The organism is Brevundimonas sp. Leaf168, from assembly GCF_001423685.1.
In the GTDB taxonomy this organism is placed as follows: domain Bacteria; phylum Pseudomonadota; class Alphaproteobacteria; order Caulobacterales; family Caulobacteraceae; genus Brevundimonas; species Brevundimonas vesicularis_C.
In genome coordinates this window covers 111,089-166,129 of the sequence record NZ_LMOY01000007.1, presented here as the reverse complement: position 1 = coordinate 166,129, position 55,041 = coordinate 111,089, and the positions used below count along the sequence as shown (strand labels likewise).

Genomic DNA, 55,041 nt, shown 5'->3' with positions numbered 1-55,041 from the left:
TGTCCTCGACGGCGTAGCCGCCCGAACGCAGGGCCGCGATCAGGTCGTCGCGCTCGTGCGGACCGTTTCGCAGGGCCACGCCGACGAAGATTTGCGCCTGCCCGTCGCCGGACCAGCGATAGTTGAACTCGGTGACCGAACGACCGTCCAGACTGTCCAGGAATCGACGGTAGTCGTCGCGGTCGTCCTTCATCGCCACGGCCAGCAGCGCCTCGGCGCCCTCTCCGATCTCGGCCCGTTCGGCGACGTGGCGCAACCGGTCGAAGTTCAGATTGGCGCCCGAGTTGATGGCGATCAGACTGCCGCTTCCGGGATGGGCGGCGGCCCAAGCCTTCAGCCCCGCCAATGCCACGGCGCCCGAGGGCTCGGCGATGGCGCGGCTGTCGTCGAAGATGTCCTTGATCGCGGCGCAGATGGCGTCGGTGTCCACCAACACGATCTCGTCCAGCAGATCCTTGCACAGCCGAAAGGTCTCGGTCCCGGCTCGACGCACGGCGACGCCGTCGGCGAACAGGCCGACCTCGTTCAGGGTCACCACCTCGCCGGCGTCGATGGCGGACTTCATCGTCGGGGCATCCACCGGCTCGACGCCGATGATCCGGGTCTCGGGTCGTAGGAATTTGACGATGGCGGCGACCCCGGCGGCCAGGCCCCCGCCGCCGATGGGCACGAAGATGGCTTCGATCGGGTCGGCGTGCTGACGGGCGATCTCGAGGCCCACCGTGCCTTGGCCCGCGATGACGTCGGGGTCGTCGAAGGGATGGATGAACGCCGCGCCGGTCCGGCTCTCCAGTTCACGGGCGTGGGCATAGGCTTCGTCGAAGCTGTCGCCGTGCAGAACCACCTCACCGCCCAGGGCGCGGACGGCCGAGACCTTGATGCCGGGTGTGGTGGTGGGCATGACGATGGTGGCGGGAATGTTGCGGCGTGCGGCCGCCAGGGCCACCCCCTGCGCATGATTGCCAGCCGATGCGCAGATGACGCCCCTGGACAGCTCGTCCTCCGACAGGCAGGCGATCTTGTTGTAGGCGCCGCGGATCTTGAACGAAAAGACCGGCTGCAAATCCTCGCGCTTGAGCAGAACAGGCCGTTCGAGCCGGGCTGAGAGACGGCGCAGCGGGTCGAGAGGCGTCTCCTCCGCCACGTCATAGACGCGGGCGGTAAGGATGCGGCGGATGGTGTCCTGCATGGAAATGTCGTGAATAGGCGCTTGGCGGCAAAGAAGTGGGCTGCCATCTAGGCGATATCCGCCCGCTTGGGAACGGTTTTTGCAAATCGCGGTCGTCGGTGACTTGCAGGAAGAGGTATGTATTTCCTCTTGCACAGCGCCCGCATCGGCCTACATTGCGCCTGCTTATGCTAAATGTGAGCATAAGGGTATGGAGATGATCATGGCTGACGGCGCCTTTGGTCTGACGAAAGAGATGGAGCGGGAAACCGCCGGGGTGTGGGCCAAGGTCAAGGACCACGTCACGCCGCTGGAATGGCCTGCGCAGGCGCGCCTGATCAGCGAGATCAACCGGCTGAAGCGCGAGCGCGACGCCGTGATCCTGGCCCACAACTATATGACGCCCGAGATCTTTCATGGGGTCGGCGACTACGTCGGCGACAGCCTGGGCCTGGCCAAGGAGGCCGCGCGGTCGGACGCGAAGGTGATCGTCCAAGCGGGCGTGCATTTCATGGCCGAGACATCGAAGATCCTGAGCCCGGAAAAGACCGTGCTGATCCCCGACCTGCGCGCGGGCTGTTCGCTGGCCTCGTCGATCACCGGCGCGGATGTGCGGCTGATCAAGCAGCGCTATCCGGGGCTGCCGGTCGTGACCTATGTGAACACCACCGCCGATGTGAAGGCCGAGACCGACATCTGCTGCACCAGCGCCAATGCTGTTCAAGTGGTCGAATGGGCGGCCAAGGAATGGGGCGTGGATCGGGTCATCCTGATCCCCGACGAATACCTGGCGCGCAATGTCGCGGCCCAGACGACGGTCGGGATCATCGCCTGGAAAGGCCGCTGCGAGGTGCATGAACGGTTCACGGTGGACGACATCGCCGAGATGCGCGCCGCCTATCCGGGCGCCGAGATCCTGGCCCACCCCGAATGCCCTGAGGACGTGCTGGCGGCGGCGGACTTCGCCGGCTCGACGGCGGCGATGACCGACTATGTCGAGGCGCGCCGGCCCAAACAGGTGGTGATGATCACCGAATGTTCGATGGCCTCGAACGTCGCCGGCGACGTGCCGGGCGTGCAGTTCATCGGCCCGTGCAACCTATGCCCGCACATGAAGCGGATCACGCTGCAGAACATCCGCGACTGCCTGCTGCACATGCAGTTCGAGGTGACGGTGCCGGCCGACATGATCGAACGTGGACGCCTAGCGGTGCAGCGAATGATCGACCTGCCGCCGCCCGCCATTCCCGCGCGCTACGACCTGGTCAAGGCGCGGCACCACGTCGATGTGGAGCTGATCTGAGCGTGACGCGGCGATCGGTCCCGGCGACGGGACGGTCGTCCGCGCCCATCTGGACGCCATGAGCAACACAGACACCACAGATCAGACGCCTGGCCGCATGCCCCGCCGCACGCCGGGACCTTGGGACGCCAAGCCCGAAACAACACCGGCCCGTGAAACAGCGCCGGCGCCGGCAGTCGAAGCGCCGGTCGAGAAGGACCAGAGCCTGGTCTGGGCGATACTGTCCACGGCGCTGATGGGCGGCTTCCTGTGGTGGATCACGGGCAGCGCCATCGTGGCGGGCGCAGTGCTGATCGGGCTGTTCGTCCATGAGGCGGGTCACGCCCTGGCGATGAACAAGCTCGGCATGGGGCCGGCCCGCATCTACATCATCCCCTTCCTGGGCGGCCTGGCCAAGGCGCGGCGTGAGCCGAAAAGCGAGTGGGACGGGGTTCTGGTGTCGTTGGCCGGACCGGCCTTCGGCCTTCTGGCGATGATCCCCTTCGTCGGGGTCTGGATGGTTCTAGGGCAGGGAGAGTGGCTGATGGGCGCCTTCTTCATCGCCATGCTCAATCTGGTGAACCTTGTGCCTGCGCCGCCTCTGGATGGATCCAAGGCTCTAGGCCCGGTGCTGACGCGTGTGCATCCGCGTCTGGAGCAGATCGTGCTGCTGGTGATCGGCGTGGCGGTGGTCTGGTGGGGGTTGACGACCGGGCGGTTCATTCTGGCCGCCTTTCTGGCTCTATCGGTGTTCAGCCATCTGAAGCGCGGCGTCTGGCGCGCGGCCTGGGGAACGCTGAGCTGGCCCGAGGCGGCCAAGAGCTTGGCGCTCTATCTGCTGACCCTGGCGGTGTGCGCGGCGGCGGCCGTCGGCGCCCTGATTCCGATGACCGGGGGCGATCCGTCCGGCGCGGTGCAGTTGGGCCTCAACTACTTGGGCTTTGGACGATGAACCGAACTCGGCATCACGGACCTCTGATCGTCGGGGCGGGGCTGGCGGGGCTGTCGGCTGCGCTTGAGGCGGCCAAGGCCGGCGCGAAGGTTCTCGTCGTGACGCCCGAGCCCTTGCTGAACGCCTGTTCGTCCGCCTGGGCGCAGGGCGGGATGGCGGCGGCGCTGACGGCGCCGGATTCGGCCGCATTGCACGCCAAGGATACGGAGGCGGCAGGCGCGGGTCTGGTCGAGCCGGTCGCGGCGCGCGCCCTGACCGACGCCGGGCGCGAGACGGTCGAGTGGCTGGCGGCCCTGGGCGCGCCGTTCGACCGGGATGCGGACGGCGGCTTCGTCGTCAGCCTGGAGGCGGCCCATTCCGTTCCCCGCGTGGCGCGGGTCGGCGGCGACGGCGCTGGTCGAGCCATCCTGTCGGCCGTCGTTGCGGCGGTGCGAGCTGAAAAGCTGATCGAGGTCTGGGACGACGCACGGCTGAAGGCCCTGTCGCAGGACGCCGACGGCCGAGTGGTCGGGGCGGTGGTGATGCCTGGCGACCGCCTGGTCGAGATCACGGCGACGGCGGTGGTGCTGGCCACAGGCGGGGCGGGCGGTCTGTTTGCGGCGACCACGACCCCGGCGGCGCTGAAGGGCGAGGGGATGGCGCTGGCCGCGCGCGCTGGCGCGGAAATCCTCGATCCGGAGTTCGTGCAATTCCACCCCACCGCCATCAACGTGGGACTGGACCCCGCGCCGCTGGCGACAGAGGCTTTGCGGGGGGAGGGCGCGCGGCTGATCGATGGTCAGGGGCGCTTTCTGTTGGGCGACGAGGCCGACGCCGATCTGAAGCCGCGCGACGTTGTGGCGCGCGCGGTTCATGCGGCGCGCGTGGACGGTCGCGGGGCCTTTCTGGATGCACGCACGGCGATCGGGGACGAGTTTCCCCATGCGTTTCCCGCCGTCTTCGCCGCCTGTCTGCGCGCCGGGCTGGACCCGCGCGTCAGCCCGATCCCGGTGATGGCGGCCTGCCACTATCACATGGGCGGGATCGCCGCCGACGCGGACGGCCGCACGACGGTTGCGGGCCTTTATGCGGTCGGAGAATGCGCGGCGACCGGCGTGCATGGCGCCAACCGGCTGGCGTCCAACTCCCTGCTGGAAGCGGCGGCCTTCGGTCGGCGCGCGGGCCGGTCGGCGGCCCAGGAAGTCGGCGGCGGCCGCCCCTTGGCGGCTAATATCTCGCCTGACCTGCCGGATCCGGCGATGGCCGAACTGCGGACCGCCATGACGGCGCATGCGGGCGTGGTGCGTGATGCGGAGGGACTACAGACCCTCATCTCCCTGATTGACCGACTGCAGAGCCAGCACGGGCCGGCGGCCGTCCTGTTGGCGGCGAGGCTCATCGCCCAGGCGGCTCTGGACCGGCGCGAGAGCCGGGGCGGGCACTACCGGTCGGACTATCCGCAGACGGATATGGCGGCGGTGCATACGCGGGTGCGGATCCCACACCCGGCGGCGTTGGAGGCGGCGGAATGAGACGACTTCCCGAGGTGCTGATTGAGCCTGTCGTGCGGCTGGCGCTGGCTGAGGACTTGGGTCGTGCCGGCGACATGACCGCCATGGCCTGCATCCCAGAGGATGCGCGGATGAAGGCGGCCTTTGCGGCAAGGAAGCTTGGCGTGCTGGCGGGCATCGACTGCGTGCGCCTGGCCGTGCTGGCCATGGACCCCAAAGCCTCGGTCGATTTGAGATTGCGAGACGGCGACGCCTTCGAGGCCGGCGCCGTGCTGGCGGTTGTCGAGGCCGACGCGCGGGCCTTCCTCTCGGCCGAGCGGACGGCGCTCAATCTGGTCGGACGGCTCAGCGGCGTGGCGACCTTGACGCGCACCCATGTCCAAACCGTCGCCGGGACCAAGGCGCGGATCGCGGATACGCGCAAGACCACGCCCGGGCTGCGCGCGCTGGAAAAGCACGCCGTGGCCTGCGGCGGCGGGATCAACCATCGCTTCGGTCTGGACGACGCCATCCTGATCAAAGACAACCACGTCGCTGTCTGTGGCGGCGTCGCCGAGGCGGTGCGGCGGGCCAAAGCCTTCGCCCCGCATTTGATGAAGGTCGAGGTTGAGGTCGATGGGCTGGATCAGCTGGACGCCGTATTGGCCCTGATCGACGAGGGTGCGGCGCCTGACGTCATCATGCTGGACAACTTCAGCCTCGACGACCTGCGCGCCGCCGTGGCGCGCGTCGCCGGGCGGATCGTGCTGGAGGCCTCGGGCGGGGTCGATCTGACGACGGTGCGCGGCATCGCCGAGACGGGCGTGGACGTCATCTCGGTCGGCGCCCTGACCCATTCGGCGCCCGTTTTGGATATCGGCCTGGACGCGCTCTGACGGCTTGCAGGCCTCCGCCGATCAAGCGGGGCTAGAGGCCGTTTCGGCGACGTCGGTCTTGGCCGAGGTTTCGTTCGACCGCGCGGGGCGAGAAGCCGGTTGTGGCGCGGCGGCGCGCGTGGCGGCGGGTGAAGGCGTCGTCGATTGGGCCGTCGGCGCGGGCAGGGCGCGACCTTCCTGCGCCAGCACCATCGAATAGGCGACCGCCTGTCCGGCCTGACGCGCAGTTTCGACCGGGTTGAGGCCGGCCTGGATCAGGCGCGGCTGGTCCGCCGGCGCCGCGCGACGGGCGGCGTAGGTGAAGGTACCGCCGGTGCTCGAACGGCCGCCGAAGCGATAGAACAGATGGCTGCCGACCTGGCTGACCTGCACCAGCGACGAACGCCAGCCCGGCGTCACGGCTGTGGTGTGGAAGTGGGTCGCATTGCCGACGCGCGAAAAGACCGACCCCGACATGGCGTTCGAGGCCACGGTCCTGGCGCGGTTCCAGGCGGCCTGGTTGACGCGGCCGCGCATCGCTCCGGAGCAGGTGAAGGAGAACTGGCAACCGGTGCTGCGCGCCGCGCCCTGGAAGACGACGCCGCAGACAGTCTTGGGGAAGGCGGGGTGGCGCACGCGGTTCAGGACGACCTGGGCCACGGCCTTCATGCCGTCGGCGCCCTCGCCACGAGCTTCATAATAGACGGCTTGGGTCAGGCAATCGAGATCGCGGCTGGCGTCCAGCGCGTTGGCCACGCGGAAGGCGGGCGCGGCGGTCGGTGCAGTCAGGCTGGCGCGGCGAAGGTTGGGATCGCCGGGCGCACGGAGTTGTTCGAGACGGGCGGCCAGCAGTTCGGCCTGGCGATCGCGCTGGGCCGAGCCCGCGCTGGTGTAGGGATCATGACGACGCGCAATGGTCAGGGCGCTGGCGTCGAGGCCGCCGGCGGCGGCGGCGAGCGCTTCTTCCGTGAAACCGGCGGCGGTGGCGCCCTGAATCCGTTCGGCCTGGGCGCGCAGCGTCGTCGCGCGCGCCGTCGTGCCGCCCAGATAGGCGCATCCGATCGCCAGTCCCAACAGACCGCCAAAGGCTGCAGCAGCCGTCATGGGCTTGATCTTGGCCACACGATCGGCGCGCAAAATGGCGCGCGTCTGCGAGGAATGCGACAACGAGGTAGTCCTGTTCAGCAGGGCGAGAAACGCGGCCCCCGGGGTAGTCTTGCCGGCGAGGCGACCCATTGCGGTCGCGGTCCAGCCTGCAAATTCCGGCGCTCGGCTCAGTGGCCCGGGCGTCGAGGACGGGCCTTTAGCCAGCCTTTTATGGCCTCAATGTGTTCGATTCGCAATCCGATGGTTAACGCATCGGATTCGGTAGGTATTTTTCAGTCGCGGCGACCCGTGTGGCTGCAAAACGGCAAAACTGGATAAATCTACAGGCCGAATACTGTATCCATCAACTGTTGAACTTGTTATGTCTAGATATGCTGCATCGCAGCAAACTAAATGCAGCGAACAAAGCTGTTTAGAATTGTGGCGGTGGTTGTCGGCGAAACTAGACCCCAAGGCAGGAACCGCTATGCCGCGTTCGCGTTCAAGCGTGGCCTTTGGAAAGAAGCCCATGACTAAAATGATCACCCTGACCGCAGCCGCTGCGGCTGCGCTCGCCCTGTCCGCCTGCGGCGCGACCATCGAACAGAAGGCCGCCAGCGGCGCTATCGCCGGCGCGGTCGTCGGCGGCCCGGTCGGCGCTGCCGTGGGCGGCGCAGCCGGGACGGCTGTCGGCCAAGCGCAAAAGCCGAACTAAGACCACCTCGGTCGACGCACGCTCTTATCGCCGCGCTTGCGATCAGGGCTGCCGCGCCTATCTGATCGAAGTGTTGCGGCCACGCCGCCGCGACGCTTCAAATGACGCATCAGGCCGATTTGCGGGCTGCGAACCTTGATTTTCGCGCGCTTATCGGCTTTGTGCGCCCCGCTTCGGGCCGTGCGTGGCGCAGCCTGACCCCCGACGACCGCCCTGGTCGCTCACAAGGAACCCTGACGCTTTCGCATGAAAGATCTGAAGACCGGATTCTCCGACCGCATTACCGCCCAGCAAGAGGCCAAGAAGGCCCTGCTCGCCAAATTCAAGCCCAAGGCCGCCGCGCCCGATCCCGAGTTCGAGCGTCTGGCTGAAAAGCGCGCCGCCGAAAAGGAAGCTCTGCGTCAGCAGCACGAACTAGCCAAGGCCGAGCAGCGTCGTGAAAAGGCTGAAAAGGAAGCCGCGCGTCTGGCCGCCGAACTCGCCGCCCAGGAAGAGATCGACGCGGAAAAGCGCGCCGACCGCAAGGCGCGCAAGCAGCTAACCAAGGAAGAGCAGAAGGCCAAGCGCGACGCGCGTTACGCCGCCCGCAAGGCCCGCCGCTAAATCCAGCTGCGGCTCCAAACAGATCGACGCGCCGCATCGCTGCGGCGCGTTTTTCTTTGGCCGTCGGGTTCTGCTTCGTTAGTTCGTCGTCGCGGCGCTGAGGCGTTCCAGCAGGGCGCGCAACTGGTCCGACGAATAGGGTTTGCGCAGCAGCGGCCAGACCGTGTCGGCCAGCACCGCATCCACGTCCTCGCCGACGTAGCCCGAGGTCAGGGCGATCCGCAGGTCCGGCCAGCGCGCCGCCGCCTCGCGCGCCAAATCGATGCCGCTCATGCCGCCGGGCATCACAACGTCGGTCAGCATCAGATCGAAGTCGTCGGCCTGAAGGAACTTCAGCGCATCGTCGCCCGTCTCGGCCCAGTCGACCTCCAGCCCGAAACCTTCCAGGATTTCGAGCGCGATGGCGGCGACGCCGGCGTCGTCCTCCACCAGCAACATCCGCCCGCCCTCGACCAAGGGGGCGCCATCGGCGGCGACCAGACTGGACGTCATCGCGGCGTCTTCCGCCGACAGCGGCGGCAGGAAGATGCAGATCTCGGCCCCGCGTCCCGGCTCGGAGATGATCTGGACGCCGCCGCCCGATTGGCGCGCGAACCCATAAACCTGGCTCAGCCCCAGGCCCGTCCCTTTGCCGACGCCCTTGGTGGTGAAGAAGGGTTCGAACACCCGGTCGCGGATGTCCGGCGACATGCCTTCGCCATTGTCGGCGACGCTGACGCAGACATAGTCGCCGGCCGCCAGCTCTGCGATCTGTCCGGCCTCGACCGTGCAGGCCCGCGTCTGCACGGTGATGCGGGCTTGGCGGCCCTTGGCCCCGGTCACATCGCCCAGGGCGTCGCGCGCATTCACGATCAGGTTCAGCAGCGCGGCTTCGAACTGGGCCGGATCGACATTGGCGGGCGCGCCGCCGCGTTTCAGCTTGACCTTGAAGTCCACGGCCTCGCCGACGGCCCGGCGCAGTAGCGGTTCACTCTCGCGGATCAGGGCGTTGAGATCGATCGGCTCGGGCCGCAGAGCCTGACGACGCGAAAAGGCCAGCAACTGATGCGTCAGGCTCTCGCCCCGTCGCGCCGCCGCCAACGCCGCCTCGCCCAGCTTCTTGCGCTTGGCTGCATCCTCGCTGCGCAGGATGATGTCTAGGGCCCCGATCACCACGGTCAGCAGATTGTTGAAGTCGTGTGCGACCCCGCCGGTCAGCCGCCCGACCGCCTCCATCCGCTGAGCATGGACCAGTTGCGCCTCGGCCTGGGCCTTTTCGATCAGGGCCTCGTCAACCCTTTCTTCCAGCAGTTCATTGATGCGTTTGAGGTCGTCTTCGGCCTGCTTGGCGTCGGTCACATCTAGACAGGCGCCAACATAGCCTTGGAAAAGGCCCGAGGCGTCAAAGCGCGGCACGCCTTCGGTTCGCAACCAGCGCGGACCGAGCGTCGGGTGGTTGATCCGCGTCAGCGCCTCGAATCGATCCCGGGCCTCGAAGGCGCGCATGAAGGCGGCGGCGAACACCCCTTCGTCGTCCGGGTGGATCAGGCGTCGCCAGCTATCGGGCAGATGCGCGTCCGCCTCGACGCCGAAGAAGGTGCGGTAGCGCCTGTTGGCGAACACCATCTGGGCGGCATCGTCGCTCATCCAGATCAGGGCGGGCGCGCTGTCGGCGACGGTGCGGAAGCGGTTCTCGGATTCCTCTAGGCGCGCCTGAGCCGTGCGCATGTCCGTCACGTCGAACGCCACGCCCACGAAGCCGACAACCTCCTGACCGGCCAGACGGGGACGGGAGAAGGACTTCAGCCAGCGCCATTCGCCGTCGTGACGGCGATAGCGCGCCTCCATCGAAAAGGGCTCGCGCGTCGCTTCCCCGTTAATCGATTCCGCCAGGACGCGCGCCTGATCCTCGGGATGCAGCGCGCTGCGCCAATCCAGGTTGAGGACGGTCTGATAGTCCGATCCGTGGAAATCGACATAGGCGCGGTTCACGAAAGCGCGTGTGCGATCCTGTTTGGTGACCCAGATCAGCACCGGCGCGGTGTCGGCGATGGCGCGGAACCGCTGTTCGCTCTCACGGGTCTCGTTTTCCGCGCGGGCGCGCTCGACCTCGGCCCAGGTGCGCGCCGCGACTTCTTCGACAAGGCTGACCTCAGCCTCGGTCCAGTCGCGCGGCGTCGCCGAATGGACATAGAGAAACGCGCGCAAACGTCCGGTCCGGATCAGCGGCGCGCGCACCAGAGCGCGGGTCTGGATGGCGTCGAAGGCGTCGGCAACCGCCGCCGTGCGAGGGTCTTCGCGCACATCTGAAATCTGGATGGTGCGGCCTTCGTTCAGGTCCGAGATCAGACCTTCGCCAAAGGCGTTCAGGCTGAACTGACCCTGAGCGCTTGCGACGCCGGCGGTCCAGTCGCGGCTCATGGAGACGACGCCCGCCGACTGATCGACCTCGCCATAGCCCACCCGCTCGACATCCAGCAGCGCGCCGAGCGTGCTTTCCACATCAGCCATGATGTCTTCGGGATCGGTCAGGTCGCGGAGCCGGTCGCTGAGGTCCAGCAGGAACGCCTGACGTCGCGCGGCGCGCGCCGCCGCATCCAGCGCCTCGCGGGTTTCAGTCACATCGAACGAAATGCCGGCATAGCCCACGAAGACGCCTTGCCCATCGAAGCGCGGCCGCACGACGGCCCGCATCCAGCGCCAGACGCCGTCTTGTCCCTGAACGCGCGCCTCCATCTGGAACGGCTTGCGATCAGCGGCGCCGGCCTTCTCGGCCGCCTTTACGGTCTCCAGATCGTCGGGGTGAACGGCCGTCTTCCAGCCGCCCTCGCGCAACGCCTCTATGTCGAGTCCATGCAGGGTGAAGACGGCGGCGTTGACGAACTCGAACTCGCCCTTGGCGTCCAGCAGCCAGATCGGCGAGGGGGCGGTATCGGCCAGTTCGCGGAACCGGGTCTCGCTTTCACTCAGCCGCGACAGGGCCTTGCGGAGCGACGCCCCCACCGCCGCGATGAACAGGCCGACGAGAACGAAGTTCCAGGTCGCCGCACCACCGATGGCGTCAAGCACGCCATCCCGGCCGGTCGCCGTCAGCGCGACGATCGCCCAGCCGCCGCCGGTGCACACCGCCAGCGCTGTCAAGGCTCCGGTCCAGCCGGCCGCCAGAGCCGCCAGGGTCACCGCCGGCAACAGGATGGTGAAGCCGGTCACCTCGCCATACAGCGGCGACGCCGCCGCACGGATCGCCAAACCCGCGAGGGCGACGCCGATCCCGATCAAAAGGCGATGCGTCGGCGAGGCCGTCGACAGGCGCGCCAGGCCGATCAGCCAGCGATCCATGACCGCGATCCGCCGTTTCGATCCGCCTGCGCTCATATCGTCGGTTCGCCCCACCAGCGACGCGTTTGCCTCGCTGGAACATAGTTTTACACCTTGCGTTTGGGGCGACCACCCCTGACGCGCAGGGGGTTTGATAACGGCGGTCGTCGTGACGCCGGAAAATGGCCTATAAGTCGGACTAGACGCGCGATCTCAGCGAAAGGCCGGTGCGCCGATCGCGGCTATTGGACCCTGAATGACCCGGTTGCCCTGGAAGACGATGTGGAAGGCGCTGCGGCGTTCGGCGGCGGCCTTGCCCGCAGCCGGCGCGGTGCTGGGCGTCGCCATGGCGGCGGGGTCCAGCGTGCGGCCCGATATGGATCGGACGGCCGAGGCGGTTTCGCGCATCACCGGCGGCGACCTCGGCGCGGGCGGGCTGGCTGCGATCAAGGGGCGACTGACGCCGTCACAGCTGGCCGTCGCCATGCGACATGATCCCAACCTTCTGCAGCCGGCTCTCTACGGGCTGACGCCGGGCTGGGAGAGCTTGACGCTGGCCGGCAAGCCAGGTCTGGAATCGGGCAAGAGCGGCCTTGAGGCCCAACGTCTGAACGCGGCCATGGCGCCCGCGTCCGGCGCTCTGCGTCCCGCGTTGCCGTTCGTGTTCAAGGGCAGCGCCGAAGATCGCAGGCGGGCTTTGCGCTGCCTGACCCAGGCGGTCTATTACGAGGCGGCGTTGGAGCCGGACAACGGCCAGGCGGGCGTGGCGCAGGTGGTCCTGAACCGCGTGCGCGATCCAAACTACGCCAACACCGTCTGCGGTGTTGTGTTCGAAGGCGCCGAACGCGTCACGGGCTGTCAGTTCAGCTTCACCTGCGACGGCTCGCTGGGCCAGGCGCCGGTCGGCTGGGCTTGGGAGCGGGCGCGCAAGGTGGCGGAGCGCGCGCTGAACGGCGCCGTGGCTCAGGAGGTCGGCACCGCCACACACTATCACGCCGACTATGTGCATCCCTGGTGGGCGCCGACGGTGGCCAAGGTGACGCAGATCGGCGCTCACATCTTCTATCGTTGGAAGGGCGTCTATGGCGAAACAGCCGCCTTCCGCAAAACCTACAGTGGGCGCGAGCCAGCGATCGATGAGGCGCGTTTCTCGCGTCGGCGCATGATGATCGCCGCCGGCTCTGCAACCGGCGGCGCCGATCCCGACGCTCCGCTGAAAGACGCGCCGTTGAAGACGGTCGAGATCGATGGTCAGCAGCGGGTCGTCGGCGTGGTCAGCCTGGGCGGTCGGCGCCTGCCAACGCGTGACGAGGTTGCGGCCATCAACGCGCGCCTGAACGCTCTGGAGCGGCCCGCATCGTCCGCCAAATCGGCCGACCCGGCGCCCACAGGCGTCACGACGATGGACGTGGAGGAAGTCGGTCGCCCCGCGAACTGACATCCTGCATTGCAACGCTTCGCCACTCCGAGCATTGATGTCGATGGCCGGACCTGACCGGCCCAGCGAGGACGCCTGCTTGACCCACCCCGAAGTCGATTGTCCGAGGTGGGACGACGCCGACCGTCTGAAGGCCCTGACAAGCTACGGCGTACTGGACACGACGCCCGAAGGGTCGTTCGATGATCTGGCGTCGCTCGCCGCGCGCATCTGTGAAGCGCCGATGGCCGCCGTCAGTCTGGTCGATTCCCAGCGTCAGTGGTTCAAGTCCGAGGTCGGTCTGGGCGTGCGCGAGACGCCGCGGCCGCTGTCGTTCTGCGCTCACGCCATGCTGGGCGACGACGTCATGGTCATCCCCGACGCGATGCAGGATGACCGCTTCATCGACAATGACCTGGTGACGGGTGCGCCGCACATCCGCTTCTATGCCGGCTATCCGCTGAGGACGCCCGACGGCGTGCCGCTGGGCGCCCTGTGCGTGCTGGACGACACGCCGCGCCCGCAAGGTCTGACCGAGCTTCAGCTGATGGCGCTCAAGACCCTGGCGCAACAGGTGATGACGCAACTGGAGCTGCGTCGCGCCTTGTTGGACCGGGACCTCAGCGACCGCACCGCGCGGTTGGCGATGGAGGCCTCAGCCTATGTGGGGGCCTGGGACTGGGACATTCCAGAGAACCGCGTGATCGCCGACGAACGCTTTGCGCGGATGTATGGCGTGGATCCCGAAGCGGCGCGCGAGGGCGCGGCCATCGAGGTTTTCACCTCCAGCGTCCATCCCGACGACGCCCAACGCGTCACCGACGAGATCGACCGGGCAATGACGGGCGACGGCGCTTTCGTCAGCGAGTATCGTCTGGGCCAGGGTGATGACGTGCGTTGGATTCTGGCGCGCGGGCAGGTCTATTTCGACGGGGAGGGCAAGCCGATCCGCTTCCCCGGCGTCGCGGTGGACATCACCGAACGCAAGACCATCGAGACGGACCTCGCCGAAACCGCCGTGGCCCTGAGCGAAAGCGAGAGTCGGTTTCGGGTGTTGGCTGACGCCATGCCGCAGATGGTGTGGTCCACCCTGCCGGACGGTTTTCACGACTACTACAATGCGCGCTGGTACGAATTCACGGGCGTGCCCCTGGGCTCGACGGATGGCGAGGGCTGGAACGACATGTTCCATGCCGACGACCGCGAACGGGCGTGGACCGTGTGGCGCAACTCGCTGGAAACCGGCGAGCCCTATGAGATCGAATACCGGCTGAAGCATCACAGCGGCGTCTATCGCTGGACCTTGGGCCGCGCTGTGGCGATCCGCGACGAGGCGGGCGAAATCACCCGCTGGTTCGGCACCCTGACCGATATCGACGAGTTGAAGCGGCTAGAGCAAGGCCGCGAGCTGGTCAGCCAGGAGCTGAGCCACCGGATCAAGAACATCTTCGCCGTCGTCACCGCCCTGGTCGCCCTGTCGGCGCGCCAGTATCCAGAGGCCAAGGCGTTTTCGGCCTCGCTGCGCACACGCATCGCCGCCCTAGCCCGGGCGCATGAGTTCGTGCGGCCGCACACCGAGACGTCCAAGACCACGATCGGGGCGACAACCCTGCATTCCTTCCTGTCCGATCTGTTCAAGGCCTATGCGGACGAGACGGGTGGGGCGCGCGTCGTCATTCAGGGTGAGGACGCCGTCTTCGACGATCAAGCGGCGACCTCAGTGGCCTTGCTGTTCCACGAACTGGCGACCAACGCCGCCAAATACGGCGCGCTTTCCGAGCGTGGGGGCGTCGTGACGCTCGACACAGAACGAAAGGAGGATCGCTTCGTCCTGACCTGGTCGGAAACGGGCGGTCCGGCCATCCAGGGCATGCCGCAACGCACCGGCTTCGGTTCGTCCCTGGCCAGCCTGTCGGTTGAGGGACAGCTCGGCGGGCGTCTGTCGCGCGAATGGCGGCCAGAGGGGCTCCAGGTCATCGTGGACCTGCCGGCGACGGCTCTGTCCCGACGCCGCGCGGCAGGCAGTTATTCAAATTAGTCTTCTATTGAAACCTATCCCTCACACTGACGTTACGTACGCTCCCGAGCACTGATTGAACCCATGACTGCGCGTATCCTCATCATCGAAGACGAAGCTCTCGTTGCGATGGAGCTCAGGTTCGTCCTGGAGGACCTCGGCCACGAGGTTCTGGGCGTCGCCGCGACCGCACAGGCCGCGCGCGATCTGGTGCGCGAGAACGATGTCGATCTGGCGCTTGTCGATATCCATCTGTCCGATGGCCCCACGGGGATCAACCTGGGTCGCGAACTGGGTCAGGATATGGGCGTCTCCGTCCTGTTCATGACGGCGAACCCCGGCATGGTGCGAGACGGCGTCGCCGGCACCATCGGCGTCTTGTCCAAACCGACAGACGAACATGCGGTGCAAACGGCTGTGGATTACGCCCTGCGTCGTCGCCAGGGGCAGCCGGTCGATTACGCGCCGCCGGGTCTTCAACTGTTCGCCTGACCGCCGCCGAGGCGGTTGCGGTCGCCGCGATGCGGCATATGTCGAGGGCTCCCCAAAAGGAGACCTCCCCCATGACGACCCTGACCAAACGCAAGCTCGGCTCCAGCGACCTGGACATCGCCCCCCTGGTGTTCGGCGGCAACGTCTTCGGCTGGACGGCGGACGAGGCGACCTCCTTCGCCCTGCTGGACGCCTTCGTCGACGCCGGCTTTGACGCCATCGACACCGCTGACGCCTATTCGCGCTGGGTTCCGGGCCATTCCGGCGGCGAAAGCGAGACGATCATCGGCAAGTGGCTGAAGGCGCGCGGCCGGCGCGACGACGTCAAAATCCTGACCAAGGTCGGATCGGATATGGGGCAGGGCCACAACGACCTGTCGCCGGCCTGGATCGAGAAGGCTGTGGAGGCGTCGCTGCGCCGGCTCCAGACCGACTATATCGACCTGTATCAAACTCACTGGCCCGATCCGAAGACACCGCAGGACGAGACGCTGCGCGCGCTGGATAAGCTCGTGCAGGCCGGCAAGGTGCGCGCCATCGGCACGTCCAATCATTCGGCCGAACAGGTGTCCGAAGCTCTAGACATCTCGCAACGTGAGGGTCTGGCCGCCTATGCGACGATCCAGCCGCACTACAACCTCTACAGCCGCGACACCTTCGAGGGCGGGTTGCAGGACCTGGCCGTCAAGAAGGGGCTGGGCGTCATCACCTATTTCAGCCTGGAGAGCGGCTTCCTGACCGGCAAATACAAGACCGTCGATCAGATCGCCGGGACCAAGCGCGAGGGGATGCTGAAGGACAAGTTCGACGAGCGCGGCGTGCGTATCCTGGCGGTTCTGGACGCCGTGGCCCAGAAGAATGAGGCCACCTCCGCCCAGGTCGCCCTGGCCTGGCTGCTGGCCCAGCCGGGCGTGACGGCCCCGATTGTCAGCGCCACCTCGACCGACCAACTGGCCGACACGCTGAAGGCGGCGACACTGACGCTATCGGACGAGGATCTGGCAGAACTGACGGAGGCCTCGGCCTACTGATCGCGCAGGATCAAGGTCACCAGACCCCGATCTTCTCCGCCTCGGCGTGGCTAATGGGGTTGTGGGCCTTGGCGTGGTCCTCTTCGGCAAGGAAGCGGCTGACTTCCAGGGCGGCCATGCAGCCCATGCCGGCGGCGGTGACGGCCTGGCGGTAGACGTCGTCGGTCACGTCGCCGGCGGCCCAGACGCCTTCGATCTCGGTCGAGGCGGTGCCGGGCTTCACCCGCAGATAGCCGCCGGCGTTGGTTTCCAGCTGGCCCTTGAACAGTTCCGACGACGGGGCGTGGCCGATGGCGATGAAGACGCCGTCGGCGGGGATTTCGTGGGTCGAGCCGTCCTGGACGTTCTTGAGCCGGACGCCCGTGACATTCTTGGCCATGCCGTCCACGACGCCGACGATCTCCTCGATCGCCGAGTTCCAGATCACCTCGACCTTGGGGTGGGCGAACAGCCGGTCCTGGAGGATCTTCTCGGCGCGGAATTCGTCACGGCGGTGAACGACCGTGACCTTGGAGGCGAAGTTGGTCAGGAACAGCGCCTCTTCAACGGCGGTGTTGCCGCCGCCGACGACCACGACCTCTTTGCCGCGATAGAAGAAGCCGTCGCAGGTGGCGCAGGCCGAGACGCCGAAGCCCTGATAGGCGGCCTCGCTCTCAAGCCCCAGCCATTTGGCCTGGGCGCCCGTGGAAATGATGAGCGTCTCGGCCAGCATCTCTTCGCCGCTGTCCAGCTTCAGGCGGAACGGGCGTTGCGACAGGTCGGCGGAGACCACGATGTCGTGGATGACCTCGGTCCCGACATGCAGGGCCTGGGCCTGCATCTGCTCCATCAGCCAGGGGCCCTGGATGGTGTCGGCGAAGCCGGGATAGTTCTCGACGTCGGTGGTGATGGTCAGCTGCCCGCCGGGCTGGATGCCGGCGATGACGACGGGGTTCAGCGAGGCGCGGGCGGCGTAGATGGCGGCGGTCCAGCCAGCGGGACCGGAACCGATGATGGCGACGCGAACGGTACGAGCTTGGGTCATGGCCCCTATTTAGGCGGTGATTCCCGTTTGCGCGATGCTAGTCTCGCCTGACACGCAGGGGAGATGGGGATGACGAACAAGAACGCGGCCTTCCTGCCGATCGGGATCGGCATGGGCTTGTCGATCGGCGTGGCGCTGGGCGTGGCCCTGGACAATGTCGGCCTGGGTCTCGCGCTGGGCACGGCCATCGGATCGGGCTTTGGCGTGGCCTTGATGGGGGCCGCGAACGCAAAGGCCCGGAAGGGCGGCGGGTCGGACGGGGGCACGGTCATGCCTTCATCGGATACGTCGCAGCACAGCGGCTCAGACTGCAGCGAGGACAGCGGCTGTGACGGTGGCGGCGGTGGCGGCGGCGACTGAAAAGGCCACTCCAGAATCTGTTAGTGCATTTTCGTGCAGATTTTTGCGAGCCGTTCTTTGAAAATCTCCTGATGACGGTCGTCACCATGGGGCATGACGGCGTCAGGAACGGATGTGGGTCTCGCTATCGCGTCTGCATCGCTCCCAGGACGGCGCGCGCGGCGCGGGCGGTTTCGGCCAGCGGGTCGTAGGTCCAGCCTTCCAGAGTGCCGTCGAACGGGCGGGTTGCGCCGCGCGATTGCAGGTCGTCGTGCAGGCGAGCAAACTTGTCGCCGGCTTTCAGCGGGATCATCGGCAGGACGTGGACCGGCTTGCCTGTGGAGGCGGCCTCGGCGGCCATGTTGGCGCTGTCCTCGGTGACCAGGATGTGGTCGGCGAAATGCAGGAAGCCAAACAGGGGATTGTCGCCTGTCCCATCCCAGATCCAGCCCGGCAGGTCCGACAGCCGAGCGGTCATGACGGCTTTCGCCGCGTCGGGCGTTCGGCGTGAGAAGGTCAGCATCAGCGCGCCGCCAGATGCTCGCACGGCGTCCGCGATCTGGTCGGCCAGATCAGCCGCATGGGCCTCGGTCAGGTCGAAAGCCTTGGACTTGCCGCCGATCAGCACGGCGATGCGCGGATGGGGCAGGGGGGCGATCCGGTCGGCGAAGGCGGGCGCGGCCTCGGCGATCCGCTGCGGCGTGATACGGTGGGGGGAGCCGGTGATTTCAAAGACATTGTCGCCCGCCAGACCGTCATGGGCGGGCGCGACGATCAGGTCGTAGCGGTCATTGGCCCAGCGGGGATCCTGCGTCTGGACGACGAAGGTCTTGTCGCCGCTCCAGGCCTTGACGCGGGTCGACAGCGGCAGGGTCGCACGACCCGTGGCGATCCACAGATCGGGCCAAGGGGCGATCGGCGGCGCGGACGCCAGCATGGCGGGGCTCTTCAACGCCGACGGCAGGCGGTCGAAGATCGGCCGCCAGCGGATATGTTTGATCGTAATCTCGGCCGGGGTCAGCCGCTGAACGGCCTCGGCGAGACCCAGCGCCTGATTCTCGATGCCGGCGCGGCCGTCGGAGACGACCCAGATGGCCAAAGGATTGGGAGAGAGGGGGCGAGCAGACGCTGCCCCCACCATCGCTGTTACTTCCACTCGACCTTGAGGATCTCGTAGGCCTTCACGCCGCCGGGGGTGTTGACCTCCACGACGTCGCCGACCTCCTTGGAAATCATGGCGCGCGCGATCGGCGAGGCGATCGAGATCTTGCCCTTCTTCACATCGGCCTCGTGTTCGCCGACGATCTGGTAGGTGGCCTCTTCCTCGGTGTCCTCGTCCACCACGGTGACCGTGGCGCCGAACTTGACCTGGCTGCCCGACAGTTTGGACACGTCGATAACCTGGGCGCGGCTGATCTTATCCTCGATCTCGGCGATCTGCCCTTCGATCCAGCCCTGACGCTCCTTGGCGGCATGGTATTCGGCGTTTTCGGACAGGTCGCCGTGCTCACGCGCCTCGGAGATGGCGGCGATCACGCTCGGCCTTTCGACCGACTTCAATTGCTTCAGTTGATCGTCGAGGGCACGGTAGCCCTCGTCCGTCATCGGCACTTTTTCCATTTGTGTCGTGATTTTTCTGGTTCGCCCGGAGACTGGAAAGACGCAAGATAAGCACACAAAAGGCCGCGGGGCGGGCGCGGCCGGGCATCAAGACTAGGGTTTCTCGCTCAGGAATTCAAGAGCGCGATGCCCGCGCCGGTTGACCGCTCATGCGCGGGCCGGCGGTTCGGGCTTGTGGTCGCGGCGCAGGACGCCCTTTATGAGGCTATAGGCCAGCCAACCGACGGCGGCGAGGCCGGCGAGCATGAACAGGCCGGAAATCAGGGCGGCTCCTGCCGCCATGAAGGCGAGGACGAAGGCGACGGCCGCAGCCAATCCGGCGACGATCTGAATGGTTTGAAGGCGCATGAGACCTTAACGCCCTCGACCACGGCGGGTTGCGCCGCCGCGATCACGATCCGATCACGCGTAGCTGTAGGGACCGCCGCGTTCGAGCGCGCGTTGATAGGCAGGCCGCGCGTGGATGCGGTTCAAGAAGGCCTTCAGATGAGGTTTGGTCTCGGCATTGAAGGCGCGGTCGGCGCCGGCCTCGACTGGAAAGCTCATCATGATGTCGGCGGCGGTGAACTGATCGCCCGCGAACCATTCCGAGCGGGCCAGTTCGTCCTCCCAGAAGCCGACATGGGTGCGCAGCTGTGGATCGACGAAACTGGTGATCGCCTTGTTGGCGACGCCATTGACGATCGGCTTCAGCAGGGCCGGCGCACGGCGTGGGAGCATGCTGAAGACCAGCTTCAGCAGCAAAGGGGGCATGGCCGACCCCTCGGCATAGTGCAGCCAATAGGTGAATCGACGGCCGTCCTCGGTTCCCGCCGCCGGACGCAGGCGACCCTGGCCGTAGGTATCGAGCAAATATTCGACGATGGCCCCGGTCTCTGCGACCTTGACCGCGCCGTCTTCGATGACCGGCGATTTGCCCAGCGGGTGGATGGCCAGCAGTTCGGGGGGCGCCAGCCGATTGCCAGCGTTTCGTTCGTAGCGCACGACCTCATAGTCCAGGCCCAGCTCTTCAAGCAGCCACAGGACGCGTTGCGAGCGGCTGTCGTTCAGATGGTGGACTTTGATCATGGGTCGGCTCCGGGCGGCGAGGCGTGACTATTCGCAACGCCGCCCCAGAAGTCGAGCGGCGATTGCAGCCTCAGCGCGGGCGGCGGCCGCTCCAGCGTCCGCGCGGTTGCGGCGCGACCTTGGGCTTGGCGCCTTCGCGGCGGTTCCGCCAGACCTCATAGGCCAGGGTCGCCAGGGCCAGTTTGCCGGCGTGACGACCCGCGACGCGGCGGCCGCCTTTGGAGAGCAGCAGGCTGCCGATCAGCGGGACGAGTTTGTTCAGACGGGACATGATTGAGTTCCTTTCGTCGTCCCAACGCGCCGTGCGCGATCAGGGTTCGCCCTGCGACGACATGAACTGTCAGCGACCGGCAGAAGGTTTGGCGCGCGCGACGCGCCGAGCGGTGCTAGCGCTAGGACATGAGCCAATCCCGCATCGCCGCCTTCTTCACCTCCCTGAGCTTTTTCGTCATCGCGGCCCTGGTCGCCGGCGTCGTCGTCGGCGCCTTGGCGCAAGGGTCGCAGGCCGCCTGGCTGACCGGCGCCTTGGGCGTGGTCGAGAGCCTGGGCCAGGTGTGGCTGAACGCCTTGCGCATGACCGTCATTCCCCTGGTGTTCAGCCTGCTGGTGACCGGCATCGTCTCCATCGCCGATGCGGCGGCGACGGGCCGGATCGCGGTGCGGTCGCTGGTGGTGTTCGCGGTGCTGCTGGTCGGGGCGACGCTCTATGCGATCCTGGCGGGGCTGGGCCTGCTGGCGGTCTGGCCGATCGATCCAGAGGCGGGGCGTGGACTGCTGGCGGGCGTCAGCGCCGAATCGCTGGCGACCGTGGGTGAAGCGGCGCGGACGGACGGCCTGCGCGCGTTCCTGGCCAGTCTGGCGCCGGCCAATGTCATCAAGGCGGCGTCCGACGACGGGGTGCTGGCGGTGGTGGTCTTCGCCGTCGCCTTCGGCTTCGCCGCGACACGGATCAAAGCCGAGTTGCGGCGGCCCCTGGCCGGCTTCTTCGAGGCGGTAGCCGAGACCATGGTCGTCATCGTCCACTGGGTGCTGCTGGCCGCGCCGTTCGGCGTGTTCGCCCTGGCGCTGGGTGTGGGCTTGCGTGCGGGCCTGGGGGTGGCGGGGACGCTGGCCCACTATGTCGCCATCGTCTGCCTCAGCCAGATCGGGCTGATCCTGACCATCTATGTCGTAGCGATCGTGTGGGGACGGATTTCGCTGGCCCGTTTCGCGCGCGCCGTGGCTCCGGCCCAGGTCGTCGCCGTCTCGACACAGTCGTCGCTGGCCAGCCTGCCGGTCATGATCGAGCGCGCGCGCGACTGGCTGGGCGTGCCGCAGACGTCGGCGGGTCTGGTGCTGCCGCTGGCGGTGGCGGTTTTCCGCATCACTAGCCCTGTCGCCAACCTGGCGGTCTGCCTCTATGTGGCGCAGTTGCACGGGGTGGAGTTGGGGCTCGGCGTGCTGATCGCCGGCGGACTGACAGCCATCGCCGTGTCCATCGCCTCGGTGGGCCTGCCCGGCCAGGTCAGCTTCTTCGCCGCCATCGGCCCCATCTGCCTGGCCATGGGCCTGCCGCTGGGGGTGCTGCCGCTGCTGCTGGCGGTCGAGGTCATCCCCGACATCTTCCGCACCGTCGGCAACGTCACCGCCGACCTGGCCGCGACCCGGATCGTGGCGGGCGAAGATGGGGCGGGCGAGGACGGTCGCGCTACAGAATGACTCAAGCGGCGCCGCCCGCCAGCAGGATCAGGTGAAGCAGGACGACCAGGCCGAACTGCGTCCTGAACGGCTCCTTGCGCGTCTTGTGGCGCAGGATGTGCTGACCCATCCAGGCGCCCAGCCCGCCGATCAGGCCGAACAGCAAGAGCGTGGATTCTGGAGTCCGCCACAGGCCGGCCTTGGCGCGCTGCTTGTCCCTGGCGAAAGCGATAAACCCCAGGACTTCGCCGCACAGGATGGCGATCAGGGCGAGGTCGAGATTGGACATCGGCGTGGCTCCCGCGTTCGGCCGCTACATCCTTGCAGCGTGCGGCCGAAAACCGGAGATTTCGTCAACGTCAGGCGTAGTCCTGGATCGCCCGCACATCCAGGTCGCCAGCCTTGATCGCGCCGATGGCCTGGGCCGCCGCCAGGGCGCCGGCTGTGGTGGTGTAGTAGGGCATCTTCATCATCAGGGCGGTGCGGCGCAGCGAGAAGCTGTCCTGCAGCGACTGCTTGCCCGATGTGGTGTTGAAGACCAGTTGGACCTCGCCGTTTTTCATCGCGTCCACAATGTGCGGGCGGCCTTCCAGCACCTTCTTGACCAGCTTCACCTCCAGCCCCTGTTCGACCAGATAGGCGTGGGTGCCGCCGGTGGCCATCAGGCTGAAGCCCTCGGCCAGCAACGTCCGGGCGGCGTCGACGATGAAGGGCTTGTCCTCGTCCTTGACCGAAATGAAGGCGCAGCCCGAGGTCGGCAGGGTCGTGCCGCCGCCGATCTGGGACTTGGCGAAGGCGCGGGCGAAGGCAGGGGCCATGTCGGCCTCTCCCGGCCGCTTGAAGTCCAGGCCCATGACCTCGCCGGTCGAGCGCATTTCCGGGCCCAGGACGGTGTCCACCCCGGCGAAGCGAGCGAACGGGAAGACCGCTTCCTTGACCGCGATATGGTCGTAGGGCTTGTCCGTCAGACCGAACGACTTCAGCGGCACGCCAGCCATGACCTTGGCGGCGATGGAGGCGATGGGCTGGCCGATAGTCTTGGCCACGAAGGGCGCGGTGCGGCTGGCGCGCGGATTGACCTCCAGCACGAAGATGCGCGGGCTTTCGCTGTGCGGCTCCTCGATGGCGAACTGCACATTCATCAGGCCGCGCACCTTCAAGGCCTTGGCCATTTCGGTGGTCTGACGCTTCAGCTCGTCCACGATCTCGGGCCGCAACGAGAAGGGCGGCATGGAGCAGGCGCTGTCGCCCGAGTGGACGCCGGCTTCCTCGATATGCTCCAGGACGCCGGCCACAAAGACCGTCTCGTCGTCGCACAGGGCGTCCACGTCCACCTCGGTGGCGCGGTTCAGATAGTGGTCGATCAGGACCGGATCGTCGCCCGAGACGCGCATGGCCTCGTGGACGTAGCGGTCCAGTTGCTCGCGGTCGTGGACGATCATCATGCCGCGACCGCCCAGGACGTAGGAGGGGCGCAGGACGACAGGATAGCCGACCTCTTCGGCCTTCTGCGCCGCCTCCTCGGCCGAACGGGCCAGGCCGTTGGGCGGCTGGCGCAGGCCGATGCCCTCCAGCATCTGCTGGAAGCGTTCGCGATCCTCGGCCAGGTCGATGGAGTCGACGCTGGTGCCCAGGACGGGGATGTTGTCCTCTTGAAGGGCGTGGGCCAGCTTCAGCGGGGTCTGGCCGCCGAACTGGACGACGCAGCCGATCAGGTCGCCGTTGGAGCGCTCGACCTCGATCAGCTCCAGCACGTCCTCGGCCGTCAGCGGCTCGAAATACAGGCGGTCGGAGGTGTCGTAGTCCGTCGAGACGGTCTCGGGGTTGCAGTTGACCATGATGCTCTCGACGCCGATCTGGTCGAAGGCGAAGGCCGCGTGGCAGCAGCAGTAGTCGAACTCGATGCCTTGGCCGATCCGGTTCGGACCGCCGCCCAGGATAATGGCCTTCTTGTTGTTCGTCGGCTCCGACTCGCACTCGGGGATTTGGCCCAGAGCGCCGGTCTCATAGGTCGAATACATATAGGCGGTGGCGCTGGCGAACTCGGCGGCGCAGGTGTCGATGCGTTTGAACACCGGGCGCACGTTCAGGCCGCGACGGGCGGTCCGGACGGATTTCTCGCTCTGGCCGGTCAGCTGAGCCAGACGGGCGTCGGAGAAGCCCTTGGACTTCAGACGGCGGAACTCGGTCGGATCGGTCGGCAGGCCCTTGACCCGGACGTGTCCTTCCTCGCGGACGATGTCGGCGATCTGGCGCAGGAACCAGGGCTCGTAGGCGCAGGCGGCGTTGACCTCCTCGACCGTCAGGCCGTGGCGGAAGGCCTGAGCGATGACCCGGATGCGGTCGGGGGTCGGAACGCCCAGCGCCCGCACGACGGCGGCGCGGGCCGTGGCGTCGTCTTCGGCGCCGGCGACACCTTCGATCTCGACCTCGTCGCAGCCCGACAGGCCAGTCTCAAGCCCACGCAGGGCCTTCTGCATCGATTCCTGGAAGGTGCGGCCGATGGCCATCACTTCGCCCACCGACTTCATCGAGGTGCCCAGCAGGGGCTCCGAACCCGGATACTTCTCGAAGGCGAAGCGCGGGATCTTGGTGACGACATAGTCGATCGACGGCTCGAAGCTGGCCGGCGTGACCTGGGTGATGTCGTTGGTCAGTTCGTCCAGGGTGTAGCCGACCGCCAGACGCGCCGCGACCTTGGCGATCGGGAAGCCGGTGGCTTTGGACGCAAGGGCCGACGAGCGCGACACGCGCGGGTTCATCTCGATCACGACCATGCGGCCATCGGCGGGGTTGATCGCCCACTGGACGTTCGAGCCGCCCGTCTCCACGCCGATCTCGCGCAGCACGTTGATCGAGCCGGTCCGCATCCGCTGATATTCCTTGTCGGTCAGCGTCAGGGCGGGGGCGACGGTGATGCTGTCGCCGGTGTGGACGCCCATCGGATCGACGTTCTCGATCGAGCAGATGATGATGCAGTTGTCCGCCGTGTCGCGGACGACCTCCATCTCATATTCCTTCCAGCCCAGGACCGATTCCTCGATCAGCACCTCGGTGGTCGGCGAAAGGTCCAGGCCGCGCAGGACGATCTCCTCGAACTCCTCGCGGTTGAAGGCGATGCCGCCGCCGGTTCCGGCCAGGGTGAAGGACGGGCGGATGACGGCGGGCAGGCCGACGAACTCCAGTCCCTCCAGCGCCTCCTCCATCGAATGGGCGGCCTTGGAGCGGGGCGATTCCAGGCCCAGCTTGTCCATCGCGTCGCGGAACTTCTGGCGATCCTCGGCCTTGTCGATGACCTCGGCCTTGGCGCCGATCATCTCGACCCCATGCTTGGCGAGGGCGCCGGATTCATGCAGGGCCAGGGCGGTGTTCAGCGCGGTCTGGCCGCCCATGGTGGGCAGCAGGGCGTCGGGCTTTTCCTTGATGATGATCTTCTCGACCATCTCGGGCGTGATCGGCTCGATATAGGTGGCGTCGGCCACCTCCGGGTCGGTCATGATGGTGGCGGGGTTCGAGTTGACCAGGATGACCCGATAGCCTTCCGCCTTCAGCGCCTTGCAGGCCTGAACGCCGGAATAGTCGAACTCGCACGCCTGGCCGATGACGATCGGGCCGGCGCCGATGATGAGGATGGACTTGATGTCTGTGCGCTTGGGCATCGCCAGCTCTTCTTCTTATTGAACGCTAGTGGGTCACGACCGCGCATTCCCAGCCGTCATATTCCAGCTGGAAGGCCGCGGCCCAGGTCTGCATCATGGCCGAGGTCGCCGCAAACGACGCCTCGTCCACCGCCATTGTCGTTTCGAGCACCGTCATGTCGTCGGCGCCACGCGTCAGGAAGCCGGCGCGCCGGGCGACCTCGTTCAGGTCGCCGTGGTCGCCCTCGCCATAGAAGTAGAACAACGTATGGCGCGGCGTCACACCGCTGTCGCCCTGTTCGGCCAGCGCCGCGCGCACCATGGCGTCGCGTTCGTCATGACAGATGTCCGAGGCGTCCAAGGGAGTGCGTCGTCCTTCGTTCTCTACGCGCGCGAAGCCCCCGCAGAGCCTGGCCCTGCGACGCTCACGTCTGCTTGTCGGTTAAGCGGCCCGTTTAGAGAGGGAGGGGCCGCCTGACAAGGGAGATGGCACTCATGTAAAAAAAAGGGGCGGCCATAGGCCGCCCCTTCTCGTCATTTAGTTTGTCGTCTTACCAGGCGCGGTAGTTAAGCCCGATGAAGAAACGACGGCCGTAGGGGTCGAAGTTGCTGTAAAGCGTTTGACCCAACTGCGGTGCCTGTTCCGCGTCAAAGGCGTTCGTGACGCCAGCACGCAGAGACAGATTGTCACGGACATTGTAGCGGACCGTGAAATCGTTGCGCATGAAGTTACCAGTGTTGTTCAAATCTTGCGCGCGGTTATCGGCGTTCAAGATCAGATCACGGTTACGGTTGATGTTTTGAGCAGACTGCCAGTCCACCGACCAGTTGACGCTCCATGTATCGTTCGGCGTGTATGTAAGCGACGAAGTGAAGCGGACATTCGGGAAGAACAGATTGCCACGATCGCTTGTGTAGTTGGCGGCATTGGTCGAGTCGAGGAAGTTTTCCTGCTCGATCAGCCAAGAACCTGCCAGCGAGTAATCCAGGCGACCCCAGTTGCGGCCAACCATCTCGTCGAAGTCGAAACCATAACGCGCGGTGAAGTCCAGACCACGCGTGGTCAGGGCCGCATAGTTCAGTGCGCCTTCGACGAAACCGCCAATCGGATCGTTCGCCGGAGCGCCCAAGCCGAACGGAATCTGCGGGTTATTACGGAAGATGGTGGCGCAGGCCGAGTTATTCAGACCTGGGCCATTGACGCAGTTGTTGGCGGCAGTCTGAGCCGACACGAAGGCGATCACCTGCGTAATCTCGATTTCATAGTAATCGAGCACCAAGCTGAAGTTCGGAATGAACCGGGGCTGCAACACGGTCGAGAAGGTGAAGGATTCCGATTCTTCGGGGGTCAGGTTGGGATTGCCACCCGTTACGCCCGATACGCCGCTGCCATACACCGGGTTGAAGTCGTCGGTGTTAGTCGCAGTGTTCCCAGCAAAGTCGAAGGTCAGGCCGCTAGCTTGCGCCAAGGCCGTGCAGTTGGCGATCCGGTTTGCGCGAATTTCCGCCGTTTGAAGGGCGATGTTGGCAGTAGCGCAGGGATCAACAAAATTGTTGGCGAATGTTTCACCTAGCGGGGAGAAGTTTTCGCTCAGGTCAGGCGCGCGGAACGACGTGTTGAAACTGGTCTTGAAGGTGATGTCGCGAATCGGACGGTAGATCAAGTTGACGCCATAGACGTCGCCAGTGCCAGCCGTGCTGTAGTCGAAGTAGCGATATGATCCGCTCAGTTCCGCGTACTCGCCTAGTATGGAGTCACGGAACAGAGGTAGAGAAAGCTCGGTGAAGCCTTCATCACTGGTGTACTCCGCGCCCGGGAAGTCCGGACCACCGTTCAGGAACAGCGCGCGCCCAGCCGTTGAGGCGTCACGCCCAACAGCTTCGGTGTACTCGCGGCGATGCTCGTATCCCAAAGCCACGCCGATCGGACCGGCACCCCAGAAGTCCCACAGTTGGCCGGAAACCGATGCGATGGCGTCTTCCTGCTCATTACGCTCAGTGTAGTTCACGAACGCGTTGATGTAATCGCGAGCAGCTTGGCTTTGATTGCCGACGCCGAAGATATTTAGCGGCTGGCAGTTGGCGACCGCATCGCGACCGACTTGGCTGTCACGCAGATCATTAAACGGCAGGAAGTAGTCGTCTAGCGGCAAACCTTGAGCGTTCAGCAGTTGCGAACGGCACACAATGGCGCCGGGCGTGCCGAGGATGCCAGCAGTGTCTCGCACGGCGTCGGCCGCCAAATTGACCCGCAGGGCATCTGTGCCGGTTTCCGTTTCTTCAACCTCGACCTGACCATAGGTGTAGGACAGGCTCCAATCGACATTCTTGACGAAGGAAACCGAGTCCAAGCTGCCTTGAACGCCTGCCACGAAGCGTAGCAGGTCACGCGTGCTGTATTGGTCGCGGTTTTCGCCGAACAGGGTGTGACGCGCATAAGGGGCTGCAGCCGTGCCAGCGACAGTGCTCGGCTCGGTCGCGGTGGGCGGATTGTAGAGGGTGATACGGTTTGCGTAGATCGCCTGACGCAGATTGTCAGGGATGTAGGCGTTGTCGGCGATACGCAGACCTTGGCGATTGAAGAAGTTGTAGTTCGATCCGATCTGATTCGCTGTCGTCGCGGTACCGTAGAAGCTGTTCGGCAGGTCATCTCCTAGGATGAAGTCGTAGAAGTCTGGTTGAGACGAGAAGTGCGTGTCTTCGGTCACATATTTGGCTTCGACGAAGGCCAGGATGTCGTTGGTGACCTTGAAGTTCGCGCCGACCTGATAACGTTGAGACTCCGAGGCGGGGACGCGCGTGATGGTCGAGAACTCGGCCGGTTGATCGCCGTCGCCGCCGATGGTCAGCGGACGATTGATGCCGGTGTTGCCGATACGTTGGCCGAAGTTGGCCAAACGGGCGGTCGTGCCATCGAACACCCAAGTGCGACCCGGTTCGACCGAGAAGCAGTTCGCGCTGCTGCCGCCGATCGCCGTGTTGACGCTGGCGCAGTTGGCGTAAGGCACATCAGGATCGTTCAGCGAACTGGCCTGCTGGTTGTTAGCCAGGGTCGTCTGACCCCAACGCGGACGTTGCAGGGTGCGGTAACCGTAGAACAGCTGGTTGTCTCGGTTACCATCATAACGAGCGTTGGTCGGATCGGCGTCAATACCGACGAGCCCGCGGGCGTTCCGCAGCCAGTCGATGTCCATCGACTGAACTTCGTCTAGTTTTTCATATTCGCCGAAACCATAAACGTTGAGGCGATCGTCAAAGAAGTTCTTGCCCAGCAAGGCCGAAACACGGCGGGTCGCTTCGCCGTTGTCGTTGATCATGCCATAGTTGGCATCCAGTTCTAGGCCTTCGAAGTCCTTGCGCAGGACGAAGTTCAGAACACCCGAGACGGCGTCAGCGCCGTAAACCGACGATGCGCCGCCCGTGATGATTTCGATGTTCTGAATTAACAGACGGGGGATAGTGTCGACGTCAACCGACAGTGTGCCGCCCTGTGAACCTACGTGGCGGCGGCCGTCGACCAAGGTCAGGGTGCGACCGGCACCGAGCGAGCGCAGGTTAGCGAACGACAGGCCGCCGATACCGAGGACGCCCGTGCTGTCGGAAGGCACTTGTGAGTTCGATAGGGCCGGAATCGTAGCGAGATAGTCGATGACAGTCGATTGGCCGGTGGTCAGCAGTTGCTCGCCAGAAACCTGGATGAGCGGGGTTGCCGAGTTCACTGGGTCGCGCCGGATGCGTGAGCCAGTAACGACAATCTCTGCAACCTGATCTGCGGGCTGAGCCTGAGCGGACACTGGCCCTGCGTTGAGCGTTTCCTGCTCAGTCGTTTGTGCTGCGACGCTGGTCGTAACGAGCACGCCCGCCAAGACCGTAGATGTCAAAAGAAGATGGCGCATAAATTCTCCCTGAGCAGATGCGGCATTGCGAAGTCTATACCATGTCCAAACTGCCATACGATGGGCACAAAGCTGACACAGGTGGCTTCGTCAAGCGTGGCCATCGCCAAACTCTGTTTTGCGCGCAAGGATTTTACGACCTGTCATAAAAGAAGCACGTCAGCGTCAAGTGAGACGTACCGCGTCAATTTCCAGCCGTTTGGCTGCCGCTAAAACAGGTATAGCTCGCTTTAAATCAGTCGCCGCGATCCAGTTAGACAGTTCGTTGATGCGGCCCAAGGAGACGTAGCGCGGCTCGTCCACCGGGGCGTCGGCCAATTCGTGGGCCCAGGTAACGTGGTAGGGGATGTGGACGCCGAAGGCGCCGGCGGCGATGGCGGGCAGGACGTCGGACTTCATGGAGTTGCCGGCCATGACGGCCTCGGCGGGGCCGGTGCCGTGGCGGTTGAAGACCCGCTCGTAGGTGGCGCGATCCTTTTCTGAGACGATCTCGACGGCGCTGAACAGGTCGCCCAAGCCTGAGGCGGCCAGTTTGCGCTCCTGATCCAGCAGGTCGCCCTTGGTGATCAGGACAAGTCGGTATTTTTCGGATAGTTCGGCGACGACCGCGTCCACGCCGGGCAGGGTCTCGACCGGGTGGGCCAGCATCTCGCGACCGGCGGCCAGGATCTCGCGCACGACATGGGGCGGAGCTTCGCCGTTCGTCAGCTCCATCGCCGTCTCGATCATCGACAGGGTGAAGCCCTTGATGCCGTAGCCATAGAGCCGCAGGTTGCGTTGCTCAGTTTCGGCCAGGCGCGCCTCGATGGTCGCCTCGTCGCCGTGGTCGGCCAGAAGATCGACGAACCGCGCATGGGTCAGGCGGAAGATCGTCTCGTTGTGCCAGAGGGTGTCGTCGGCATCGAGGCCGACAGTGGTGATGCTCATGCCGCGCCCCTATCATGGGACGAACGACGAAGGGAGACGCGATGAACGGATCGGCGGTGGTGATCGGGGCGACGGGCGGCATCGGCCGGGCGATGGTCGAGCGGATCGCGGCGGACGGCGCGTTCGATACAGTCTGGGCCGTGTCGCGGTCTGGCGCGGATGTGGCGGGCGCGCAAGGTTTGGCCGCCGATCTGGAGGATGAGGCCAGTTTGGCGTCGGCCGCCGAACGGATCGGCCAGGGGCCGGCCCCAACCGTGATCGTCGTGGCGACCGGGGTACTGCACGACGGGCTTCAGCCGGAACGGTCGTTTCGTCAGTTGGATGCGGAACACCTGTTGCGGGACTACCGCGTCAATGCGGTTGGGCCTGCGCTGGCGGCGAAACATCTGCTGCCGCTGATACCGCGCGATCGGCGCGCGGTGTTCGCGGCCCTGTCGGCGCGGGTGGGGTCGATTGCCGACAACCGGCTGGGCGGCTGGCACGCCTATCGGGCGTCCAAGGCGGCGCTGAACATGATCCTGCGCACTCTGTCGGTCGAGATGGCGCGCAGCCATCCGCAGGCGGTGATCGCCGGTTTGCATCCGGGTACTGTGGTGACGGACCTGAGCGCGCCGTTCCAGAAGGGGGTGGCGGAGGGCAAGCTGTTCACGGCCGACTATTCCGCCGAGCGGCTGCTGTCCGTGCTGTCGAACCTGACCCCTGCCGACAGCGGCGGCGTCTTCGCCTGGGACGGGGTGCGGGTGCCGGAATAGCGCGCAGTCGTGACTTGAGCGAAGCGGGCGACTGACGTCAGATGGCGCTCATGCGTCTGAGCGTTTCCGCCCGGCTTTTCAGCCTCATGTTGTTTGGCCTGCCGTTGAGCGCTCCGGCCGTAGCCCAACCGGCAGATTCGCCGGTTGTCGATCCGGTGGTCGCCGCAGCGTCATCGCGTGACCGCGTGAGGCTGAACCAGCGGGTGTTCGACCGGGTGTGGAGCGAGGTGCGGCGGGGCTATTACGATCCGACCCTGCACGGCGTGGATTGGAACGCCGCGCGGGCGACGTTCCGGCCCCAGGCCCTGGCGGCGAGTGATGAGCGGGGGCTTTACCGCGTCATCAATGCGATGCTGGATCTGCTGGACGACGGTCATGCGGCGGCCAGTCCGCCGGCGGCGGTGCGACGTCAGGAGGCGCAGTTCGCCCGTCGCGCCGTGATGGGCCTGACCCTGATGCGGGGCGATACGCCGGACGACTGGACCGTTGAACGTGTCCGGCCGGGTTCGCCGGCCGAGGCGGCGGGGGTGCAGATGGGCTGGGCCCTGAATTCGGTCGACGGGAAGCCCTGGGGACCGGATGTCGAGACCTATGACGGGGTCCCGGTGCAACTGGTCCTGACCGACGATGCGGGGCAGAGGCGCGAGATCGCCCTGACGCCGCGGGTGATGGAGGCCATCGAGCCGTTCACCGCTGACAAGTCGCGGCCGGGGGTGCTGGTGCTGCGCGTCGAACAGTTCGACAAGGGGCTAGGCGCCTGGATGGGCAGCGAACTGGAAGGCTTGCCGCCCGATGTCGATGTGGTGCTGGACCTGCGCGGCAATCCTGGCGGGCGGCTGATGGAGGCGGAATCGGTCCTGACCTGTTTCCTGCCGCGCGATCAGGTCTGGGCGACGCGGACGGGACGCAGCGGCCGGCCGGTGGTGCTGAGGGCGGCGGGCGACTGCGGCGATCGGCGCGATCCCCTGGCCAATGATGTGGCGGTTCTGGTGGATCAGGGCAGCCGCAGCGCCGCCGAACTGACACCGGCCGCCTTGCAGGAGGCGCGGCGCGGCATCGTGGTGGGCGAGAAGACCGGCGGATCGGTGCTGATCGCGCAGGAGACCAATCTGCCGGACGGCGGGCGGCTGACGCTCAGCCGGGCGGACTTCGTGACTTCGGGCGGGGTTCGGCTCGAGAAGCGGGGCGTGACCCCGGACATCGCCGCGCCCCGCACCGTGGCCCAGCGCCGCGCGGGCGACGACCCGACGCTAGAGACGGCGATCGCCGCGCTTCGAGCGGAGGAACGGGCGAGGGCTTCGACGCCCGCCAGCGGCCTCTAGATCAGCAGCATTTGAACCCGCCGGCGCCGCCGAAGCGGCGCTGCTCGTGCAGGCGGAAGAAGGCGGTCTTGTCCAGCGGCGGCTGGTCGGGATGGGTCGCTGCCGCGTGATCGACATAGGCCTGATAGTCCGGCTGACCGATCATGGCGCCGGCCGTGCGCCGGACGCCGCGACCCCACCGCAGGGCGGTGTCGCGGCACAGGCACAGCAGGTCATCCTGAACGTCAGGCACGGGCCGCATCCGCCGCCTCGTCGGCCGCCGTCAGTTGGTGGCTTTCCGGATACTCGCGGACCGTCGGGCGGTTGTTCGCATAGGCCTTGCGGCACGCCAGGACGCCATAGACGACCATGGTCACGACCACGAACAGGAAGCCCGCCGTCAGCGTCGAGTTGACGTAGTCGTTGACCACGATGCGGTGCATGTCGCCGATGCTCTTGGCCGGGGCGATCAGTTCGCCGGCGCCCAGCGCCTCATGATATTTGCGGGCGTGGGACAGGAAGCCGATGCGGACATCCGGGTGGAACAGCTTCTGGAAACCCGCCGTCAAGGTGCAGATCAGCAGCCAGGTCGCGGGAACGACCATGACCCAGGCGAACTTCTCGCGCTTCATCTTGAACAGGACGACGGTGCCCAGGATCAGGGCGACGGCGGCCAGCATCTGGTTGGCGATGCCGAACAGGGGCCACAGGCTGTTGATGCCACCCAGCGGATCGACCACGCCGGTGTAGAGGAAATAGCCCCACAGCCCGACCGTCAGGGCCGTGGCGACGACGTTGGCGCCCCACGACTTCGTTTCGCGCATCTTGGGCACGGCGACGCCCAGCAGGTCCTGGATCATGAAGCGGCAGACGCGGGTGCCGGCGTCCACGGTCGTCAGGATGAACAGGGCTTCGAACAGGATGGCGAAGTGATACCAGAAGGCCATCATGGCCTTGCCGCCGATCACGCCGGACAGGATGTGCGCCATGCCGACCGCCAGGGTCGGGGCGCCGCCTGCGCGCGACAGGATGGAATGTTCGCCCACATCGCGGGCCAGCTGTTCCAGCTCTCCGGGCGTGATGTGGAAGCCCCACTGGGCCACGGCGGCGGCGGCCGAGACCGCGTCGTTGCCGATGACGGCGACCGGGCTGTTCATGGCGAAATAGACGGCCGGGTCCAGCACCGTGGCGGCGATCAGGGCCATGACGGCGACGAAGCTTTCGCACAGCATGGCGCCGTAGCCGATCATCGGGATCTGGGCTTCGTTCTCCAGCAGCTTGGGCGTCGTGCCTGACGAGATCAGGGCGTGGAAGCCCGACACCGCGCCGCAGGCGATGGTGATGAACAGGAAGGGGAACAGGGCGCCGGCGAAGACCGGGCCGGTGCCGTCGATGAAGGGGGTGATGGCCGGCATCTGAAGGTGCGGACGCACGATCAGGATGCCGACGGCCAGGGCCACGATCGCGCCGATCTTTAGGAAGGTCGACAGATAGTCGCGCGGCGCCAGGAGCAGCCACACCGGAATGACCGAGGCGATGAAGCCATAGACCATCATCAGGATCGCCAGGGTCGGGCCGGTCAGGGTGAAGGCCGGACCCCAAAACGGATCGGCCGCGATGTGACCGCCGCCTATGATGGCCAGGATCAGCAGCACGACGCCGATCACCGAGACCTCGCCCACGCGGCCCGGCCGCAGGAAGCGGGTGTATAGGCCCATGAAGATGGCGATGGGGATGGTGGCGGCGACGGTGAAGGTGCCCCACGGGCTTTCGGCCAGGGCCTTGACCACGACCAGGGCCAGAACTGCCAGGATGATGACCATGATCATCAAGACGCCGACCTGGGCGATGATGCCGGGGATGTTGCCCATTTCGGTGCGGATCATGTCGCCCAGCGATTTGCCGTCGCGACGCGTGGACATGAACAGGACCATCATATCCTGCACCGCGCCGGCCAGCACGGCGCCGACCAGGATCCACAGGACGCCCGGCAGATAGCCCATCTGGGCGGCCAGCACCGGCCCGACCAGCGGGCCTGCGCCGGCGATGGCGGCGAAGTGGTGGCCGAACAGGACGTTCTTGGGCGTCGGCACATAGTCCAGCCCGTCGTTGCGGCGCATGGCAGGGGTCAGGCGCGCGGGGTTCAGCTGCATGACCTTGTTGGCCAAGTAGCGGCTGTAGAACCGATAGGCGATCGCATAGGTGCAGACGGCGGCGACCACCATCCAGACCGCGCTGATGCTCTCGCCCTGATGCAGGGCGATGATGCCGAGGGACACCGCCCCCAGGATGGCGATGGCGCCGAAGATTATGGGTGTGCTGAGTTTGCCCACGACAGATCCCTCCCGGCCGGCTGACTGCGACCCTCGCCCTTGGTTTGCACCACAATGCGGGACAAGGCCAATCGACTAAAGTCGTAGAAATGAGGGATCAGACGTCTCCTCGCTGCGGAGCGAGGAGGTGGCGAAAGTCAGCCCCGAACGACCTTTACAAAGCCTGCGGCTTCGCGCGCGCGATCGCGGGCCTGTTCGACGTCGGCGCCGCGGGCGACAGCCACGCCCATGCGGCGGCGCTCGAAGGCCTCGGGCTTTCCGAACAGACGCAGATCGGCGGTCGGGACCGACAGGGCCTCCGCGACGCCCTCGAAGGCGACCCCTTGCGCGTCCATGCCGCCATAGATGACGGCGCTGGCGGCGGGTTCACGCTGGTTCACGTCGATGGGCAGACCCAGGATGGCGCGGGCGTGCAGCGCAAACTCACTCATCGTCTGGCTAGCCAGGGTGACCAGGCCGGTGTCGTGCGGGCGGGGCGAGACTTCGGAGAACCAGACCTGGTCGCCCTTGACGAACAGTTCGACGCCGAAGACGCCGTAACCGCCCAAGGCCGCAGTAACCTTGGCGGCGATGTCCTGGGAGGCGGCCAGCGCAGCGGGCGTCATGGGCTGCGGCTGCCAGCTTTCGACGTAGTCGCCCTTGACCTGGCGGTGGCCGATGGGCGCGCAGAAATCGGTGCGGGTCGAGCCGTCGGCGTCGCGCGAGCGGACGGTCAGCAGAGTGATCTCGAAGTCGAAGTCGATGCGTCCCTCGACGATGACGCGGGCGCTGGCGACGCGGCCGCCGTCCTGGGCGTAGGTCCAGGCGTCGGCGATTTCATCGGCGCCTTGGACGAAGGACTGGCCTTTGCCCGACGAGGACATGACCGGCTTGACGAAGTTGGGATAGCCGACGGCCTCGGCGCCGGCGGCCAGTTCCTCGGCCGAGCCGGCGAAGGCGTAGGGGCTGGTGGGCAGGCCCAGCTCTTCAGCGGCCAGTTTGCGGATGCCCTCACGGTTCATCGTCAGCTGCACCGCGCGAGCCGTCGGGACGACCGTCGCCATGCAGGCGGCCTCGATATCGGCCAGGACCTCGGTGGCGATGGCCTCGATCTCGGGTACGATGAAGTGCGGGGCCTCGGCCAGGATGACGCCGTTCAGCACCTGGGCGTCGGTCATGGGGATGACGTGGCTGCGGTGCGCGACCTGCATGGCCGGCGCGTTGGGATAGCGATCAACGGCGATGACCTCGACACCGAGCCGCTGAAGCTCGATGGCGACCTCCTTGCCCAGTTCGCCCGAGCCCAGCAGCATCACGCGCACGGCGGTGTCGGAAAGCGGGGTGCCGAGTTTCATGGGCGTCAGGCTCCGGTAGCGGGTTCGATCAGGTCCCAGGCGTTGCCGTAGAGGTCTTCGAAGACCACCACCTTGCCATAGGTCTCATGTCGCGGGGTTTCGCGAAAGTGGACGCCGGCGGCAAGCCAGGCGGCGTGGTCGCGCATCAGGTCGCCCGTCTCCAGAAACAGCCAGACCCGGCCGCCGGCCTGGTTGCCGACCTGGGCCTTTTGGGCGTCGGTCGTGGCGCGCGCCAGCAGCAGGCTGGTCTCGCCGCCTTTGGGGGTGACGCGCACCCAGCGTTTGCCGCCGCCCATGTCGGTATCCTCGCTGAGATCGAAACCCAGCTTTCCGACATAGAAGGCGATGGCCGCGTCATAGTCGTGGACAAGCAGGCTGATCGCGCCGATGCGGCTCATGGCTTCTGCTTTCAAAAACTCCTCCCCCGCGAAGCGTCGCGCCACGGGGGAGTGATCCAGGTTCTAGAGCCGCGCCTTGACCGCCGCGACGATGGCGTCCGAGGTGATGTTGAACTTCTCGTACAGAACCTCGGCCGGGGCCGAAGCGCCGAAGCCGGTCATGCCGATGAAGGCGCCGTCTTCGCCGATGAAGCGTTCCCAACCTTGCTTGATCGCGGCTTCCACGGCGACGCGGACCGTGCCGCGGCCGATGACCGAGGCCTGGTAGGCGGCGTCCTGCTGTTCGAACAGCTCGAACGAGGGCACCGAGACGACGCGGGTCGCCACGCCCTCGGCTTCCAGCGTTTCGGCGGCCTTCAGCGCCAGGGCCAATTCGGTGCCGGTGCCGAACAGGGTGACCTTGGCCTCGCCATTGGAGGCCTTGATCTCATAGGCGCCCTTGGCGGACAGGTTCTCCGTCGCGGCGACGGTGCGGACGGCCGGGGTCTTCTGACGCGACAGGGCCAGGGCCGACGGCGCGGTCTTGGTCTGCAGGGCGATCTGCCAGCATTCCATGGCCTCGACGGTGTCGGCGGGGCGGAAGACCAGCAGATTCGGAATGGCGCGCAGGGCGGCCAAGTGCTCGACCGGCTGGTGCGTCGGGCCGTCTTCGCCCAAGCCGATCGAGTCGTGGGTCAGGACGTGGATGGCGCGCACCCCCATCAGGGCGCCCAGGCGGATGGCCGGACGGCTGTAGTCCGAAAACACCATGAAGGTGCCGCCGTAGGGGATGACCCCGCCGTGCAGGGCCAGGCCGTTCATGGCGGCGGCCATGCCGAACTCGCGGATGCCCCAGTTGACGTAGCGACCTTCATAGGCCGGCGCATCCAGGATCGGCGTGCCCTTGACGAAGGTGTTGTTCGAGCCGGTTAGGTCGGCCGAGCCGCCGACCAGTTCGGGAATGGCGGCGAACAGTTCGTCCAGCGCCGCGCCCGACGACTGGCGCGTCGCCTGGGCGGGCTGGGTCTCGACCAGTTCGGCGATCTTGGCGTTCAGGGCGTCGAAGGCGGCCTCGGGCAGGTCGCCCTTCATGGCGCGGGTGAAGTCGGTGGCCTGGGACGAGGCGGCGAGGCGGGCCTCCCACTTCTTGCGGTCCTTGGCGCCGCGACGGCCTACCTTCTTCCAAGCGTCGGCGATGGTCTGGGGCATTTCGAACGGATCGTGATCCCAGGCCAGGCCCAGGCGCGTGGCGGCGATCTCGGCGGCGCCCAGGGCCGCGCCATGGGTCTTGTGGCTGCCTTCCATCGTGGCGGCGCCCTTGCCGATCTTGGTCTTGCAGGCGATCAGGGTGGGCTTGTCCTGACGCATGGCCCACTTCATCGCGCCCTTGATGGCGTTCATGTCGTGGCCGTCGATCGCCTTGACCGCCCAACCGGCCGCCTTGAAGCGGGCCTTCTGGTCGGTCGCATCCGACAGCGAGACCTTGCCGTCGATGGTGATTTCATTGTCGTCCCAAAGGACGTGCAGCTTGTTCAGCTTGTAGCGGCCGGCAAGCGCGATGGCTTCCTGCGACACGCCTTCCATCAGGCAGCCGTCGCCGGCGATGACCCAGGTGCGGTGATCGACCAGATCGTCGCCATACTTCGCCGCCAGATGGCGCTCGGCCATGGCGAAGCCGACCGAAGTGGCCAGGCCCTGACCCAGCGGGCCAGTGGTGACCTCGACGCCCGGCATATGGCCGTACTCCGGGTGGCCGGCGGTCTTGGAGCCCCACTGGCGGAAGTTGGACAGTTCTTCCTTCGTCGCGCCCTTGTAGCCCGTCAGGTGCAGCAGGGCGTAGATCAGCATCGAGCCGTGGCCGGCCGACAGGATGAAGCGGTCGCGGTCGGCCCAGTCGGGGCGGCTGGCGTCGAACTTCAGGAACCGGGAAAACAGCACCGTGGCGACGTCGGCCATGCCCATCGGCATGCCGGGGTGGCCGGACTTGGCCTTTTCGACGCCGTCCATGGCGAGGACGCGAATGGCGTTCGCCATCTGCTCGGGCGTGGCCTTTGGTGCGGTTTTGGCGTCGGTCACTGTGGAGACCTCTGTTGGGAAGGCGGAAAAAGGGGGCGCGCCCCTTTACCCCGGCGCGTCCTCGGCTTCTATACGGAATCTAAAGGAGCGACCGATGGCAGACGCCACCACGGCCGCACGGGCGCGTATCGACCGCGCCCTGGCCGAACTGGAACGCAAGATTCTGGAGCTGAAGGCGCGGCCCGCCTCGGCGCCCGCGATCGCGGACGACGATCTGTTCGCACCGCGCGCCACCGACCAGCGCATAGCGGAACTGGAAGCCGCCGGGCGCGAGGCGTCCGAGGCGCTGGGCCGCGCCGCCCAGGCCGTGCGCGAAGCCCTGGCCGAAAGCGAGGCGGGCTGATGGCGACGGTGACGGTCGAGGTCAACGGCCGCCCCTATGCGGTGGGGTGCGCCGACGGGCAGGAAGAGCGCGTGCGCATCCTGGCGAAACAGTTCGACAATCAGGTGCGCCAGGTCGCAGGCGACGTGGGCCATGTCGGCGATCTGAGGCTGTTTCTGATGTCCGCGCTGATCCTGGCCGACGAACTGCATGAGGCGCGGCTGAACGCCGGCAAGGCGGGGCCTTCGTCAGCGACCGCGCCGGCTCCGGCCTCGACGGATGGGGTCGCCGAGGCGCTGAACGCGGTCGCCGCGCGAATCGAAAAGATCGCCCAGAACCTTTAGGCGATTATTCCGCTGCGGATGCTGGCGTCGGGGTCGGCGAAGGCCTATCTTGATCGACGGCGGGTCTTGCTGCGGCTCACGTCGAAGACAACATATCCTTCTGACCTTAATTCACTCTACGGGATCTGTCCCTGTCCGGGCTCGAGGGCTTGGGCATACGGAGCCCACCTGGCTACCCAGGTCGAGAGGATTTAAACGTTCTTCACGGTTCGCGCGGCGCCGCCACCCTCTCCCTGTGATGTGCTATCGCTCGCCGCGCGGCGGCTCGCTGCATGAGCACATGTTCGCAGGGGCGGTTCGATGATCCAGGACAAGCACGAACTCCGATCGGCCGCCCGCGCCTTACGCAAGCGTCTGGCCGAGGCTGATCCTTTGGCCGCCAGCCGGGCGGCAGACCATGCCGGTGCGCTTCCGGCCGCTCAGATCGTCGCCCTCTATCGCGCCATGGGGTCGGAGCTGGACACCGACGCCCTGGCCGCAGCGCTGGAAGCGGCGGGCCGACGGCTGTGCCTGCCGGTCGTGGTCCAGCGCGACGCCCCGATGGAGTTCCGCGCCTGGTCGCCCGGCGAGCCGCTGGAACTGGACGCCGCCGGATGCCCGGCGCCTCTGCCGCTGGCCGAGGTCGTCCTGCCGGACCTGATCCTGACGCCGCTGCTGGCCTTTGACGATCAGGGCGGGCGCCTGGGGCAGGGCGGCGGCTTTTACGACCGCACCTTCGCCGCCCGACCCGGCGCCATCCGCATCGGTTTCGCCTATGCCGGCCAAAGGGTCGAACGGCTGGCGTTGGAGCCTCACGACATTCGACTGCATGGCGTTCTGACCGAGACCGGCTATACGGCTTTCGAATGAGACTTTTCGCATGAGACTGGCATTTTTCGGCGACGTCATCGGCAAGTCCGGCCGTGACGGCATCAGCGATCATCTTCCGGGCCTGAAGCGGGACCTGAAACTCGACTTCGTGGTCGTGAATGCGGAGAACGCCGCGGGCGGCTTCGGCATCACCGAGAACACGGCGCGCGAGCTGTTCATGGCGGGCGCCGACTGCCTGACGCTGGGCAACCACAGCTGGGACCAGCGCGAGGCCCTGACCTATATCGTGCGTGAGCCGCGCCTGATCCGGCCGGCCAACTATCCGCGCCTGATGGATGCGCCAGGCGCCGGGGCCAATCTGTTCGAAACCCATTCGGGGCGTACGGTTCTGGTCATGAATGTCCTGGGCCGGGTGCACATGGACCCGATGGACGATCCGTTCGGGGCGGTGGAGCGCGAACTGGCGGCGGCGCCGCTGGGCGCAGTGGCGGACGCCGTGATCGTGGACATGCATGCCGAGGTCACATCCGAGAAGATGGCCATGGGCCATTTCTGCGACGGGCGCGCGTCGCTGGTGGTCGGCACCCACACCCATGTGCCCACCGCCGACTGCCAGATCCTGCCCGGCGGCACGGCCTATCAGACCGACGCCGGGGGCTGCTGCGACTACGACAGCGTGATCGGCAACGAGAAGGAAGAGCCGCTGCGGCGCTTCACCACCCGGATTTCGGGCGGCCGCTACATGCCGGCCTCCGGCCCGGCGACGGTATGCGGGGTCTTCGTCGAGACGGACGACCGGACGGGTCTGGCCAAGCGGGTCGAGCCGATCCGGGTCGGCGGGCGGTTGTCTCAGGCGATCCCGACCGTCTGACGCGCCCGGCGACGGTCGATCACCGTCTGACGGACTGCCATCAGCTCGGCCGCACGACGTTGCGGCGTATGGGTCGCCAGAACATAGGCCTGGGCGGATCGCGCCAGCGCCCATCGTTCCTCGGGTGACGAGATCAGCCGGTCCATCGCCGCCGCCAATGTCGTGGGCGTCACCGCATCGACATAGAGGGCATTCGGTCCGCTGGCTTCCCGCAGGCCGCCGCGGCCGGACGAGATCAGGGCCGCGCCCGCCGCATGGGCCTCGATCGCCGTGAGGCCGAACGGCTCGTCCCAGACGGACGGCGTCAGGGCGATGGCGGCCGTCTGCATCCGCCGCCGCACCTCGCCCAAGGGCGCGGACTTCAGCACCTCGACCCGGTCGCCATACTTTTCCAGCGGGGCGACATGCCGGGCCGCCCAGCGCGCATGATCGTCCCAGTCGTTCAGCATCAGCACGGCGCGCCAGTCGGGATGAGCGTCCAGAACGCAGGGCAGGGCGGCGCACAGCACATCGACGCCCTTTTCGGGCATGGCGCGCCCGGCGAAAGCGATCACCGGCTCTCGATCCTCGGGCGAGGCCAGCCAGGCGCCGGCGTCGATGGGGTTGGGCACCGCGAACGCCCGGTCATTCAGATCGGGGAAGGTGCGCACGAAGGCATCGCGCTCCGCCACGCTGACGAAGATCAGGCCATCCAGCCTCTCATAGCGCGCGCGATAGCGCCATCGGTCGATGGGGTGGCGCGGCGGGCGCACGGCGTTGTGGCGATAGAGCAGGTGGGGGGTGTCTGGCAGGGCCTGCTGTACGGCCAACGCCTGTTTCACCTGCTGATGATGTTCGATCACATCGGGCCGAAAGGCGCGCAGCCTTTCAATCAGGGTGGGCATGCGGCTGCGCCCCGCCGGCAGGGCGTCCACGCCCGGCGCCGGACCATCCTCCGCGCCTTGGCAGCAGTAGATGCGCGTCTCGCCGCCCTGATCGACGCCCGCCATCGTCCGCACGACCGTCTCCATCGAGTTCGGCTGGGCTTCGGAAAACAGGCATCCCGGAGGGAGCAGGATGGCGGTGCGCAAGGGCGACCTCCAGTGGGCAGATAGGCGCGACCTATAGACGGTTCCTGGCGGAACGGCGACGGCGCCGCTTAGTCAGACTCTGCGCCGCGCCCTCAGCCGCAATCGCATCGGCTCGCGGCTGCGTAGGGTGATCTGATGGACAGGGCGGGGTTCCACCGTGGTCAGGGCCTCAACGTCGGCGACGCGAAGGATGGCGGCTAGGGCGATCATCGCCTCCTGCAGGGCGAAGGCGGCGCCGATGCAGACGCGCGGGCCGGCGCTGAAGGGAATGTAGGCGTAGCGGTCGATGGCCTTGCGGTTCTCAGGCAGGAACCGCTCTGGCTTGAAGGCGTCTGGGTCGTCCCACAGCAGCTGGTGACGCTGGAGAATCCACGGCGAGATGATGACGGTGGCGCCGGCCTTGATCGTCTGTCCGCCGATCTCGTCGTCAGCCAGGGCCTTGCGGGCCATGGTCGGGGCGGGCGGAAACAGGCGCATCGTTTCCTCCAGCACGGCGCGGGTCCAGGGCAGGGCCTCGGCCCACTTCGGATCGGAGACTTCGAAGGTGTCGGCCTCGGCCTGGAGCCGGGCCAAATACTCCGGCTGGCGCGACAGCAGATGCAGGGTCCAGCCCAGGGCGCGGGCCGTGGTTTCGTGCCCCGCCAGGATGAAGGTCAGGATGTTGGCCGCGACCTCTTCGTCGGTCAGGCCGGGTCCGCCGTTCTCGTCGCGGGCTAGCAGAAGCGCGCTGAGCAGGTCGTCGGGCGGCGCCTCGCCCGTTCCGGCCCCACGCTCGATCCGGGCGCGGCGGGCTTCGACCAGCTTCGTGACGCGCTGCTCGAAGAAGCGGGCCGAGCGGAAACTGGCCAGCCGGCCCAAGCGCGGCGCCCAGTCCGGCGCGCCGAGCACGTCCAGCGGATCGATGCGCGCGCCGTTGGCCAAGAACTGGTTCAACGCCCGCTCGAAACCGCGCGCCTCGCCGCCCAGCTCGTCCGAGAACATGGTCGCCGACAGAATGTCGAAGGTCAGGCCCGACATTTCGCTGTCGATATCCAGCACCCGCCCGCGCGCCGACAGCGACCAGGCGGCCACGCGCGCATGACAGACCTCGGCCATCCGGGCGTTCAGCGTCGCCATTTTGGCGGGGGTGAACAGGGGCGCGAGGATACGCCGGGCGCGACGCCAGACCTCGCCCTCGGTCAGCAGCAGCCCTTCCGCCAGCATCGGCCCCAGCACACGCCGTTGCAGATCGCCCTTCACATAGTTGGCGGCGTTCTCGGTCAGGACATGCCGCACGCCCTCGGGATGGCTGACAACCAGGATTTCGCCAAAGGCCGAAGATCCATGCAGTTGCGGCTCGGTGAAATGCCGCTCGGACCACATCTGGATCGGATCGCGCCAGCTGATCCACAGGAAGGGCAGCAGCGACAGCGGTTTGCCCGCGCGCCGGGGCGGTATGGCAGGGCGGAAAATGGTGTCGGCGGTCGTCGCGTCCATCAGACGCTCCCTGTTCAAGTCGCCGGTTCAGCCAGGCGCATTGCTCCTGAAACGCGCGATCCGGCTCCTGCGTTCATGCAGGATCAATGCGACGTCAACGCGACGGGCGCGCCCTGCCGATCGCGGCGAGCAAGCGCGTCATATCTTCGGCAGCCAGATCTTTCGCGCGCTGGCTGGACACGGCGGGTTTTGAAATCGTCGCTGCGGGGGCCGCGGCTTGAGCCGCTCTCTTCTTTTCGCGCCTTTCGAAAAGGTAGCGTTGAAGACCCCAGACCAGGTGAGGCGTCCACGGCCGGCCGCAGGCGGTGCTCTTTCCCGCCTTGTTCAGCAGGCCGGCGACCTCGTTAGGCCGGGTGAAGCCGCTTTTGAAACAGGCGCGGAGCAGGGGGTCGAGCTCGTCCAGAAATGCCTCTTTGGAGCGATCACGAAAGGCGAAATGCCTCAGCTCGTCTCTGGTGATCTGCGAAGGCTTGGACGACGGGCGCCCAGTCGACGGAGCCTTGGTGCGGGTGGGCGCCGCTGGCTTTCCGCCGCCGCGATAGGGTCCCTTGGCCAATCTCAGTTCGCCGGAGGGGCGGTCGGCGCCCAGGCCTTCATCTCGGCGATCTCGCGCGTCTGCGTGTCGACGACGCTCTGGGCCATGCGTCGGATTTCGGGGTCGCGGCTGTCGCGCAGGGCGACCTTGGCCATGGCGACGGCGCCTTCGTGGTGCGCGATCATCTTGGCGACATAGGCCTGATCGATCGTCTGGCCCGAGGCGGCGGCCATCTTGCGGTGCATCTCGGCCTCGGAGGCGGCGAAGGCTTTGTCTCCGGGGGTAGAGCCGCCCATGTCGTGACCGGCATGACCCGCGGCTTCCATCTGTTCCGTCGTGCGCGCCGCCGCAGCCTGGTTGGCGGCGGAGGTATCCCGAAGCGCCTGCTGCACCGGATCGCCGCCGCCATCGCAGGCGCTCAGCAGGCCGAGCAGGGCGAGCGGCGTCAGGACGCGGATCATGCGGCGTCGCCCAGCCAACCCGGCATCCAGCCTTCGTGCCATTCGCGCAGGTGGGCGACGGGGATGCTGAACAGTTCGCCCTTGTCGCCCTTGGAGGCGAAGGCGGCGCCGCCCGCATGGCCGACGACCGAGGCGTGCAGACCCGCCTCGCGCGCCTTCGCGATGATCGCGTCGGCGTCAGGCACGGCGACCAGGTAACGGGCCTGGTCCTCCGCGAAGAGGAAGATGTGGGCGTGGGCCGCGCTGGAGGCGTCAAGGGTCACGCCGACGTCGGAGGCCAGCGCCAGATCGGCGGCGGCGCCGATCAGACCGCCGTCCGAGAGGTCGTGAACCACGGTCAGTTCGCCGGCCTCGATCCGGTCGCGCACGAAATCACCGGTCTTCTTCTCCAGCTTTAGGTCCACGGGCGGCGGGGCGCCGTCCTCGCGGCTCAGGACCTCGCGCAGATAGATGGAGGCGCCCAGTTCGCCCTGGGTCTGGCCGATCAGGACCAGCGCATCGCCCTCGGCCATGGTCGAGAAGCCGGTCACCACGTCATAGTTGGGCAGCAGGCCGACGGCGCCCACGGTGGGAGTCGGCGGAATGGCGACGCCGTTGGTCTCGTTATAGAGCGACACGTTTCCGCTCACGACCGGGAACACCAGTTCGCGGCAGGCCTCGGCCATGCCGTCGATGGCGCGCACGATCTGGCCCATGATCTCCGGGCGCTGCGGATTGCCAAAGTTCAGGTTGTCCGTGATGGCGATCGGACGCGAGCCCACGGCCGTCAGGTTGCGCCAGGCCTCGGCCACCGCCTGTTTGCCGCCCTCATAGGGGTCGTTCTGGACGTAGCGGGGGGTGCAGTCCGAGGTGACGGCCAGACCCTTGTCCGTGCCATGCACGCGCACCACGCCGGCGTCGGCGCCGGTCGAGGAGTCCTGCAGCGTGTCGGCCATGACGTGGCGGTCGTACTGTTCCCAGATCCAGCGCTTGGAGGCCATGTCGGGGCAGGCGACGACCTTCATCACCGCATCAGCCCAGTTCTCGGGCGCAGGAATGTCCGAGTGGTTCAGCTTGGGCTGAAGCGCCGGCTGGACCCACGGGCGGTCATACAGGGGCGCGTCGTCGAACAGGGGCGCCAGCGGCACGTCGCAGACGGTCTCGCCGTGATGCTTCAGCACCAGATGGCCGGTGTCGGTGGTCACGCCGATGATAGCGAAGTCCAGGCCCCACTTCTGGAAGATGCGATAGCCGACGTCCTCATAGCCGGGCTTCAGCACCGCCAGCATCCGCTCCTGGCTTTCCGACAGCATCATCTCATAGGCCGTCATGCCGGTTTCGCGCTGGGGCACCTTATCGAGGTTCAGTTCGATGCCGACGCCGCCCTTGCCCGCCATTTCGACGGAGGAGGAGGTCAAGCCCGCCGCGCCCATGTCCTGAATGGCGGCGACGGCGCCGGACGCCATCAGCTCCAGCGTCGCCTCGATCAGCAGCTTTTCGGCGAAGGGGTCGCCGACCTGAACCGTGGGGCGTTTGGCCTCCGACTCGTCGTCGAACTCGGTCGAGGACATGGTGGCGCCGTGGATGCCGTCGCGGCCGGTCTTGGAGCCGAAATAGACCACGTCATGGCCCGCCTCCGGCGCGGCCGAATAATAGATTTCGTCGGCGCGGGCCAGGCCGACGCACATGGCGTTGACCAGGATATTGCCGTTGTAGCCCTTGTGGAAGTTGGTCTCGCCCGCGACCGTGGGCACGCCGACGCAGTTGCCATAGCCGCCGATGCCCGAGACGACACCCTTGACCAGACGCTTGGTCTTCTCATGGCTGGGATCGCCGAAACGCAGGGCGTTCAGCAGGGCCACCGGCCGGGCGCCCATGGTGAAGACGTCGCGCATGATGCCGCCCACGCCGGTCGCCGCACCCTGATAGGGTTCGATGTAGGATGGGTGGTTGTGGCTCTCCATCTTGAAGATGCAGGCGTCGCCGTCGTCGATGTCGATCACGCCGGCGTTCTCGCCTGGCCCGCAGATGACGCGCTCTCCGGTCGTGGGGAACTTGCCCAAGTGGATCTTGGACGATTTGTAGGAGCAGTGCTCGGACCACATGACCGAGAAGACGCCCAGCTCGACGTGGTTGGGCTCGCGCCCCAGTCGGTCGAGGACGACCTGATATTCATTGGGGGCCAGGCCGTATTCGGCGGCCAGTTCAGCCATGGTCTTTTGCGGAGCGCTCATGGGCGGCGCTTCTAGCCGCAGATGGGCCGAATGTCAGCCCGCGCGGCGCAAGAACGGGGAACATCGTCCATCGCAGGTGGTTGATTTCGTCGACAGCCAAAGGAGCCTCTATGACCGACACGCCCATCGACCCCGCCGCCACCCCCGCAGATGACGACCTGCCCGAGATCGCCGCCGACGACGCCGGCGCCTCCGCCTTGGCCGAGCGGGCTCAGAAACAGGCCGATGATGCCGAGGAGGACGAGTCGTGAGCAAGCCCCACACCGACCGCATCGTCCCGGCCTCGGGCCAGCAGATGGATCGTTCAAATGATCCTGAAACCACTGCGGAGATGGACGCCGCGGCGCCGCAAGCGGCTCTGGCCAGCCGTCGTCAGCGGCTGACCGGTTCGGCCGTCGGGGTCGGCAGCGTCGGCTTCGACGAAACCGGCGCCTTCGACGTGGGCGCCGACGACCATGCGCCTCAGGACGACGCGGTCACCGACAAACCCTGAGGCTTAGCGAGCGCGTTCGACGCCCGGTCGCAGGCGGAAGGTCAGCAGCAGGCCGCCGATCAGCAGGACGATCGCGCCGGCCAAGGCCGTGAAGGCGACGGTCGGCTTGTCCGCCTGTTCGGCGACGAACGCGCCCAGAAGACCCCAGGCCGTCGGCAGCGGATAGGCGAGGGTGCGCAGCACCGCCGTCACCGCTAGGGCGACGACCGTGACGGCGACGATGGCGACGATGGCCCACAGGTCAGGCGACAGGGCGGCGGGAAGAGCGTTGAACGCGGTCGCCGTCGTGATCAGGTTCAGCGGCGCAGCCACCGTCAGCCAGCCCGCCAAGGCCGCCAGCGGCCAGACCAGCAGGATGCGCTGGCGATCGAACATCCGCAGCGCGCGGATGTGGCCGGATACGGCCAGCATCGGCAGCAACAGCGCGATCAGCGAGGCGAAAATCACGCCCACGCTGGCGGCCTTCAGGTTCAGGGCCGCCACGATGATCCAGAATCCGATGCCGAAGAAGGCGACGGCGGACGGCAGACCCATTCGGCCCAGCAGCGGGCTTTCGCCCGTCTGCGGCAGGGCCTGACGGATCGCATAGGCCAGAATGCCGATATAGATCAGGCCCCAGATCGAGAAGGCGTAGCCCGCAACGCGCAGGGTGCTGTTGCCGTCGGCGGCGAACTCGGCCTGGTTCAGGCCCAGGCCCGCTAGGTTCTGAACCAAGGGCACGATGATGGCGAACAGGGCGGCGGCCAGGACGATCAGACGACGGGTGCGTTGGCGGGGCGTGGGACGGATTATGGAGGACATTCGATTTCCAGTGCGACGCGTGTTCCCGCCTTTACGCCTCGCCACGCCAGAAGGTTCACCGCGACCGGCAGAAAAGTGAAGCTTGCATTGGCCGCCGGCGGCTTCATCCTGCCCGGCATGACGCTCAAAGCCTCCCTGCCGGCTCTGTTGATCGCGATAATCGTGGCAGCGGGCCAGGCGTCCGCCCAGACAAGCGGAGCGCCTCTGCCGACCTCAATCCAGACTGCCTGGTCACGCGTTCGCGCGGCCCTGACGCCCCAGCAGCAGGCCAATGAAGTGCGGGGTTTCCTTTCGGCGCTCGCCAACGAAAACCGACGGCCGACAACGCCGGCGCTGGATGCGCGCGATATCGCCTCAGGCCGCGCCGTGTCGCTCGACGACCCGGCCCTGCTGCAGCGCCCTCAGGCGCACGAGGTCACGGTGACGTTGGACGGTCAGTTCCTGATCTTCCACCCGCTGTCGCGCGCCAGCCTGGAGCCGTTTTTCGGTCGTTAGGAACAATCGGCCCGACCGCGTGGTTGTCAGATGCAATCCACACTTAGGAGCCCATCATGGCCGATACCAACAACACCCAGCCCTCGCTCGAAGACGAAGTCGCCGCCAACCGCGCTATCGAACAAGGCCTCGGCGTCGGCGCCCGCGAACTGGCCGCCCAGCGCGAACCGGGCGGCGTGGTTACGCCGGACGAGGACGAAGGTTCTGAAGACGGCCTATCGACTGAGGCTGACGACTTGGACGAAAGCCTGGCCGTTCAGGGCGTCGACGACGCCGACTGATCAAGCGGCGGCGTAGATGCTTTGGAAAAGCGTCGCGCCGTCGGCGGAGCCCAGTTCGGCTTCAAAGGCGCGATCCGGATGGGGCATCATGCCGAGGACGTTGCCGCGCGCGTTCTGGATGCCGGCGATATCGTTGACCGAGCCGTTCGGGTTGTCGACGTAGCGGAAGACGACCTGACCCTCGCCCTCGATCCGGGCCAGGGTCTCGGCGTCGGCGAAGAAGTTTCCGTCGCCGTTGCCCTGGGTCATCGTCACTTCGCGCTGGCCCTGATAGCCGGCGGTGAAGCGGGTCTGGCCGTTGGCGACAGTCAATGCGATGGGCTTGCAGACGTATTTCAGACCCTTGTTGCGCAGCAGGGCGCCGGGCAGCATTCCGGCCTCGCACAGGATCTGGAAGCCGTTGCAGATGCCGACCACGGCGACGCCGTCGTCCGCGGCCTTCTTGACCGCCTGCATCACCGGCGACTGGGCCGCCATGGCGCCGCAGCGCAGATAGTCGCCGTAGGAGAAGCCGCCGGGAATGACGATCAGGTCCAGGCCCTGGGGCAGTTCGGTCTCGGCGTGCCACACCATGGAGACCGGCTCGCCGGTGGAGCGTTCGACGGCGACCTTGCAGTCGCGATCACAGTTGGAACCGGGGAAGACGATGACGGCTGCGCTCATGGCGCGGGCCTTTAGCAGGGTTCTTTCGCCTTGTCAGGCCGTCGCGCGCGCCCGACCGGTCAGCCAGGCGATCAGGAAGATGACAAAGCCGCCCAGGGACAGGCCCATGCCGACCCAGCCGGTCGAGGCCCAGCCATAGCCCGCCGCGATCGCCATCCCGCCCAGCAGCGGGCCGATGGCGTTGGCCGTGTTGAACGCCGAATGGTTGAGCGCCGCCGCCAGGGTCTGGGCGTCGCCGGCGACGTCCATCAGCCGCGTCTGGAGGATCGAACCCAGGCCGCCTCCGCCGCCGATCAGGAAGACCACGACCATCACGGCCCACAGGTGAGGCGCCGCGAGCGGATAAAGCGCCAGCGCCGCTGCGCTCCAGAGCAACAGGCCGCCCGCCGCCTTGAACCCCAGGTGATCCGCCGCCCAGGCCCCCAGGATATTGCCCAGGAACATGCCGACCCCGAACACGGCGAAGACCCAGGGCAGGACGTCGGGGCCGGCGCCCGTCACCGCCTCAAGCGTCGAGGCGAGATAGGCGTAGACCGCGAACATGCCGCCAAAGCCAATGGCGCCCACGCCCAGCGTCAGCCAGACCTGACTGCGCTTCAGGGCGCCCAGCTCGCGCCAGGGGCTGGCGTCGGGGTGGGCCGGATCGCGCGGAGCGAATAGGGCGACCAGCGCCATGGTCAGAACCGCCAGCACGCCGACGATGGCGAAGGTCCAGCGCCAGCCGTGGGCATGGCTGATGATGTTGACGACGGGCACGCCCAAAACGGTCCCGACCGTCAGCCCCATCAGGATGGTCGAGACTGCGCGCGTGCGAAAATGTAGCGGCACGATGGAGGCCGCGACCAGGGCCGCCACGCCGAAATAGGCCCCGTGCGGCAAGCCGCTGAGGAAGCGAAAGACCAGCATCCAATGGTAGGTCGGGGCCAGGGCGCTGGCCACATTGCCGATGGCGAACAGGGCCATGAAGGCGATCAACAGCAGCCAGCGTGGGTAACGTGCGCCTAGGACCGCCAGGATCGGCGCGCCGACCACGACGCCGGCGGCATAGGCGCTGATGACATGGCCGGCGGTCGGCGCATCGACGCCAAGCCCGGCGGCGAAGTCCGGCAAGATGCTCATGGCTGCGAACTCGGTCACGCCGATCGCGAACCCGCCCATGGCCAAGGCGATCAGCACGAGGGCCACCGCCCCGCGCGAGCGGACGGGAAGGGAAGTGTCGAGGGCGGCGTCGGTCATGTTGCACTGCAAACTAATCAGCGTTCATGACGCCACAAGGGCGACACCGCCCGGCGCCGATCACGCTTTGTTTTCGTAGGTCGCCGTGATCGACGCCTTGGCCAGGGTGTGGAAGTGCAGGTTGAAGCCGAACACGGCGCCGGAGTTGTCGGCGGTGACGTCCAGGCTCTCAACATCAACGGCGAAGACGGTGAAGATGTAGCGGTGCGGACCATGGCCGGGAGGCGGTGCGGCGCCGCCGAAACCGGGCTGACCATAATCGGTGCGCCCCTGGATGGCGCTGTGGGGCAGATGCCCGCCTGCCGAGCCGGCGCCGGCCGGTAACTCGGTCACATCCGCGGGAATATTGGCCACCGTCCAATGCCAGAAACCCGAGCCGGTCGGCGCATCGGGATCATAGCAGGTGATCGCATAGCTCTTGGTCCCTTCCGGCGCGCCGGACCAGGAGAGCTGCGGCGAGGTGTTGCCCTTGGCATGAACCTGGGCGTCCGGCAGCACGCCGCCGTCCTGGATATCGGTGGAGGTAAGGGTGAAGGTCATGGGCGCTCCGTCAATCAAGCCGTCTGCTAAACTGGCGTCGATGCCGAAGGATGCAACCGTCTCCTTCCCGCGACATGGGAGAGGAGACAGCAGGCTTTACGCCGCCTCGATGCGGTAGCTTTCGATCACCGTGTTGGCGAGCAGCTGCTCGCACATCTTCTTGGCTTCGCCTTGCGGGTCTTCGGCGCCGGCGAGGTCGAACTCGATCAGCTTGCCGACGCGGGCGTTGGAGACGCCCGACCAACCCAGACCCTGCAACGCGCCTTCGACGGCCTTGCCCTGAACGTCCAGGACGCCGGGCTTGAGGAAGACGTGAACCTTGACCTTGCTTGAAGCGGTTGGGGCCATCAGTGCAGTCCTCCCTGGATCACCGTCGGCATGCCCTTCATGATGCCCAGGCGACGCGCGACTTCGGTATAGCTTTCAATCACATTGCCCAGGTCGCGGCGAAAGCGGTCCTTGTCCAGTTTCTCGCCGGTCGAGGCGTCCCACAGGCGGCAGCTGTCGGGGCTGATCTCGTCGGCCAGCAGGACGCGGCTGAAGTCGTTTTCCCACACCCGGCCGAACTCGATCTTGAAGTCGACCAGGGTGATGCCGACGGCGCTGAACATGCCGGAAAGATAGTCGTTCACCCGCACCGTCATCGCCAGCATGTCGTCCAACTCCTGGGTCGAGGCCCAGTTGAAGGCGGTGATGTGCTCTTCGGTGACCATCGGGTCGTTGAGCTCATCCTTCTTGTAATAGAACTCGATGATCGAGCGGGGCAGGGGCGTGCCTTCCTCGATGCCCAGGCGCTGGCTCATCGAGCCGGCGACGATGTTGCGGCACACGACCTCGAGCGGAATGATCTCGACTTCGCGGATCAGCTGCTCGCGCAGGTTCAGGCGCTTGATGAAGTGGTTGGTCACGCCGATGCCATTCAGGCGCGACATGATGAACTCGCTGATCTGGTTGTTCACCACGCCCTTGCCTTCGAGAACGGCCTTCTTCTGCGCGTTGAAGGCGGTAGCGTCGTCCTTGAAATACTGGATCAGGGTGCCGGGCTCGGGTCCTTCGTACAGGATCTTGGCCTTGCCTTCGTAGATCTTCTTGCGCTTGCTGTTCATGGTCCGGTCCCGGCTTACGGGCGCCCTCCAGAAACAAAAATCGCGCGGCCATATGTGGAGGGGGAAGACCCGGTCCTGGCGGCGCGTTTCGGAATCGTTCGGGCAGTCAATCTCGTTCGGGGTCTCCTTAGCCGAAGGCGGCCCTCGATACAAATGAGGATGGCCGGCGCAGCAATCATTGGGGACAGGATGTCCATGCGACGGAAGTCAGGTTGCGTTCGCGGGCGGGCGGTCTATAGACGGCGCTTGCCCCGACGTTAGCGGGGTGGACGGAGCTTTGCTGAGCGAAATGACGACCTTCGACGATCGGGAAAAGGCCTTCGAAGCCAAATACGCCCTCGATCAGGAGCAGGAGTTCAAGGCCATCGCCCGGCGCAACCGGATGCTGGGCCTTTGGGCTGCGGAAAAGATGGGCCTGTCGAGCGAAAGCGCGGACCAGTACGCCGCCGCCGTGGTGCGTGCCGATTTCGAACAGCCGGGAGACGAGGACGTGTTCCGCAAGGTCGCCGGCGACTTCAAGGCCTCGGGCCTATCGGTGTCGGAGGGCGAGATTCGCTCCAAGATCGACGAACTGGCCTCGATCGCCCGCGAGCAGATCCGCGCCGGCGAGTAATCGCCTCGGTCTTTGGACTGATCTGAGAATTCGAAAGGGCCGCACCCGGGGGAAAGTGCGGCCCTTTCTTCTTGCCGGGGACGTTGGGGGGATGTCTCACCCGGCGTACTGTGCGTCTCGCGCCCCTGAAGAACACCAGGGCCGAGATTTGGTTTCAGGCGTCGCCGCCCGAAACCAAATATTTTTTACGGCATCAGAACCGTGTCGACGACGTGGACGACGCCGTTCGATTGGCCCACGTCGGCCTGGGTGATCGTGGACTTGCCGCCCTTGGCGTCGGTGATGACCCAGGTGTTGTTCGGGCCGGCCGAAACCTTCAGTTCTTCACCCTGAACCGTCTTCAGCGTGGCGGTGCCGCCGTTGGCCTCGGCCTGGGCTGCGATATCGGCGGCCGTCAGACGACCGGCGACCACGTGGTAGGTCAGGATCTTGGTCAGATCAGCCTTCATCGCCGGCTGCATCAGGCTGGTGCGCGTCGCCTCGGGGATCTTCTCGAATGCGGCATTGTCAGGGGCGAAGACCGTGAACGGACCCGCGCCCTGCAGGGTGTCGACAAGGCCGGCGGCCTTCACGGCGGCGACCAGGGTTGTCAGGTTGGAGGCCTTGGAGGCGTTGGCGACGATCGTCTCGTTCGGGCTCATGGCCGCGCCGCCCACCATCGGGCCAGTCGCGGGGGCCATGGCGGCGCCGTCGGCCGGGGCCATGGCGGTCGATTCCGCCGGCGTCGTGGCGGCCGGCTCGTTGTTGCCGCAGGCGCCGAGCGCCATCACCGCGCCGCCGGACACGGCGACGAGCATAAGATTGCGAAGTTTGGTCATGTGTTTCGTTCCCTTTGGGCCGCTCTCAAGGCGGTAACGGGAACGTTACGCGCGACACCGCACAATGGATGCATGCCGCGCGACAAGACATCGCAGCTTCACCATTGAGTTTTCACTCGCAGTTCTATGCTGCTTTGCAGCAAGAGACCTATCGTTCGATCAGATCAGTCAACGAATTCCAGATGTTCGCCTTGCCTGCCAGTGGAATCGCATGAGCTGGGCTGGATGAAGGCAGGTCGATAAGGCCAACCCCTGCGACGTCGCCGATAATGCGCCGTCCCAGCTTGGCCGCCAGCTTTCCGTTGAAGGCGACCGCCCTCAGTCGGGGCAAGCTGCCGATCAGTCCGCGCAGATCAGCGGCCTCCGGCGAGCGGATCGCCGCATCGAGACTGCCCGACCGCTCCGCCGACGCAATCACATCCCACAGTCCCACGCCGCGCGCCTTCAAGCGTTCGATGCGCTTCTCATAAGGTTGTCCCGCCAAGTCCTCGCCCAACACACCGCCGATCATGGGCCAAAAGGCGTTGCGCGGATGGGCGTAGTACTGCGCCGCCTTCAACGAGGCGTCGCCGGGCAAGCTGCCCAGGATCAGCAACCGGGTTTCCGTATCGACGACGGGTCCGAACCCCAGCCTTCGATCGCCCGTAGGGTCCGTCACTTGACCGGCGGGTCGTCGCGCAGCCAGCCGGTGATCGAGCGGCGCTTGCCGCCGGCGTAGGCGGCGACCGGCGCGACGGAGTGCTGGCGGGGTGTTTTGAACACCGTCCAGACGTTGAAACCCGGCTTGAAGCCGCGCTCGATATCGCCGTTAGTGTCGTGAAACAGCAACTGGCCGCCCCAATCCGACCGCCAATCGCGCGACAGCCCCAGCGTATAGGCCGCCCGCCGCTCGCCGACGCCTGTGTCGTCGTGCTGGGTCAGGAAGTCGCCGGGCCGGAACCAAGTGGCTTGCGCGTCGATCTTGGTCACGCTCGCTTCGCCGGTCACGGCTTTGGCGAATGTGGTGAAGGGCGTGTCGTTGAAAAACTGCACCAGGGCGTGCGTCGCATGGCCTTCGTCCTTGCCGGTCAGCAAGGTCGTGATGATCGGATAGGCCAGATAGATGAAGGAGAAGCCGTTGCGACCCT

The 55,041-nt window shown here is 66.5% G+C and carries 55 protein-coding genes and 1 other RNA gene (2 of these 56 only partly in view); 24 read left to right on the top strand and 32 right to left on the bottom strand.

Features of this window, described 5'->3' with window-relative positions; all coding sequences use genetic code 11:
* Positions 1 to 1,189: the 5' portion of a threonine ammonia-lyase, biosynthetic gene (gene ilvA, locus ASF81_RS05635; RefSeq protein WP_055806078.1), read on the bottom strand. 326 nt of this gene lie to the left of the window's left edge; the window shows 1,189 of its 1,515 coding nt (coding positions 1-1,189); its start codon is at positions 1,187 to 1,189; its stop codon lies beyond the left edge, outside the window.
* A 190-nt stretch (positions 1,190 to 1,379) separates the two neighbouring features.
* On the opposite strand from ilvA, the gene nadA reads away from it, so the two are divergent.
* The 4 genes from nadA to nadC are packed head-to-tail and all read left to right on the top strand — an operon-like array spanning position 1,380 to position 5,767.
* Complete coding sequence (nadA, locus tag ASF81_RS05630) at positions 1,380 to 2,471, top strand: quinolinate synthase NadA (protein ID WP_235559247.1); 1,092 nt, start codon at positions 1,380 to 1,382, stop codon at positions 2,469 to 2,471.
* Positions 2,472 to 2,529: 58 nt separating this feature from the next.
* A complete protein-coding gene (locus tag ASF81_RS05625) occupies positions 2,530 to 3,402 on the top strand; it encodes a metalloprotease (protein ID WP_055806076.1) in 873 nt (290 codons plus the stop codon).
* Positions 3,399 to 4,913: an L-aspartate oxidase gene (locus tag ASF81_RS05620; protein ID WP_055806074.1), complete on the top strand. Its 1,515-nt coding sequence runs from the start codon at positions 3,399 to 3,401 to the stop codon at positions 4,911 to 4,913. Before ASF81_RS05625 ends, ASF81_RS05620 begins: the two co-directional genes overlap by 4 nt.
* A complete protein-coding gene (gene nadC / locus ASF81_RS05615) occupies positions 4,910 to 5,767 on the top strand; it encodes a carboxylating nicotinate-nucleotide diphosphorylase (RefSeq protein ID WP_055806071.1) in 858 nt (285 codons plus the stop codon). Before ASF81_RS05620 ends, nadC begins: the two co-directional genes overlap by 4 nt.
* Positions 5,768 to 5,788: 21 nt before the next feature.
* On the opposite strand, the gene ASF81_RS05610 is transcribed toward nadC, so the two are convergent.
* A complete protein-coding gene (locus ASF81_RS05610) occupies positions 5,789 to 6,913 on the bottom strand; it encodes a cell wall hydrolase (RefSeq protein ID WP_082503467.1) in 1,125 nt (374 codons plus the stop codon).
* 448 nt (positions 6,914 to 7,361) lie between these two features.
* On the opposite strand from ASF81_RS05610, the gene ASF81_RS05605 reads away from it, so the two are divergent.
* Together ASF81_RS05605 and ASF81_RS05600 are read left to right on the top strand one after the other, a co-directional pair.
* Positions 7,362 to 7,547 (top strand): hypothetical protein, encoded by a 186-nt coding sequence (locus ASF81_RS05605; protein ID WP_055806925.1) that lies wholly within the window; start codon positions 7,362 to 7,364, stop codon positions 7,545 to 7,547.
* 246 nt (positions 7,548 to 7,793) lie between these two features.
* Positions 7,794 to 8,150, top strand: a complete 357-nt coding sequence (locus ASF81_RS05600) for a DUF6481 family protein (protein ID WP_055752926.1) — start codon at positions 7,794 to 7,796, stop codon at positions 8,148 to 8,150.
* Positions 8,151 to 8,228: 78 nt separating this feature from the next.
* On the opposite strand, the gene ASF81_RS05595 is transcribed toward ASF81_RS05600, so the two are convergent.
* Positions 8,229 to 11,468: a PAS domain S-box protein gene (locus ASF81_RS05595; protein WP_235559246.1), complete on the bottom strand. Its 3,240-nt coding sequence runs from the start codon at positions 11,466 to 11,468 to the stop codon at positions 8,229 to 8,231.
* A gap of 235 nt (positions 11,469 to 11,703) precedes the next feature.
* On the opposite strand from ASF81_RS05595, the gene ASF81_RS05590 reads away from it, so the two are divergent.
* From ASF81_RS05590 to ASF81_RS05575, 4 genes are all read left to right on the top strand, one after another.
* Positions 11,704 to 12,885, top strand: a complete 1,182-nt coding sequence (locus ASF81_RS05590) for a cell wall hydrolase (protein WP_055806064.1) — start codon at positions 11,704 to 11,706, stop codon at positions 12,883 to 12,885.
* A gap of 79 nt (positions 12,886 to 12,964) precedes the next feature.
* Positions 12,965 to 14,902, top strand: coding sequence for a PAS domain-containing protein (locus ASF81_RS05585; RefSeq protein ID WP_235559245.1), 1,938 nt, complete (start codon positions 12,965 to 12,967; stop codon positions 14,900 to 14,902).
* Between the two features lie 63 nt (positions 14,903 to 14,965).
* Entirely contained in the window at positions 14,966 to 15,373 is a 408-nt protein-coding gene (locus ASF81_RS05580; RefSeq protein ID WP_055806060.1) for a response regulator, read from the top strand.
* Positions 15,374 to 15,444: 71 nt separating this feature from the next.
* Positions 15,445 to 16,404 carry an aldo/keto reductase gene (locus ASF81_RS05575; RefSeq protein ID WP_156363162.1) on the top strand — a complete coding sequence of 320 codons (960 nt, stop codon included), beginning with the start codon at positions 15,445 to 15,447 and terminating at the stop codon, positions 16,402 to 16,404.
* A 16-nt stretch (positions 16,405 to 16,420) separates the two neighbouring features.
* Here the strand turns inward: ASF81_RS05575 and trxB are convergent, their stop codons facing one another.
* Entirely contained in the window at positions 16,421 to 17,428 is a 1,008-nt protein-coding gene (trxB, locus tag ASF81_RS05570) for a thioredoxin-disulfide reductase (RefSeq protein ID WP_055806057.1), read from the bottom strand.
* Positions 17,429 to 17,497: 69 nt separating this feature from the next.
* Here trxB and ASF81_RS05565 point away from each other — a divergent pair, with 69 nt between their 5' ends.
* A complete protein-coding gene (locus tag ASF81_RS05565; protein WP_055806915.1) occupies positions 17,498 to 17,788 on the top strand; it encodes a hypothetical protein in 291 nt (96 codons plus the stop codon).
* A 124-nt stretch (positions 17,789 to 17,912) separates the two neighbouring features.
* Here the strand turns inward: ASF81_RS05565 and ASF81_RS05560 are convergent, their stop codons facing one another.
* The 5 genes from ASF81_RS05560 to ASF81_RS05540 all read right to left on the bottom strand — a co-directional run bounded on the left by ASF81_RS05560 (position 17,913) and on the right by ASF81_RS05540 (position 20,726).
* Positions 17,913 to 18,908: a mitochondrial fission ELM1 family protein gene (locus ASF81_RS05560; protein ID WP_055806055.1), complete on the bottom strand. Its 996-nt coding sequence runs from the start codon at positions 18,906 to 18,908 to the stop codon at positions 17,913 to 17,915.
* 5 nt (positions 18,909 to 18,913) lie between these two features.
* Positions 18,914 to 19,387, bottom strand: a complete 474-nt coding sequence (greA, locus tag ASF81_RS05555; RefSeq protein WP_055806051.1) for a transcription elongation factor GreA — start codon at positions 19,385 to 19,387, stop codon at positions 18,914 to 18,916.
* Between the two features lie 147 nt (positions 19,388 to 19,534).
* Positions 19,535 to 19,735 carry a hypothetical protein gene (locus ASF81_RS05550; RefSeq protein WP_055806048.1) on the bottom strand — a complete coding sequence of 67 codons (201 nt, stop codon included), beginning with the start codon at positions 19,733 to 19,735 and terminating at the stop codon, positions 19,535 to 19,537.
* Between the two features lie 54 nt (positions 19,736 to 19,789).
* Positions 19,790 to 20,455 (bottom strand): glutathione S-transferase family protein, encoded by a 666-nt coding sequence (locus ASF81_RS05545; protein WP_055806045.1) that lies wholly within the window; start codon positions 20,453 to 20,455, stop codon positions 19,790 to 19,792.
* Positions 20,456 to 20,525: 70 nt separating this feature from the next.
* The gene (locus ASF81_RS05540) at positions 20,526 to 20,726 is read right to left on the bottom strand and encodes a hypothetical protein (RefSeq protein ID WP_055752936.1); all 201 of its coding nucleotides are present in this window, start codon (positions 20,724 to 20,726) and stop codon (positions 20,526 to 20,528) included.
* Positions 20,727 to 20,854: 128 nt separating this feature from the next.
* Here ASF81_RS05540 and ASF81_RS05535 point away from each other — a divergent pair, with 128 nt between their 5' ends.
* A complete protein-coding gene (locus ASF81_RS05535) occupies positions 20,855 to 22,153 on the top strand; it encodes a dicarboxylate/amino acid:cation symporter (protein WP_055806044.1) in 1,299 nt (432 codons plus the stop codon).
* A 1-nt stretch (position 22,154) separates the two neighbouring features.
* Here the strand turns inward: ASF81_RS05535 and ASF81_RS05530 are convergent, their stop codons facing one another.
* From ASF81_RS05530 to ASF81_RS05510, 5 genes are all read right to left on the bottom strand, one after another.
* Positions 22,155 to 22,421: a DUF1294 domain-containing protein gene (locus tag ASF81_RS05530; protein WP_055806041.1), complete on the bottom strand. Its 267-nt coding sequence runs from the start codon at positions 22,419 to 22,421 to the stop codon at positions 22,155 to 22,157.
* 70 nt (positions 22,422 to 22,491) lie between these two features.
* On the bottom strand, positions 22,492 to 25,791 hold the full coding sequence (gene carB / locus ASF81_RS05525) for a carbamoyl-phosphate synthase large subunit (RefSeq protein ID WP_055806038.1): 3,300 nt from the start codon (positions 25,789 to 25,791) through the stop codon (positions 22,492 to 22,494).
* Between the two features lie 25 nt (positions 25,792 to 25,816).
* Entirely contained in the window at positions 25,817 to 26,131 is a 315-nt protein-coding gene (locus tag ASF81_RS05520; protein ID WP_235559244.1) for a ribonuclease E inhibitor RraB, read from the bottom strand.
* 190 nt (positions 26,132 to 26,321) lie between these two features.
* A complete protein-coding gene (locus ASF81_RS05515; RefSeq protein ID WP_162237577.1) occupies positions 26,322 to 29,666 on the bottom strand; it encodes a TonB-dependent receptor domain-containing protein in 3,345 nt (1,114 codons plus the stop codon).
* 165 nt (positions 29,667 to 29,831) lie between these two features.
* Positions 29,832 to 30,593, bottom strand: coding sequence for an HAD family hydrolase (locus ASF81_RS05510; RefSeq protein ID WP_055806032.1), 762 nt, complete (start codon positions 30,591 to 30,593; stop codon positions 29,832 to 29,834).
* A 41-nt stretch (positions 30,594 to 30,634) separates the two neighbouring features.
* Between ASF81_RS05510 and ASF81_RS05505 the strand changes: the two genes are divergently transcribed.
* Together ASF81_RS05505 and ASF81_RS05500 are read left to right on the top strand one after the other, a co-directional pair.
* Complete coding sequence (locus tag ASF81_RS05505; RefSeq protein WP_055806030.1) at positions 30,635 to 31,345, top strand: SDR family NAD(P)-dependent oxidoreductase; 711 nt, start codon at positions 30,635 to 30,637, stop codon at positions 31,343 to 31,345.
* 50 nt (positions 31,346 to 31,395) lie between these two features.
* A complete protein-coding gene (locus ASF81_RS05500; protein WP_235559243.1) occupies positions 31,396 to 32,667 on the top strand; it encodes a S41 family peptidase in 1,272 nt (423 codons plus the stop codon).
* Between the two features lies 1 nt (position 32,668).
* Here ASF81_RS05500 and ASF81_RS05495 read toward each other — a convergent pair whose 3' ends face one another.
* The 5 genes from ASF81_RS05495 to tkt all read right to left on the bottom strand — a co-directional run bounded on the left by ASF81_RS05495 (position 32,669) and on the right by tkt (position 38,766).
* Positions 32,669 to 32,899, bottom strand: coding sequence for a YbdD/YjiX family protein (locus tag ASF81_RS05495; RefSeq protein WP_231576559.1), 231 nt, complete (start codon positions 32,897 to 32,899; stop codon positions 32,669 to 32,671).
* Entirely contained in the window at positions 32,892 to 34,979 is a 2,088-nt protein-coding gene (locus tag ASF81_RS05490; protein WP_055806024.1) for a carbon starvation CstA family protein, read from the bottom strand. The genes ASF81_RS05495 and ASF81_RS05490 overlap by 8 nt, the downstream gene beginning before the upstream one ends.
* 137 nt (positions 34,980 to 35,116) lie before the next feature.
* On the bottom strand, positions 35,117 to 36,313 hold the full coding sequence (gene purT / locus ASF81_RS05485) for a formate-dependent phosphoribosylglycinamide formyltransferase (protein ID WP_055806021.1): 1,197 nt from the start codon (positions 36,311 to 36,313) through the stop codon (positions 35,117 to 35,119).
* 5 nt (positions 36,314 to 36,318) lie between these two features.
* Positions 36,319 to 36,711, bottom strand: coding sequence for a VOC family protein (locus tag ASF81_RS05480; RefSeq protein WP_055806018.1), 393 nt, complete (start codon positions 36,709 to 36,711; stop codon positions 36,319 to 36,321).
* Positions 36,712 to 36,774: 63 nt separating this feature from the next.
* Complete coding sequence (tkt, locus tag ASF81_RS05475; RefSeq protein ID WP_082503464.1) at positions 36,775 to 38,766, bottom strand: transketolase; 1,992 nt, start codon at positions 38,764 to 38,766, stop codon at positions 36,775 to 36,777.
* A gap of 94 nt (positions 38,767 to 38,860) precedes the next feature.
* Here tkt and ASF81_RS05470 point away from each other — a divergent pair, with 94 nt between their 5' ends.
* From ASF81_RS05470 to ASF81_RS05455, 5 genes are all read left to right on the top strand, one after another.
* Positions 38,861 to 39,109, top strand: coding sequence for a hypothetical protein (locus tag ASF81_RS05470; RefSeq protein WP_055806014.1), 249 nt, complete (start codon positions 38,861 to 38,863; stop codon positions 39,107 to 39,109).
* Complete coding sequence (locus tag ASF81_RS05465; RefSeq protein ID WP_055752950.1) at positions 39,109 to 39,432, top strand: cell division protein ZapA; 324 nt, start codon at positions 39,109 to 39,111, stop codon at positions 39,430 to 39,432. Before ASF81_RS05470 ends, ASF81_RS05465 begins: the two co-directional genes overlap by 1 nt.
* A gap of 63 nt (positions 39,433 to 39,495) precedes the next feature.
* A non-coding RNA gene (ssrS, locus tag ASF81_RS14780) (6S RNA) lies at positions 39,496 to 39,656 on the top strand.
* Between the two features lie 76 nt (positions 39,657 to 39,732).
* Positions 39,733 to 40,281: a 5-formyltetrahydrofolate cyclo-ligase gene (locus ASF81_RS05460; RefSeq protein WP_055806011.1), complete on the top strand. Its 549-nt coding sequence runs from the start codon at positions 39,733 to 39,735 to the stop codon at positions 40,279 to 40,281.
* Between the two features lie 10 nt (positions 40,282 to 40,291).
* Positions 40,292 to 41,113, top strand: a complete 822-nt coding sequence (locus ASF81_RS05455; protein ID WP_055806007.1) for a TIGR00282 family metallophosphoesterase — start codon at positions 40,292 to 40,294, stop codon at positions 41,111 to 41,113.
* On the opposite strand, the gene ASF81_RS05450 is transcribed toward ASF81_RS05455, so the two are convergent.
* The 4 genes from ASF81_RS05450 to purL all read right to left on the bottom strand — a co-directional run bounded on the left by ASF81_RS05450 (position 41,092) and on the right by purL (position 46,868).
* Positions 41,092 to 42,183 (bottom strand): glycosyltransferase family 4 protein, encoded by a 1,092-nt coding sequence (locus ASF81_RS05450; protein WP_235559242.1) that lies wholly within the window; start codon positions 42,181 to 42,183, stop codon positions 41,092 to 41,094. The two genes, ASF81_RS05455 and ASF81_RS05450, sit on opposite strands and share 22 nt — an antisense overlap.
* A 72-nt stretch (positions 42,184 to 42,255) precedes the next feature.
* On the bottom strand, positions 42,256 to 43,659 hold the full coding sequence (locus tag ASF81_RS05445) for a cytochrome P450 (protein WP_055806908.1): 1,404 nt from the start codon (positions 43,657 to 43,659) through the stop codon (positions 42,256 to 42,258).
* A 558-nt stretch (positions 43,660 to 44,217) separates the two neighbouring features.
* On the bottom strand, positions 44,218 to 44,655 hold the full coding sequence (locus ASF81_RS05435; protein WP_055752955.1) for a DUF305 domain-containing protein: 438 nt from the start codon (positions 44,653 to 44,655) through the stop codon (positions 44,218 to 44,220).
* The gene (gene purL / locus ASF81_RS05430; protein WP_055805998.1) at positions 44,652 to 46,868 is read right to left on the bottom strand and encodes a phosphoribosylformylglycinamidine synthase subunit PurL; all 2,217 of its coding nucleotides are present in this window, start codon (positions 46,866 to 46,868) and stop codon (positions 44,652 to 44,654) included. Before purL ends, ASF81_RS05435 begins: the two co-directional genes overlap by 4 nt.
* Before the next feature lie 110 nt (positions 46,869 to 46,978).
* Here purL and ASF81_RS15000 point away from each other — a divergent pair, with 110 nt between their 5' ends.
* Both ASF81_RS15000 and ASF81_RS05425 read left to right on the top strand, forming a co-directional pair.
* Entirely contained in the window at positions 46,979 to 47,119 is a 141-nt protein-coding gene (locus ASF81_RS15000; RefSeq protein ID WP_156363161.1) for a hypothetical protein, read from the top strand.
* Positions 47,116 to 47,361, top strand: a complete 246-nt coding sequence (locus tag ASF81_RS05425; protein ID WP_055752957.1) for a hypothetical protein — start codon at positions 47,116 to 47,118, stop codon at positions 47,359 to 47,361. Before ASF81_RS15000 ends, ASF81_RS05425 begins: the two co-directional genes overlap by 4 nt.
* A gap of 3 nt (positions 47,362 to 47,364) precedes the next feature.
* On the opposite strand, the gene ASF81_RS05420 is transcribed toward ASF81_RS05425, so the two are convergent.
* Complete coding sequence (locus ASF81_RS05420; RefSeq protein WP_055805992.1) at positions 47,365 to 48,162, bottom strand: hypothetical protein; 798 nt, start codon at positions 48,160 to 48,162, stop codon at positions 47,365 to 47,367.
* Positions 48,163 to 48,237: 75 nt separating this feature from the next.
* Here ASF81_RS05420 and ASF81_RS05415 point away from each other — a divergent pair, with 75 nt between their 5' ends.
* Together ASF81_RS05415 and ASF81_RS05410 are read left to right on the top strand one after the other, a co-directional pair.
* A complete protein-coding gene (locus ASF81_RS05415; RefSeq protein ID WP_200932890.1) occupies positions 48,238 to 48,657 on the top strand; it encodes a hypothetical protein in 420 nt (139 codons plus the stop codon).
* 56 nt (positions 48,658 to 48,713) lie between these two features.
* Entirely contained in the window at positions 48,714 to 48,938 is a 225-nt protein-coding gene (locus ASF81_RS05410) for a hypothetical protein (RefSeq protein WP_055805986.1), read from the top strand.
* Here the strand turns inward: ASF81_RS05410 and purQ are convergent, their stop codons facing one another.
* The 5 genes from purQ to purC form a co-directional block, all read right to left on the bottom strand.
* The gene (purQ, locus tag ASF81_RS05405) at positions 48,939 to 49,601 is read right to left on the bottom strand and encodes a phosphoribosylformylglycinamidine synthase subunit PurQ (protein WP_017504766.1); all 663 of its coding nucleotides are present in this window, start codon (positions 49,599 to 49,601) and stop codon (positions 48,939 to 48,941) included.
* Positions 49,602 to 49,634: 33 nt separating this feature from the next.
* Positions 49,635 to 50,837, bottom strand: coding sequence for an MFS transporter (locus ASF81_RS05400; RefSeq protein WP_055805983.1), 1,203 nt, complete (start codon positions 50,835 to 50,837; stop codon positions 49,635 to 49,637).
* A gap of 60 nt (positions 50,838 to 50,897) precedes the next feature.
* Entirely contained in the window at positions 50,898 to 51,377 is a 480-nt protein-coding gene (locus ASF81_RS05395; protein ID WP_055805979.1) for a YbhB/YbcL family Raf kinase inhibitor-like protein, read from the bottom strand.
* Between the two features lie 96 nt (positions 51,378 to 51,473).
* Positions 51,474 to 51,725, bottom strand: a complete 252-nt coding sequence (gene purS / locus ASF81_RS05390) for a phosphoribosylformylglycinamidine synthase subunit PurS (protein ID WP_055805975.1) — start codon at positions 51,723 to 51,725, stop codon at positions 51,474 to 51,476.
* Positions 51,725 to 52,483: a phosphoribosylaminoimidazolesuccinocarboxamide synthase gene (gene purC, locus ASF81_RS05385; protein ID WP_055752965.1), complete on the bottom strand. Its 759-nt coding sequence runs from the start codon at positions 52,481 to 52,483 to the stop codon at positions 51,725 to 51,727. The genes purS and purC overlap by 1 nt, the downstream gene beginning before the upstream one ends.
* Positions 52,484 to 52,772: 289 nt before the next feature.
* On the opposite strand from purC, the gene ASF81_RS05380 reads away from it, so the two are divergent.
* Positions 52,773 to 53,096: a DUF1476 domain-containing protein gene (locus ASF81_RS05380; RefSeq protein WP_039244540.1), complete on the top strand. Its 324-nt coding sequence runs from the start codon at positions 52,773 to 52,775 to the stop codon at positions 53,094 to 53,096.
* Between the two features lie 185 nt (positions 53,097 to 53,281).
* On the opposite strand, the gene ASF81_RS05375 is transcribed toward ASF81_RS05380, so the two are convergent.
* From ASF81_RS05375 to ASF81_RS05365, 3 genes are all read right to left on the bottom strand, one after another.
* Positions 53,282 to 53,914, bottom strand: coding sequence for a fasciclin domain-containing protein (locus ASF81_RS05375; protein WP_055805972.1), 633 nt, complete (start codon positions 53,912 to 53,914; stop codon positions 53,282 to 53,284).
* A gap of 148 nt (positions 53,915 to 54,062) precedes the next feature.
* A complete protein-coding gene (locus tag ASF81_RS05370) occupies positions 54,063 to 54,572 on the bottom strand; it encodes a DNA-deoxyinosine glycosylase (RefSeq protein WP_082503463.1) in 510 nt (169 codons plus the stop codon).
* Positions 54,569 to 55,041, bottom strand: partial view of a 2OG-Fe(II) oxygenase family protein gene (locus tag ASF81_RS05365; protein ID WP_235559260.1) — the 3' portion only. It continues 247 nt past the right edge of the window; only the last 473 of its 720 coding nucleotides appear in the window; its start codon lies beyond the right edge, outside the window; its stop codon occupies positions 54,569 to 54,571. Before ASF81_RS05365 ends, ASF81_RS05370 begins: the two co-directional genes overlap by 4 nt.

What these genes read in the sequence shown, in the direction of transcription:
- ASF81_RS05595 (WP_235559246.1), bottom strand. Translation starts at nt 11,468, where the DNA reads ATGGATCGCTGGCTGATCGGCCTGGCGCGCCTGTCGACGGCCTCGCCG.
- purT (WP_055806021.1), bottom strand. Translation starts at nt 36,313, where the DNA reads ATGAAACTCGGCACCCCGCTTTCCGACACCGCCGTGCGCGTGATGCTG.
- ASF81_RS05375 (WP_055805972.1), bottom strand. Translation starts at nt 53,914, where the DNA reads ATGACCAAACTTCGCAATCTTATGCTCGTCGCCGTGTCCGGCGGCGCG.
- ASF81_RS05395 (WP_055805979.1), bottom strand. Translation starts at nt 51,377, where the DNA reads ATGACCTTCACCCTTACCTCCACCGATATCCAGGACGGCGGCGTGCTG.
- greA (WP_055806051.1), bottom strand. Translation starts at nt 19,387, where the DNA reads ATGGAAAAAGTGCCGATGACGGACGAGGGCTACCGTGCCCTCGACGAT.
- ASF81_RS05500 (WP_235559243.1), top strand. Translation starts at nt 31,396, where the DNA reads ATGCGTCTGAGCGTTTCCGCCCGGCTTTTCAGCCTCATGTTGTTTGGC.
- ASF81_RS05580 (WP_055806060.1), top strand. Translation starts at nt 14,966, where the DNA reads ATGACTGCGCGTATCCTCATCATCGAAGACGAAGCTCTCGTTGCGATG.
- ASF81_RS05455 (WP_055806007.1), top strand. Translation starts at nt 40,292, where the DNA reads ATGAGACTGGCATTTTTCGGCGACGTCATCGGCAAGTCCGGCCGTGAC.
- ASF81_RS05540 (WP_055752936.1), bottom strand. Translation starts at nt 20,726, where the DNA reads ATGTCCCGTCTGAACAAACTCGTCCCGCTGATCGGCAGCCTGCTGCTC.
- ASF81_RS05550 (WP_055806048.1), bottom strand. Translation starts at nt 19,735, where the DNA reads ATGCGCCTTCAAACCATTCAGATCGTCGCCGGATTGGCTGCGGCCGTC.
- ASF81_RS05465 (WP_055752950.1), top strand. Translation starts at nt 39,109, where the DNA reads ATGGCGACGGTGACGGTCGAGGTCAACGGCCGCCCCTATGCGGTGGGG.
- ASF81_RS15000 (WP_156363161.1), top strand. Translation starts at nt 46,979, where the DNA reads ATGACCGACACGCCCATCGACCCCGCCGCCACCCCCGCAGATGACGAC.
- ASF81_RS05575 (WP_156363162.1), top strand. Translation starts at nt 15,445, where the DNA reads ATGACGACCCTGACCAAACGCAAGCTCGGCTCCAGCGACCTGGACATC.
- ASF81_RS05400 (WP_055805983.1), bottom strand. Translation starts at nt 50,837, where the DNA reads ATGACCGACGCCGCCCTCGACACTTCCCTTCCCGTCCGCTCGCGCGGG.
- ASF81_RS05480 (WP_055806018.1), bottom strand. Translation starts at nt 36,711, where the DNA reads ATGAGCCGCATCGGCGCGATCAGCCTGCTTGTCCACGACTATGACGCG.
- purL (WP_055805998.1), bottom strand. Translation starts at nt 46,868, where the DNA reads ATGAGCGCTCCGCAAAAGACCATGGCTGAACTGGCCGCCGAATACGGC.
- ASF81_RS05510 (WP_055806032.1), bottom strand. Translation starts at nt 30,593, where the DNA reads ATGAGCATCACCACTGTCGGCCTCGATGCCGACGACACCCTCTGGCAC.
- ASF81_RS05535 (WP_055806044.1), top strand. Translation starts at nt 20,855, where the DNA reads ATGAGCCAATCCCGCATCGCCGCCTTCTTCACCTCCCTGAGCTTTTTC.
- ASF81_RS05600 (WP_055752926.1), top strand. Translation starts at nt 7,794, where the DNA reads ATGAAAGATCTGAAGACCGGATTCTCCGACCGCATTACCGCCCAGCAA.
- ASF81_RS05445 (WP_055806908.1), bottom strand. Translation starts at nt 43,659, where the DNA reads ATGGACGCGACGACCGCCGACACCATTTTCCGCCCTGCCATACCGCCC.
- ASF81_RS05545 (WP_055806045.1), bottom strand. Translation starts at nt 20,455, where the DNA reads ATGATCAAAGTCCACCATCTGAACGACAGCCGCTCGCAACGCGTCCTG.
- ASF81_RS05590 (WP_055806064.1), top strand. Translation starts at nt 11,704, where the DNA reads ATGACCCGGTTGCCCTGGAAGACGATGTGGAAGGCGCTGCGGCGTTCG.
- purC (WP_055752965.1), bottom strand. Translation starts at nt 52,483, where the DNA reads ATGAACAGCAAGCGCAAGAAGATCTACGAAGGCAAGGCCAAGATCCTG.
- ASF81_RS05410 (WP_055805986.1), top strand. Translation starts at nt 48,714, where the DNA reads ATGGCCGATACCAACAACACCCAGCCCTCGCTCGAAGACGAAGTCGCC.
- purS (WP_055805975.1), bottom strand. Translation starts at nt 51,725, where the DNA reads ATGGCCCCAACCGCTTCAAGCAAGGTCAAGGTTCACGTCTTCCTCAAG.
- ASF81_RS05565 (WP_055806915.1), top strand. Translation starts at nt 17,498, where the DNA reads ATGACGAACAAGAACGCGGCCTTCCTGCCGATCGGGATCGGCATGGGC.
- ASF81_RS05620 (WP_055806074.1), top strand. Translation starts at nt 3,399, where the DNA reads ATGAACCGAACTCGGCATCACGGACCTCTGATCGTCGGGGCGGGGCTG.
- ASF81_RS05460 (WP_055806011.1), top strand. Translation starts at nt 39,733, where the DNA reads ATGATCCAGGACAAGCACGAACTCCGATCGGCCGCCCGCGCCTTACGC.
- ASF81_RS05605 (WP_055806925.1), top strand. Translation starts at nt 7,362, where the DNA reads ATGACTAAAATGATCACCCTGACCGCAGCCGCTGCGGCTGCGCTCGCC.
- ASF81_RS05470 (WP_055806014.1), top strand. Translation starts at nt 38,861, where the DNA reads ATGGCAGACGCCACCACGGCCGCACGGGCGCGTATCGACCGCGCCCTG.
- ASF81_RS05380 (WP_039244540.1), top strand. Translation starts at nt 52,773, where the DNA reads ATGACGACCTTCGACGATCGGGAAAAGGCCTTCGAAGCCAAATACGCC.
- ASF81_RS05435 (WP_055752955.1), bottom strand. Translation starts at nt 44,655, where the DNA reads ATGATCCGCGTCCTGACGCCGCTCGCCCTGCTCGGCCTGCTGAGCGCC.
- ASF81_RS05625 (WP_055806076.1), top strand. Translation starts at nt 2,530, where the DNA reads ATGAGCAACACAGACACCACAGATCAGACGCCTGGCCGCATGCCCCGC.
- trxB (WP_055806057.1), bottom strand. Translation starts at nt 17,428, where the DNA reads ATGACCCAAGCTCGTACCGTTCGCGTCGCCATCATCGGTTCCGGTCCC.
- purQ (WP_017504766.1), bottom strand. Translation starts at nt 49,601, where the DNA reads ATGAGCGCAGCCGTCATCGTCTTCCCCGGTTCCAACTGTGATCGCGAC.
- ASF81_RS05530 (WP_055806041.1), bottom strand. Translation starts at nt 22,421, where the DNA reads ATGTCCAATCTCGACCTCGCCCTGATCGCCATCCTGTGCGGCGAAGTC.
- ASF81_RS05515 (WP_162237577.1), bottom strand. Translation starts at nt 29,666, where the DNA reads ATGCGCCATCTTCTTTTGACATCTACGGTCTTGGCGGGCGTGCTCGTT.
- nadA (WP_235559247.1), top strand. Translation starts at nt 1,380, where the DNA reads ATGGAGATGATCATGGCTGACGGCGCCTTTGGTCTGACGAAAGAGATG.
- ASF81_RS05505 (WP_055806030.1), top strand. Translation starts at nt 30,635, where the DNA reads ATGAACGGATCGGCGGTGGTGATCGGGGCGACGGGCGGCATCGGCCGG.
- ASF81_RS05560 (WP_055806055.1), bottom strand. Translation starts at nt 18,908, where the DNA reads ATGGTGGGGGCAGCGTCTGCTCGCCCCCTCTCTCCCAATCCTTTGGCC.
- ASF81_RS05420 (WP_055805992.1), bottom strand. Translation starts at nt 48,162, where the DNA reads ATGTCCTCCATAATCCGTCCCACGCCCCGCCAACGCACCCGTCGTCTG.
- nadC (WP_055806071.1), top strand. Translation starts at nt 4,910, where the DNA reads ATGAGACGACTTCCCGAGGTGCTGATTGAGCCTGTCGTGCGGCTGGCG.
- carB (WP_055806038.1), bottom strand. Translation starts at nt 25,791, where the DNA reads ATGCCCAAGCGCACAGACATCAAGTCCATCCTCATCATCGGCGCCGGC.